Here is a 43890-nt window from a genome sequence, read left to right as displayed (position 1 = left end):
CATCGGTCCATCCCAATCAACTGAGTTTTCGGGATGCGGCGAGTTATATCATCTTCAAGTTGACACAACTGTCATCACAAACACCGGGGAATGTCCCGAGAGACGTATTGGATATAGAACGAAATGCACGGCAATTTAAGCTGGATGGTAAACGGGAAAGGGCATATCCACGAGTTCTTAAAATGAGCAAAAACAAGTTCCCGGTTAGACCAAAGAAAAATGCCGTTCACTCTTAAGTGAACGGCATTAGGCCTTGACGGCCTTCTTTTTTATTTTCTGCTACAAATCAATTGCGACGCAGAGCTTGAGTTGCTGTTGATTAAATTTGTGATGAATTAAAATGGTTATTGGTACATAGGACCAAAGCCTAAGCTCCATAAAATGACACTAGTTGCCATTAGCCCCACCAAGAGTACTAAGCCTGCAGTCACCATAGAGCTGGCGTAGATAAAACCTTTCTCTTCAGGGATATTCATAATGATAGGCACCCCCGCGTACAGTAAATACACTGAGTAGGCTAAACCAATCAACCCCACTATCATGATAAACCATAGCACTGGATATAATGCGGCTAAACCGACCATAAACAATGGGGTTGCAGTGTAGGACGCGAGCTCTAATGCTTGGGTGTAAGTTGGGTTAGCATCGAAGGTTTTTGCCATCCAATAGGCTAAATAGGCAAGGGCGAATACACCTGCAATCAGGCCTAAATACATGCCTGCGGACATAAACAGGGCGCTTTGTGGTGTAAGGTAAATAGGATCGCCAGCGCCAGGATTCCAGCCAATGTAAGCTGTAGCTATATAGCTGCACACCGCCGGAATTAAGGCGATAAGTACTACATGGCTCAAGCTACTTTTCAGTGCCTCATGGTTTTTTTCAATTGTTTGCCACTCTTGTTTTGGATGAGTGTATAGCCCCATTAAGTGATTCAGTATCATTATAATTATCCTTGTTCAGCATTGATGAATGGCTCGCCAAACGTCAGACGAGCTGATAACAGCTCTACAATCGAGGTTAAAATGGTGTCCTGTCTCTTTATCCATCGATTGGTTACACATAGAGAAGTGAGAGGCTGTGTGATCAGGATCTCAGTTCTTTAGAGTGTAGATTATTTATTGAACAAAAAGTTCAGCGCGTCAAGTTTACTTAAGCCTAATGCTATAGCTTATGAGTAAATATGCGTAAAATAGTGCGATATTCAGAATGATATTGAGTGAGTCCATGCTGCAACTTCTTGCCCCCATCCACGCATTTCTTCACTGTGAAACACCGCAAACTTGGATTGATGTCGCGATAAAATCAGATTCCTTGGATGAGTTGCTGATCGACCATTGTAACTGTGAGTTAAAAGCCGCTCAGACAGCGATTTTTTTGCTACGAAAATATGCGTTAGATAAAGACAGTGGTCGAACCCTGTTGGCGTGGGCTAAACCCTATGAAGAGTTTATTTATTCGCAAGAACATGATGTGGAAAGTTTTTTAGCCCGTGATGTGAAAAAGAATGAGTTGGTAACTGACCTTATACCTAAGCCCAACTTTAAGTTTGCTGCGAATTTAGTTTCACCTTTAATCCGCTTGATTAAAGAAGAGTTTCATCATTTTGAACAAGTATTGGATTTAATGCACAAGCGCAGTATTGATTACCGCAATATTCGCGCGGGGCGTTATGCCAAGGGCATGATGAGTCATGTGACAACCCATGAGAAAGATATTTTGCGGGATAAGTTGATTGTAGGGGCATATATTGAGGCTCGCTCGTGCGAGCGCTTCGCTAAACTCGCGCCTTATTTAGACGGTGAGCTGAGTAAGTTTTATGTGTCACTGCTGCGCTCTGAAGCGCGACATTATCAAGATTATCTTGCGTTAGCTCAGTTGGTTTCACCTGAGGATATTAGCGAGCGAGTGAAGTACTTTGGCGAGTTAGAAGCTGAGTTGATTTTAGCGCAGGATGATGAGTTTCGTTTCCACAGTGGGTCGCCTCTATTAAATTAATTTGAACGGCTTTGCTTCCCCAAACGAGTAGAGTTAAGTCCATACAGCTGAAAAGATTAACGGTTCTAACAAACCGTTAATCACAGTATTTTCAAGCTATTAAAACTAAAAATTTAAGCCATTTAAGCTTAAGTAACGCTAAATGAGGCTTACTTAAGCCAATGCCTTTAGGTCATCGTCGGGTCGAAGGGTAAGGACTGTAAATTGATCCCTTCGGCGCTCACACTGAGCACACTGCCTTGTTCATACCAATCGCCAACCACTATACGCTTACAGCCATTGGCAAGTTGATGAATGGCCGGTCTGTGGGTATGTCCGTGGATCATATGCTTAGTGTGTGTCTTGGCAAATAACACATCGACCGCATTGGGCTCTACATCCATGATAGTGTAGCTCTTTTGCTTATTGCTGTTCTTGCTCTTGCTGCGAATTTTATCAGCAATGCCCTGACGGGTTTTCTTGGATAAACAACCGTACAGCCAACGAGACAGCGATAAACTGCGCAGTTTTCGAAAGCGTTGGTAGGCCTTATCTAAAGTACATAAGCTGTCGCCGTGTAAAATTACAGTGTCGACACCGTATAAATTGAGGCGAGTGACTTCGGGTAAAATTTGCATGCCTGCGGCGCGCGCAAATTGTTTGCCTAGCATGAAGTCACGGTTGCCATGGATAAAATACACGGGCAACTTTTGTGATACTTGCTTGAGTTTTTCGGCGATGTCGAGGGCAAAAGGCAAGGCAATATCATCACCAACCCAGACTTCAAACAAATCGCCTAGGATATAAAGGGCGTCGGCATCATCGAGTTCAGTGTCGAGAAAGCGAGTGAACGCTTGGGTGATATCAAGGCGATCTGCACTCAGGTGCAGATCGCCTATAAATAGAGTTCGCATTCGCCGTATTATGCCGCGACGCTGACTTTTTCAATCACAATGGCTTCTAATGGCACATCTTGATGCATACCACGGTTACCAGTGCTAACAGCTTTAATTTTTTCGATAATGTCCATGCCTTCAACGATTTCGCCGAATACGCAGTAGCCCCAGCCCTGTGAGGTTTCTGATTTAAAATCGAGGAAAGTGTTGTCGTTCACGTTAATGAAGAATTGCGCAGTAGCTGAATGTGGATCTGAGGTACGCGCCATAGCGACAGTACCAGTACGGTTTGATAAACCGTTATTGGCTTCGTTCTTCACTGGCTCGTTACAACGCTTTTGGCTCATGTCTTCGTTGAAGCCACCACCTTGGATCATGAAACCGTCAATCACACGGTGGAAGATAGTGCCTTCGAAGAAACCTTCGTCAACATATTTCATGAAGTTTGCTACTGTTAACGGTGCTTTTTCAGCGTTCAGTTGCAGTTTAATGTCGCCCAAATTAGTGTGTAATGTGATCATGTTTTCATACTCTGTGTAAATAGTGGCGCGATTCTAACTTATCTCGGATTGCGCGCAAAGTGCAGTATTCAAAACCTGTCAGGCCGTGATAGACTGACTCCTTGATTTTACACCTGAATGTATCATTGAAGAGAATATCGATGTTGAAGATTTACAACAGTATTACCCGCCAAAAACAGGAATTTAAGCCAATTAATCCCGGGAAAATTGGGATGTACGTGTGTGGTGTGACCATATACGATCTCTGTCATATTGGTCATGGCCGTACTTTTGTTTCTTTCGACATGATAGTGCGCTACCTGCGTTACGCGGGTTATGAAGTGAATTTTCAGCGCAATATTACGGATGTTGATGACAAAATCATCAAGCGCGCTAACGAGAATAACGAAAGCTGTGAAGCCTTAACCGAGCGTCTTATTGGTGAAATGCACCAAGACTTCGATGCCTTAAATATGTTGCGCCCCGATTTTGAACCGCGCGCGACCCTTCACATTGCTGAAATCATCGACATGGTTGAGTTATTACTCGCCCGTGGTCATGCCTATGTGGCGAGCGATGGTGATGTGCTTTTCAGCGTGGCCTCATATCCTGATTATGGCCGTTTATCGGGCCAGAATTTAGATCAACTGCAAGCCGGTGCTCGGGTTGAAGTGGACGAAACCAAGCAAAATCCAATGGATTTTGTGTTGTGGAAAATGTCTAAACCTGGCGAACCAACGTGGGAATCTCCATGGGGACCGGGTCGTCCTGGCTGGCATATCGAATGTTCGGCCATGAACAGCAAACATTTAGGTTTGCATTTTGATATCCATGGCGGCGGCTCTGACTTACAGTTCCCACATCATGAGAATGAAATCGCCCAGTCTTGCTGTGCCCATGACACACCATACGTCAACTATTGGATGCACACTGGCATGGTGATGGTTGACCGTGAAAAGATGTCTAAGTCCTTAGGCAACTTCTTCACCATTCGAGATGTGCTTGGTCACTATGATGCTGAAACTGTGCGTTATTTCTTATTATCTGGCCATTATCGTAGCCAACTGAATTATTCAGAAGATAACTTGAAACAAGCGCGCTCAGCCTTAGAGCGTTTGTATACGGCGATTAAAGATGTCGACTTAACTGTCGTTGCGGCGCCTGCAGAAGAGTTTCTTGCCAAGTTTAAAGCGGCGATGGATGATGACTTTAATACACCTGAAGCCTATTCAGTACTTTTTGACATGGTGCGTGAGATCAATCGTTTAAAACTGACCGATATGGCACAGGCATCTGCGTTAGCGGTCACCTTGAAGCAATTAGCGGATGTGTTAGGTCTATTAAGCCAAGAGCCAGAGGCCTTCTTTCAAGGCGGCGGTAGTGACGATGAAGTGGCCGAAATCGAAGCCTTAATTGTTGAGCGTAACCGTGCTCGTACCGAAAAGGATTGGGCTGCTGCGGATGTGGCGCGTAATCGTTTAGATATTTTGGGCGTTGTGCTTGAAGATGGTCCAAGTGGCACCACTTGGCGTAAGAAATAAGTTTATTCGCTATATTTTTAATTCAAGAAAACCTTCAGTAAATAAAAAAACCTGCATTATGCAGGTTTTTTTATGCTTGCGAGAACCTAGAACCTAGAACCTAGAACCTAGAACCTAGAACCTAGAACCTAGTCATGATACTGCTCGGCGGCATATAAGGTGTTTTCTAATAGGCTTGCAATTGTCATCGGGCCAACACCGCCGGGGACTGGAGTGATAAAGCTGGCATTTTGCGCTGCAATGTCATATTGCACATCGCCGACTAAGGTGCCGTTATCTAAACGGTTAATTCCCACATCTATTACAATCGCGCCGGGCTTGATCCACTCACCAGGAATAAAGCCAGGTTTACCCACCGCAACGACCACGAGATCTGCCTGACGAATTTTCTGTTCGAGATTCTTAGTGAAGCGGTGGCAAGTAGTGGTGGTGCAGCCAGCCAGCAGCAACTCTAAGGTCATTGGGCGGCCGACAATATTGGATGCGCCAACCACAACAGCATCTAAACCATAGGTATCAACGCCGGTGGATTTGATGAGTGTCATTATGCCCATTGGGGTACAAGAGCGTAGCACCGGAATACGCTGGGCTAAACGGCCGACGTTGTACGGGTGAAATCCATCGACGTCTTTATCTGGGCGGATACGCTCGATGACTTTTGAGTCTTCGATATGCGCGGGTAATGGCAGTTGCACTAAGATGCCATCAATTGTCGGATCATCATTAAGACTATCAATCAGGTTGAGTAATTCATCTTCAGTGCAGTTTGTTTCTAAATCGTATGAACGAGAAAGAAATCCAACTTCTTCACAAGCCTTACGTTTACTGCCAACATAAACTTGTGATGCCGGATCGGCTCCCACTAATATTACGGCTAAACCCGGTACGCGTTGTCCAGCCTCTTTGCGGGCGGTGACTTTTTCGCTGAGCTTAGTGCGGATGGATTGAGCAATCGCCTTGCCGTCGATTATTTGGGCTGTCATGGGTGTAGGATATCCTTTATATGGGCGATGGTGAAAACAGTAGTTAACACAGAGATTGGCAATCGTGGCTATTTTAACAGGGCACTGCTACTGTGTCATGGTTAAAGCCGTTGCCAAGTGGATAAAAAAACCAGATTAGCCTGATAATTCAGCACCTAGAGTCGAACGATAAAAAAATCGTTGACGGGTGTAAAGTGAGGGGATAAGATGCGCTCCGTTCTCAGGCAGATGTGTTCATCTTGCGCTGAAACTGTCATGTAAGACCTTCGGTGATTAGCGTAGTCCGATAGTGCATCCAGATTTTGGATGAGAACGGACCAGAGGAAACCCTCTGAGTTAGTGCCAAATAATGTAAGACCTTCGGTGATTAGCGCAGTCCGATAGTGCATCCAGATTTTGGATGAGAGCGGACCAGAGGGAACCCTCTGAGTTGATACCAAGTAAAATGTAAGACCTTCGGTGATTAGCGCAGTCCGGTAGCGCATCTGGTTTGGGACCAGAGGGTCAGAGGTTCGAATCCTCTATCACCGACCACTTTATTGTCGTTTGCTTCAATGAATTCAAAAATAATTTGAACTCAAATAGGCGAATGATAGGGTTAGCATAAATGCTTTCCAAATCGGTTAGGATACAGAAAATTCTGTAAACCATGCGCCCGTAGCTCAGTTGGATAGAGCACCCGCCTTCTAAGCGGGTGGTCGCAGGTTCGAATCCTGCCGGGCGTACCAGTTTCAGTGGTGATTGTAGCTCAGTTGGTAGAGTCCCGGATTGTGATTCCGGTTGTCGTGGGTTCGAGCCCCATCAGTCACCCCATTTTTAGTACTTTGAGTACAAATTAAAAAAAGCGACCTTGTGTCGCTTTTTTTATACCCCAGATTCGGCTGTTGAGGCTCGACTCTGCAGAAAACGGTGGCTATAATGTCGCGTCTTGATAGATATCAACTATGAGCGACCTGTGCCTAAAGCCAGTTGTGGTGGGCATTGTAGTCAAATTTAATGATCAAGAAACGAATACCTGAATAGTTGATGAATCGGCTATTACAAAGGACGTTAGACAAATTTCGAGGTAAAACAATGCAAGTTTCTGTTGAAGCAACCCAAGGCCTAGAGCGTCGCCTGACCATTTCTGTTCCTGCTGAACAAATTGAAAAGCTGGTTAAAGACAGTTTACAACGTGAAGCTAAGCGTGCTCGTATCCCAGGTTTCCGTCCTGGTAAAGTGCCTGTTACTGTTATAAACAAACGTTACGGCGCAGCGATTCGTCAAGACATCATGGGTGAAGTGATGCAACGTAACTTCATCGAAGCAATTATTGCTGAGAAGTTAAACCCAGCGGGTGCACCGACTTTTGTTCCTGGTTCTACTGATGGCGAAAAATTCGAATTTATCGCTACCTTTGAAATCTATCCAGAAGTTGAGCTGAAAGGCTTAGATGCAATCGAAGTAGAACAGCCAAAAGCTGAAGTGACTGACGCTGACGTTGACACTATGATTGAAACCTTACGTAAACAACACGCGACTTTCGCTGCTGTTGAGCGTGAAGCTGCTGATGGCGACAAAGTGAAAATGAACTTTGTTGGCTCAGTTGACGGTGAAGAATTTGAAGGCGGCAAAGCTGATGATTTCGAACTGCAATTAGGTAGCGGTCGTATGATCCCTGGTTTTGAAGCAGGTATCTTAGGTCACAAAGCGGGCGAAGAATTTATTATCGACGTGAACTTCCCTGAAGAATATCACGCTGAAAACCTGAAAGGTAAAGCGGCTAAGTTTGCGATTACGCTGACTGAAGTGCAAGCGGCTAACCTGCCAGAAGTAAACGATGAGTTTGCTGCTTTGTTCGGTATCAGTGAAGGTGGCTTAGAAGCCCTTAAAACTGAAATCCGTAAAAACATGAACCGTGAACTTGAGCAAGCGTTAAAAGCTAACGTAAAAGAGCAAGTGATCAATGGTCTGTTAGCTAACAACGATATCACTTTGCCAAAAGCATTGATCGATGGCGAAGTTAACGTTCTGCGTCAACAAGCCATGCAACGTTTTGGCGGCCAATCGGCTAACATGCCAGAACTGCCAGCTGAATTGTTCACTGAACAAGCTGCACGTCGTGTTAAAATCGGTCTGCTATTAGGCGAAGTCATCAAGACGAACGAACTGAAAGCGGAAGATGAACGCGTACAAGGCTTGATCGCTTCTATGGCTTCAGCCTACGAAGATCCAAGTGAAGTAGTTGCTTATTACAACAGCAACAAAGAGCTGATGCAAAACATGCGCAACGTTGCTTTAGAAGAGCAAGCGGTTGAAGCACTGTTGAAATCTGCCAAAGTGACCGAAAAACAAGTCGCTTTTGAAGAATTTATGAACAAGGCTACCGGTCGCGCATAAGCTAAGCTTGACTTGATTAGCTGTTCGCCATTTATAATGGCTCGTATGAGGCTCCTCATGCGAGCCATTTTTATTTAGGGAAGTGAATAATGCATAATGCGTCAGACATACAAAGTGCTTTAGTGCCTATGGTGATCGAACAGACTGCTAAGGGTGAACGCTCATACGATATTTATTCTCGTTTGTTGAAAGAGCGGATTATCTTTTTGGTAGGCCAAGTTGAAGAACACATGGCGAACCTTATCGTGGCGCAATTATTATTCTTAGAATCAGAAAGCCCAGATAAAGATATCTTTTTATACATTAACTCCCCAGGTGGCTCTGTCACCGCAGGCATGGCGATTTATGATACCATGCAGTTTATCAAACCGAATGTTAGCACTGTCTGTATCGGCCAAGCCGCCAGTATGGGCGCTTTCTTGTTAGCCGGTGGTGAGAAGGGTAAGCGTCACTGTTTACCAAACTCTCGCGTGATGATCCATCAACCGCTGGGTGGTTTCCAAGGTCAAGCATCAGATATTGCTATTCATGCCAAAGAAATCTTAGGCATTAAAAATAAGCTTAACCTAATGCTCGCTGAACACACAGGTCAACCGCTCGAAGTGATTGAACGCGATACCGATCGTGACAACTTCATGAGTGCAACTCAAGCCGTCGAATATGGCTTAGTTGACTCTGTGATGACGAAACGCGGCTGATTTTTGCTTTTGACTGAGCTATGCTTTGTAAAAGTTAAGCAAATTTAAGACAGGCAGTAGAGCAGATTGCAAATGAGGTAATTAATGGGCGACAACAAAAATAATGGTGACAGTGGTAAATTGCTGTACTGCTCTTTTTGCGGAAAGAGCCAGCATGAAGTCAGAAAACTCATTGCTGGCCCATCAGTGTATGTATGCGACGAATGTGTTGAGTTATGTAACGACATCATTCGTGAAGAGATTAAAGAAATCTCTCCAAAGCGTGATAGCGATAAATTACCGACACCACATGAGTTGCGTGCACATTTAGACGATTATGTTATTGGCCAAGACAGAGCGAAAAAAGTGCTTTCTGTGGCAGTGTATAACCACTATAAGCGTTTAAAAAATGCATCGCCTAAAGATGGTATCGAGCTGGGCAAGAGTAATATTTTGCTTATCGGTCCAACGGGTAGCGGTAAAACCCTACTGGCTGAAACCCTTGCGCGCTCACTCAATGTGCCTTTCACTATGGCAGATGCTACTACGCTGACTGAAGCGGGTTATGTGGGTGAAGACGTTGAAAACATCATTCAAAAGTTGCTGCAAAAGTGCGACTACGATGTTGAGAAGGCGCAGCGTGGTATCGTTTATATCGATGAAATCGATAAAATTAGCCGTAAGTCAGACAATCCATCAATCACCCGTGACGTATCGGGTGAGGGTGTACAGCAAGCACTGCTTAAGCTGATTGAAGGTACTGTTGCCGCGGTTCCACCACAAGGTGGCCGTAAGCATCCACAGCAAGAATTCTTACAAGTCGATACTTCTAAGATCCTGTTTATCTGTGGTGGTGCGTTTGCAGGGCTTGAGAAAGTGATTGAGCAACGTGCGCACGTTGGCTCGGGTATTGGTTTTGGTGCACAGGTGAAAGGCGAGAAAGAGAAAGCGACGATCTCTGAAACGTTATCACAAGTAGAACCTGGCGATTTAGTCAAATACGGTTTAATCCCTGAGTTTATTGGTCGTCTGCCAGTGGTTGCGACTCTGACTGAGCTGGATGAAGAAGCTTTAGTACAAATTCTATCTCAACCTAAAAATGCCCTAACTAAGCAATACAGTGCGTTATTTGAGATGGAAGGGGTTGAGCTTGAGTTCCGCGAAGATGCGCTTAAAGCGATTGCTCACAAAGCCATGTCTCGCAAGACTGGTGCCCGTGGCCTACGCTCCATCGTTGAAAGTATTCTGCTGGATACTATGTACGATATCCCATCCGTTGACGGTGTGGTGAAGGCCGTTGTGGATGAATCAGTCGTGAAAGGGGAATCTGCCCCAATCTTGATTTACGAGCACAATGAGGCCCAAGTGGCATCAGGCGAACAATAATTGTACTGATCGCTAATAAACTGAAAAACAAGGAGTCCAATGGACTCCTTTTTTCGTATTAGCCATTGAAACTCCATAAAGCGTCCCAATATACTCCAGTATTAATCCATTTCACCAAAACGGAATCGAGCTATGACCCAAGAGCGTGAAGCGCATATCGAACTCCCCGTGCTGCCACTGCGAGATGTGGTGGTCTATCCCCATATGGTAATTCCGTTATTTGTCGGACGAGAAAAATCTATTCGATGTCTCGAAACGGCAATGGCGCAGGATAAGCAAATTATTTTAGTGGCGCAGCGTGATGCCGAGCTCGATGAACCATCAAAAGATGACATCTTCGAAGTGGGTACGGTTGCCTCTATTTTACAGTTACTTAAGCTGCCAGACGGTACAGTCAAAGTGCTGGTTGAAGGCGGTCGTCGCGCCCGTATTACCCGTTATACCCAAGAAACAGAATTTTTTGTGGCTAAGGCAGAGTATCTGGAATCAGAGCCGCTGGAAGACAAAGAAGAAGAAGTGTTAGTGCGCAGTGCTATTGGTCAGTTTGAAGGTTATATCAAGTTGAACAAAAAGATCCCGCCAGAAGTCTTGACCTCTTTATCGGGTATCGATGAAGCGGCGCGTCTGGCCGATACTATGGCCGCACACATGCCACTTAAGCTTGAAGATAAGCAATCTGTGCTTGAGATGGTCAACGTCGGCGAACGTCTGGAATATCTAATGGCGATGATGGAATCGGAGATTGACCTATTACAGGTTGAGAAACGTATCCGGACTCGCGTTAAAAAACAGATGGAAAAGAGTCAGCGTGAGTACTATCTGAACGAACAGATGAAAGCCATCCAGAAAGAACTGGGTGACCTAGATGAAGGCCATGACGAATTTGAAGCCTTAAATCGTAAGATTGAAGAGGCTAACATGCCCGCTGAGGCGAAAGAGAAAGCCCTCGCCGAGCTTAACAAGTTACGCATGATGTCACCAATGTCGGCTGAAGCGACGGTTGTTCGCAGTTATGTCGATTGGATGACAGCGGTGCCTTGGAGCCAGCGCTCTAAAATCAAACGTGATTTAGCCAAAGCCCAAGAAGTACTCGACACCGATCATTTTGGTCTTGAAAAAGTCAAAGAACGTATCTTGGAATATTTGGCAGTCCAAAGCCGAGTGCGTCAGCTTAAAGGGCCAATCCTGTGTTTAGTGGGGCCACCAGGTGTGGGTAAAACCTCGCTAGGTCAATCGATCGCTAAGGCGACCGGTCGTAAGTATGTGCGTGTTGCCCTCGGTGGCGTGCGTGATGAAGCGGAAATCCGTGGTCATCGCCGTACTTACATTGGGTCTATGCCGGGTAAAGTCATTCAAAAGATGGCTAAAGTCGGCGTGAAAAACCCGTTATTCTTGCTCGATGAAATCGACAAGATGAGTTCTGATATGCGCGGCGATCCGGCTTCTGCTTTATTAGAAGTGTTAGATCCTGAGCAAAATGCGACCTTTAACGATCATTACCTCGAAGTCGATTACGACCTATCCGATGTGATGTTTGTTGCAACGTCAAACTCTATGGATATTCCTGGGCCACTTCTTGACCGTATGGAAGTCATTCGTTTGTCGGGTTACACCGAAGACGAGAAGCTGAATATTGCTAAGCAACATTTGCTGAATAAGCAAATTGAGCGCAATGGTTTAAAAGCCACTGAAATTAAAGTAGATGATAGTGCTATCGTTGGCATTATCCGTTATTACACCCGTGAAGCGGGTGTGCGTTCACTCGAGCGTGAATTGTCTAAGATTTGCCGTAAAGTCGTGAAAATGATTTTGCTCGATAAGTCTGTCAAGTCTGTGACTGTCAACCAAGAGAATCTTAAGTCTTTCCTTGGTGTGCAGCGCTTTGATTACGGCAAAGCCGAGTCTAAGAACCAAATCGGTCAAGTGACTGGCTTAGCGTGGACTCAAGTGGGCGGTGACTTACTGACGATTGAAGCAACCTCAGTGCCAGGTAAAGGGAAGTTAACCTATACCGGTTCCCTTGGCGACGTGATGCAAGAGTCGATTCAAGCAGCGATGACAGTTGTTCGCGCCCGTGCGGAACAATTAGGTATCAATGCTGATTTCTACGAGAAGCGTGATATCCACGTGCATGTGCCAGAAGGTGCGACACCCAAAGATGGTCCATCTGCAGGTGCGGCAATGTGTACCGCGTTAGTATCAAGCTTAACGGGTAACCCCGTGCGTGCTGATGTGGCCATGACAGGTGAAATAACCTTACGTGGTGAAGTGTTACCTATCGGTGGTTTGAAAGAAAAACTGCTAGCAGCTCACCGCGGCGGCATAAAATTGGTGCTTATTCCAAAAGAAAATGAGCGCGATTTGGAAGAAATTCCTGCCAATGTAATTGCCGATTTAGAAATTCGTCCCGTGCGTTGGGTCGATGAAGTGTTAAAACTGGCACTAGAAAGGCCGGTGGAAGGCTTCGAAGTGGTTAAAAACTTGGCATAACGCAAGAAATTGCGCTATCACGTTAAAAAAAATGAAAAAAGGGGCTTAACAAAGCGCAGACCTGTGGTAGCCTAGGTCTGTGGAGAGCCAGCTGCTCCAAGCCCTTGGCGCAACTGGCTTTGAGCTGTATCCAGTTTTAATTCTTTGGTTTTCGAACTCAGCTTGAACTTTGAATTCAAGCTTGTTATAAAAGCCTCCGCAGACCGCTCTAGAGACGGATTTGGTTGCGGCGCAAAAAAATTACATTCAAGGGGATGACATGAACAAATCTGAACTAATCGAGAAAATCGCATCTGGTGCTGACATTTCTAAAGCCGCTGCTGGCCGAGCACTGGATTCTTTTATCGCTGCTGTGACCGAAGGTCTGAAAGAAGGTGATAAAATTTCTCTTGTTGGTTTTGGTACTTTTGAAGTGCGTGAACGCGCTGAGCGTACTGGTCGCAACCCACAAACGGGTGAAGAAATCAAAATCGCAGCAGCTAAAATTCCTGCATTCAAAGCTGGTAAAGCACTGAAAGACGCTGTTAATTAATAATTAATATCGTAGCCTTTGTAAGGCGTTCGTAATGACAAGCACTGTTTATCAGTGCTTTTTACGAATTGAAAGTAATGGAATATGAAGCTTAATTTCTACCATTACTCGGGGTTTTAGAATTTACCAGTGGTAGCGTCTGAATATTCCCCATAAATTACAGAAAGGCGCATCTCAACCTGATGCGCCTTTTTATTTTGTTAATCGCAACAAGCGAGAAATCTGATGTTAGAAAAGATCCGCGATGGTTCGCAAGGCGTGATTGCTAAAGGCATTCTCGTACTTGTGATTTTATCTTTTGCATTTGCAGGAGTCAGTAGTTACTTAGGTTCAACAACTGATGTGCCTGCGGCAGAAGTGAACGGTGACAAGATCACTAAAGCCGAGCTAGAGCAGGCGTACCAGAGCGAGCGCTCTCGCATGGAGCAACAGCTAGGTGAAATGTTTGCTGCGTTATCTGCTGACGAAAAATACTTACAAAGCATTAAGCAGAGCGTATTAGAACGCTTAGTGGCTGACAAGTTGATAGATCAAGCTGCTAAGGCTATGGGTCTACGTGTATCTGACGAGCAAATTGTTGCTGCAATGAGAGCTGAACCGGCATTTCAAACTGATGGTAAATTTGATAACGATCGTTATCAGGCGATTCTGCGTCAGTTAGGTTATCAGCCACAGACTTTCAGAGACATGATGCGTGTCGATATGACCCGTCGTCAGTTAACTGCGGCCCTTGTGGGTACTGAATTCGTGTTACCTGGCGAAGCTAAGCAATTGGCTGAGTTACAAGGCCAAACCCGTGATGTGCGCTATGTTATTGTCGATTCTGCACCATTCTTAGCGACAGCGGTTGTGACTGACGAGCAAGTGAAAAACTATTACGACGCAAACCAAGGGCAGTTTATGAGTCCTGAGATGGTGAGCTTAGAATATGTTGAACTGAATGCTGCTGATTTTGCTAAAAATAATCCAGTTTCTGATGAAGAAGCACAAACGTATTACGAAGAACATAAAGCACAATATGTTTCTAACGAGAAGCGTCTTGCCGCGCATATTTTGGTTATGCCAGGTAATGATGAAGCTGCAGCAAAAGCAAAGGCTGAAGATCTCGCTAAGCAATTAGATAGCGGTGCCGATTTTGCTGATCTGGCTAAAGCTAACTCTGATGATACTTTGAGTGCAGAGCAGGGCGGTAAACTGGATTGGTTTGAACCTGGTGTTATGGACCCCGCATTTGATGCCGCTTTATTTGCATTAAATAAAGGCCAACATTCTGCGGTGGTTAAAACAGACTTTGGTTTCCACATTATCAAGCTATTAGATGTGCAATCTGGCGCGACTGTACCTTTTGCTGATGTGAAAGCTAAGATAGTGGCTCAATTGCAAGATAAGAAAGCGGTTGACCAGTTCTATAGCTTACAAAGTAAATTAGCGGATACCAGCTATGAAGTGCCAGATACACTATCTGAAACCGCAAAAGCTGTTGGCGTTGATGTTAAGACTACAGCACTGTTTTCTCGCGATAATGCACCTGCTGAGCTAAACAAGCCTGACTTAGTTAAAGCAGCCTTCTCTGAAACTGTGATGCTGAAAGGTTTAAACAGTGAAGTGATTGAGCTTGAACCTAACCATGTGGTTGTTATCCGAGCGAAAGAACATCACGATGCGGGTACTTTGGCCTTAGCTGAAGTGAAAGCCAACATCACTGAGCGCTTGAAGCAAGATCAAGCAAACGAAGCCGCCCGTGCAAAAGCACAGGAACTGATGGCACAAGTTAAAGCGGGTGCAACTGATCTTGGTTTAGTGTCTAAAGCGAAACTAGGCCGTGGTGCGCAAGACGTTGATGCTGCGATTGTAGGCAAAGCGTTCCAAATGCCAACACCAAGTACAACTCCTGTTGTTGATACCGTTGGTTTAGCAAACGGTTATGCTGTGGTTGCACTGGATAAAGTCAACGCAGCAGAAGGTGTGAGTGATGAGCTAGTTAATGCACTTAAACAACGTCTGAACGCACAATACAGTGAAGCAGACTACCGTGGTTTGATCGATTCGCTTAAAGCCAATGCCAAGGTGCTTTATCCTGTAGAAGAATAATTTCAGTGAGGATAGTGAGTTATTAAATTTACTATCCGACTGATTAAATAGAAAAGGCCAAGTGAGTTCACTTGGCCTTTTTGTTTTTTTAATTCGATAAAGTTTACCAATGAAGTTCGAAGGATATCCGCTATAGCAACACTGTCAGACTCCATATTCCATAACTTCAATCGCCACGTTACTGAGTTGAATGGTTAATCATCAACGCCAATCATTACGCTGCTGGCTTTGATGAGGGCATAAGCCGAATCACCCACTTTGAGCCCTAGGCGCTCACAGGAAGCTTTAGTCACCACAGAGGTCAGTACGACACCGGGTGCAAGTTCTATTGTCACTTCATTGTTTACAGCGCCCATTTCTATGGATTTGATTGTACCGCTGAGGGTGTTTCTTGCGCTAATTTTCATTGATTTTCCTTATTGAGGGATTATTAGGGGTCAACTGCAGCTAGTGTAGCGCATCTTAATCTGGGAGTTATAAATAAAAACGCCACTAAAAAGTGGCGTTTAACGTTTGTGATAAGCAGTGATTCGCTATCGAGTCGATTAGAGTCGATTAGAGTTCGATAACGTCAAACTCAACGTATGGGTTAACGTCGGCATCGTAATCAATACCTTCGATACCAAAACCAAATAACTTAATAAATTCAGCTTTGTATTCACGGTAATCAGTCAATTCTGATAAGTTTTCTGTGGTCACTTGTGGCCACAAATTACGGCAGTGTTGCTGAATATCTTCACGCAGTTCCCAGTCATCTAAACGTAAGCGATTATCACTGTCGGTCTCAGGTTTTGCACCATCGGCACGGAATAGACGCTCACTGAATAAGCGATAGATTTGCTCCATACAACCTTCATGGAGACCTTCCTGACGCATTTTCTTGAATACCATAGCGATATATAAAGGCATGACAGGAATGGCCGAACTCGCTTGAGTCACAACGCTCTTTAGCACTGCAACATTTGCGCTGCCGCCAGTGGCTGACAGTTGTTCATTTAACGCTTTTGCTGCGCGGTCCAGATCCATCTTGGCCTTGCCAAGGGCGCCGTGCCAGTAAATTGGCCACGTCAGTTCAGTACCGATATAGCTATAGGCTACGGTTTTGCAGTTATCCGCTAATACACCGGCTTCAGATAAGGCTTTAATCCACAGTTCCCAATCTTCGCCGCCCATAACGGTGACAGTATCAGCAATTTCTTGCTCAGTTGCTGGCTCAACGGTGGCTTCAATGATGCAGTCTTTATTGGTATCAACGGCAGTCGCTGTGTAAGTTTCGCCAATGGGTTTTAAAGCTGATCGGATAAGCTCACCTGAATCAGGGAGTTTGCGCACTGGTGATGCCAGTGAGTAAACAACCATGTCAATTTCACCAAGATCTTGCTTGATAAGCTCGATGACTTTTTGTTTAGCTTCATGGCTAAAGGCATCGCCGTTAATGCTTTTAGAATATAAACCTTCCGCTTTAGCAAATTTGTCGAAAGCGGCAGAGTTGTACCAACCTGCAGTACCTGGTTTCGCTTCAGTACCTGGCTTTTCGAAGAACACGCCAATCGTTGCGGCATCGCTACCAAAAGCGGCTGCGATACGTGAAGACAGACCATAGCCACTTGATGAACCGACTACTAATACCTTTTTCGGGCCGTTAGCGATCTTGCCTTTTGCTTTAGTTAAGGTGATTTGTTCTTGAACGTTTACTTCACAACCGACAGGGTGTGTAGTGGTACAAATGAATCCACGAATTTTTGGTTTGATAATCATATTTAAGCTTCTTCTATCAAAATGACCAATAGGATAAATATTTCGGCGGGTAAATGGCACCTATTTTTAGCCAATTCACCTGATTATTTAAGTGGTTGGAGCAGTTTAGCGTTTGTGAACAAACAGACTCTGCTCTTGGACCAACCTCTGGGTGTATTCATGTTTTGGTGAATTAAATATTTGTTCTGTATCAGCTTTTTCAACCATTACACCTTTGTGCAGTACCATAATTTTATCGCTGACATGGCGAATAATATTGAGATTATGGGACACGAAGATATAAGACAAGCCGAGATCTTTTTGCAGTTTTAACAGCAAATTAAGAATTTGCGAACGCACCGAAAGGTCCAGAGCGGTTAAGGCTTCATCGGCAATGATAATTTTAGGATTGAGCATTAAGGCTCGTGCTACTGCGACTCGTTGTTTTTGCCCTTCGGAAATCATGTGCGGATAAAACTCCGCATGCTCAGGTAATAAACCTACTTTTCGTAAGGTATCGACCACTTGGGTGTGCCGCGATTGCGCTGACATTTGGGTGTTGAAACGTAGCGGCTCATCGAGTAATTGACCAATCGTTAGGCGCGGGTTCAGTGAAGTATTCGGATCTTGGAAAATCATCCGAATTAAGCGGCATCTTTGCTTCACATTGCGGCTGTCTAAGGCTTCACCTTCGAAAAATATCTCACCACCGCTGCGGGGCTCTGCACCGACTAAAATGCGGGCGAGGGTACTCTTACCTGAACCCGCCTCACCCACTATCGCTAAGGTTTCACCGCGTTCGAGTTCAAAGGATACGGGCGCTAATGCATCGTTATATTGGCGGGAAAAGCCCTTATAACCAGTATCATATCTTTTATAAAGGTCATTAACTTTAAGCAGTGGGGTCGTCATTATGGGTTTCGCCGTGATAAGGGAAATGACAGGCAAAATAGCGGTCTTTGATATGACTCAAATTTGGCTGATTAACGCATTTTTTTTGTGCTTCAGGGCAGCGTGGCCCTAAACGGCAACCAATAGGCAAATGCTGTAAGGCGGGCGCAGAACCCGGTAGGGTAGGCATAATCGCCTTGTGACCACCTGAGCCTGAATAGTCGGGCATATTTTCGAGTAACGCCTTAGTGTAAGGATGATAAGGCTGCTTAATCACTTCGTCCGTTGGCCCAGATTCCATGACTTGACCGCAATAGAGCACGGATAAGTGATCACACCATTGGGCTAAGGTTTCCAGCTCGTGGCTGATCAATAGAATCGATACGTTTTGTAATTGATTTAATTGGGATAATAATCTGAAAATTTGCGCCTGAGTGCTGAGCTCCATCGAGCTTGTGGGTTCGTCTGCAATCAATAGGCGAGGCTGATTAGCAACCGCCATCGCAATCATCACCTTTTGGCATTCGCCTTCGGATAATTCCCATGCGTAGCTAGACATCACTTGCCGCGGATTCTTGATCCCGACTTTATGCAGCCATTTCTGTGCTGTAAGTCTTGCATGCCTGCGCCGTTGCCAAAAATAGGCGCTAGGATTTTTAGGCATAGCTTGCATTAACTGACTGCCGACGGTTTGTGCTGGATCTAAGCTGCCAGACGGATCTTGGAAGATCATCGCCATGTCTGAACCCATCAGATTACGGCGCTCTTTTGAGCTCATGGCCATCAAGTTATTGCCATCCCACATCATGCGGTCTGCTGTGATAGTCCAGTTAGGGCCGGGGATGCCTAAAATTGCTCTGGCTAACAAACTTCGTCCTGAGCCAGATTCACCCACTAGCCCATGAATTTCGCCCGCATTGAGCGTTAAGCTGACTTTTTCTAGCGCCCGCACTCTACCGTGGGGCGTATCGAGTTCAATCGTTAGATTTCGTACGTCGAGTAAGGGCATAAGTTAGTTTCTGATGGGCGCAAGCGCCGACCGTAGGCCATCGCCAACCAAGTTAATGGAAAGCACACTGAAAAGAATCGCTAAGCCTGGGATAGTTACGGCCCAAGGCGCTGTTAGTAAATTATCCATTCCTTGGGCGACCATAGCGCCCCATTCTGGACTCGGCGCCTGTGCGCCCAAGCTTAAAAAACCCAGGGCAGCGATATCTAAAATAGCAGCTGAAATGGCAAGTGTGGTTTGAATAATCACCACTTCCCACACGTTTGGCATAATGACATACCAAAAAATTTGCATCGAGTTAGCGCCGTCTAAACGCGCGGCTGTGACATATTCTTTTTGTAATTCTTCATGCACTGACTGGTGTATGGAGCGCACAAATTGTGGGGTTAAGGCTATCCCGACGGCCCAGAACACATTTTCAAGCCCTGGTCCCATTACAGCAACTACTAAAATGGCCATTAATAATGAAGGAATTGATAACAGCGCATCGAGCAAATGACCAAGAATACTGGATTTTAAGCCCCGCATCATGCCCGACAACGACCCTATGATAAAGCCTGTGAATAATGCAGTAACTACGATCAGCAGCGCCATGCCAAAGGTCAAGTGCGCGCCGTGTAATAATCGGCTGAAAATATCGCGGCCGAGATCGTCAGTCCCTAAAAAGTGCGCCACTGTCCCTGAAGGGTCCCAAGAGGGTGGCAATAGCAAGGCTCTTGGATCTTGTGCTTCTGGCGGAAAGGGCGCAATCATAGGGCCAAACAGCGTTAGCAAAAGCAGGAATGCAATCGTCCACAGCCCCGCCAAGGCAAAAGGGTTGGCCGAAAAATTTTGCCATACCCGCATCATAGGGGAGGCGATTTGATCTTCTTTATAGATTTTAACTGGCGGCATAAAGGTCTTTTCTGCTCAGTGGATTGAAGACAGTATGCAATACTTCAATCAAGATACTTAGGAAGATGATCAGCAAGGCAACAGCCAGAATACCCCCTTGGATAACAGTATAATCCCGCTGATAAATTCCCGATACCAACCATGAGCCGACCCCCGGCCAAGAGAAAATCATTTCGACCACAATGGCATAGCTGGCAAAGGAACCAAGCATTAACCCTAGGTGCTTGAGCACAGGGATTAAGGCATTGGGTAGGGCATGGCGCAGAATGATAGTGCCAGTGTGCATTCCCCGGGCTTCGGCGGCGCGAATAAAGGTTTGATTCATCACATTCATCATGGCTGAACGGGTGCTGCGGACGACCACGGTAAAAGGTAAAACGGCTAAGGTTGTTGCGGGTAAGACAATATGTAACAGCGCATCTTTAAAGGCTGACATGCTGTATTGTGACTCAGAAAGTAAGATATCAACTAACATAAAGCCGGTGATCGGCTTAATCTCATACAACAAATTTAGTTGTCCAGATATAGGTAACCAGCCCAGGTCGACCCCAAACCAGAGTGACAGATAAAGCCCCAACCAAAAAACGGGCACTGAATAGCCCGTAAGGGTAATGGCCATAATGGTATTCTGGGTGAGTTTATGCTGGCTTTGAGAGGCTAAAACCCCGAGCGGTACCCCTAAGCCAATGGCAATGATTGCCGCCATAATCGCTAATTCAAACGAGGCAGGAAGCACGGCGCGTAATTCTTCGGCAACACTTTGGTGAGAGGTGACCGATACCCCTAAATTCCCGCTTAATCTCTGTTGCAAATACGCAAAAAATTGCAAAGCTTGATTATCATTTAATCTGTAGTCTTGCTCTATTTGCACCAATTGGCTTGCCGTAGGGGCATGAATGCCCGTCAGTGCAAAGCTACGTTCAACGGGAAATAATCCCGTGCTGTAAAACAGCACCCCAATCATCACCAAGGATGTCGCAAGAAAGAGATAAAGGCGTCGCAAAAGGTATCTGAACATCAGCGAGCCTCCTGCGGAGTTTGGCTTGTATGGGCAAAGGAAATGCCTCCAAAGGGTGTGAGTTGCATGTTTTGGACATTACTACGAGTTAATGCAACACGTTTGGCGTGAGCTAAATTCACCATTGGAACTTGGTCGGCTAGAAAGGCCTCGGCTTCGTGGTAAATGGCTTTACGTTCTGCCAGGGACGACATCTCTCGGGCTCTATCTAAAATGGCATCAAATTGGCGATTACACCAGCGAGAGCGGTTGTTGTTCGACTGCATTGCCGAGCAACTGAGTAACGGAGTGAAGAAATTGTCAGGATCGCTATTATCGGCATTCCAGCCAATAAGCACTGAGTCATATTCATCGCGGCTGAGTCTTTGACTAAATACACTCCAGTCATAACTAATAATATTGACCTTAACGCCGATATTCGCTAAATCAGATTGAATTAATTCTGCAGTTTTCAATGTATTAGGATTATAAGCTCGGGCTACTGGCATGGCCCAAATATCGATACTGAGATTTTTTATTCCCACGGTTTTGAGTAAGTCCCGTGCTTTTTGTGGGTTGTAATCGTTCAGACCTTTATTGTTGTCGTAGGCCCAAGAGGCGGGGGGCAGCACCCCTGTAGCCTCAATGGCAGTATTTTGATAAACCGCTCGCAGGATATTTTGTTTATCGACCGCATAGGCGAGGGCGCGGCGTACGCGAACATCATCTAGTGGTGGCTTTTGTGTATTAAAGGCCCAAAATGCTACGTTAAGACCTGGTTGTGATTCGATGTTTAATTCTTGATGCTGTTTGATAACAGGCAGTTCACCTGCTTTGGGCAGCGCAGAAACGCTGCAATCCCCCGCGATAAGCTTAGCGAGCCTAACTGTACTTTTGGGCGTGATATCAAATACCAGCATATCGATTTTTGCTGGCTCTCCCCAAAAATCGGGATGACGGCGATAGCGGATATATTCGTTTTTAGCGTATTGCACTAAGGTGAACGGTCCTGTACCAATGGCAAAGTGGTCGACGTTTTCAGGATGACCTAAAGCTAACTGCTGCTGCGCGTATTCGTTTGATAAGATCACCGCAAAGTCGGTGGCTAAATTCGACAGAAAAGAAGCGTCTTTGCGGGTTAAGTAAAAGACCACTTCATGATCGTTTATCTTCTCTATCCCTTTAACTTGCTGAGAAAAGCCAATACTTTGGAAGAAGGGATAACCCGTGCGGGAGACAAAATGATAAGGATGCTGGGTATCGATAATACGATTAAAGGAGAACAACACATCGTCGGCATTAAAGGGGCGAGTTGGGTAAAAACGCTTTGAATGCTGGAACTGCACGTTTTCCCTGAGAGTGAAACGATAGCTTAAGCCATCATCAGACATGGCCCAACTCGTCGCCAAGGCAGGGACAAGCTTGCCTGACTGGGTGTCATAATCCACTAGGCGGCTATAAATTTGATGCGAGGTGGCATCGATTGTCGTGCCAGATGTCACCAATTGTGGATTAAAAGACTCAGGGTTCCCTTCGGAGCAATACACCAAACCAGAAGGGAGTCGTTGGGGGCCACACGCGACCAACAACCAACTCATGCAAGAAACTGCAGTTGTTAGGCACAGGCGTCTAATTAGCACACTCATTTATAAATCATTATTTTATCGACTATGAACGGCTATTTTAGCAGTGCATCTCCCCCGTGGGCAATCTGCTTATGCTTTATCAAGTAAATTGTACTTTTTAAGGATGCCACGCAGTTGGTGGTAGCTTAATCCGAGCATGTCGGCGGTTTTCTTTTGGTTATATTGGCTGTTTGAAAGTGCCTGCTGGATCAGATCCATTTCGTACTGCTCCGTTTGCTCTTTAAAATCTAACGGAAAATTAAAGCAATTTGTTGAAAACTCAGTATTGACTTGTACTTCAGCCTCAAATATCGGCGCAGATTGTGGCGTACTGGCAACAGTTGTTGGCGCAACTGAGGTGATTTGACGCTCGCGGGTCTTGATCCGCGTTTGGGGCCGATACGGTGAAGCAAAGGGATCGAGGGTAATATGATCGATGGGCCTATTTTCACCACCATTACGGTAAACGCTGCGCTCGACCACGTTTTTAAGTTCACGGATATTACCCGGCCAGTCGTGGGTCATTAATTGCTCGACCGCATGGGCGCTGAAACCGCTGAACAGCTGCAGCTTTAATTGGCGTGCCATGCCAACGGCGAAATACTCCGCCAGCGTCATGATGTCTTCTGGGCGGCAACGCAGCGGTGGCAGAGTAATTACATCGAAGGCGAGTCTATCGAGCAAATCGGCACGAAATTCGCCTGCGTCAGCAAGTGATGGTAAATCTTCGTTGGCGGCGCAGATTAAACGAACATCAGCCTGCACGGTTTTGCTACCGCCGACCCGCTCAAATTCGCCATATTCAATGACACGCAGAAGCTTTTCTTGGATAAGTCCTGAGGTGTTGGCTAATTCGTCAAGAAATAAGGTGCCACCGTCGGCGCGCTCAAAGCGGCCTTCGTGTTTGCCTTTGGCGCCAGTAAAGGCTCCTGACTCATGGCCAAATAATTCACTCTCGAGTAAATTTTCACTCAAAGATGAACAGTTTAGCTTAATAAAACTTTGATCCCAGCGCTTAGACAGATAATGTAAGCGTTCGGCAATAAGCTCTTTACCTGTACCACGTTCACCAATAATCAGTACGGGTTTAGACAGAGGCGCTATTTGCGACACATGTTCTAACACTTCGAGTAGGGCGTTGGATTGACCGATAAGGTTGTCTTGCTGAAATTTATTATCCACGATATTTTTTAGTCTTTCGCGCTAAAATTTGGTGAAAATGATAATAAGTGGCTTGAAGCGTAAAAGGAAGTAAAAGTTAATATTTTGTTTAACTTGCTGTATTTAAATAAGAAGTTAAAGTTGGCACGATTAGTGTATTACCTTATGCGAGACCAACATCAATTTGAGGATAGGATTATGGGAATTTTCTCTCGTTTCGCCGATATCATTAACTCTAATATCAGCGCATTGCTGGATAAAGCAGAAGACCCAGAAAAAATGGTTCGACTGATTATCCAAGAAATGGAAGACACACTCGTTGAAGTGCGTTCTACCTCAGCTAAAGTGTTAGCTGAAAAGAAAGAGCTGCAACGTCGTATCAACCGCGTGTTAGAGCAAGTGCAAGATTGGCAAGATAAGGCTGAACTGGCACTGTCGAAAGACCGTGAAGACTTAGCGAAAGCCGCTTTAGTTGAAAAACAAAAAGCGACCGGTTTAGCCGATACGCTGAATCAAGAGTTAGCCGTCATCGATGAACATATCGCACGCTTGAAAGATGAAGTGGGCATGTTGCAAGAAAAGCTGCTCGATGCAAAAGCGCGTCAAAAGACCATTATTTTGCGCACTCAAACAGCGTCATCACGCTTAGAAGTGAAAAAGCAGCTAGATTCAAGCAAGATCGACAACGCTATGCTTAAGTTTGAGCAATATGAGCGCCGTGTCGAAGGCTTAGAAGCCCAAGTTGAATCTTACGATCTTGGCAGCAAGAAGACCTTAGCCGATGAGTTTGCGGCGCTAGAAGCGGAAGATTCTGTGAATGCAGAACTGGCAGCGCTCAAAGCCAAGGTAAAAGGTAAAGCGCCAACTAAGTCAAAAGAATAACAATTCAGAGGTGAGTTATGGATATGGACGTGCTAATGGCGCCGATTATTATTTTCATGGTGATAGTCGCGCCAATATGGTTAGTTCTTCATTATCGCAGTAAGCGACAAGTGAGCCAGGGACTCACTGAGGAAGAGTTTTCACAACTCAATGATTTGATATCCAAGGCCGATAAAATGGCGGCGCGTATCGAGACCTTAGAGGCCATTCTGGATACAGAATCGCCCGAATGGAGGGGGAAACATGAGAGGATCTAATGGCCGTACTTTGTACCGCATTCCCCAGTCAGGCAAAATAGCGGGTGTATGTGCAGGGATTGCCGAGTACTTTGCGATTGAAACTTGGTTAGTGCGAGTGCTGACTGTGTCTATCTTCTTACTCGGCGGCTCAGGTGTGGTATTTATCATCTATGTCGCTTTGTGGGTGATTTTAGACATCAAGCCGCAAAAGCATTACGATAGAGACGATATCGAGGTGAAGAAGAAGCCGTGGCAGTCGGGAGAACCCGCAAAGCAAGCGCTAAGCGACGTGAGTCGTCAATTTCGAAGTCTAGAAGTTAGGCTACAAAATTTAGAACGCCATGTCACCTCTGACAACTTTGATTTAAAAAGACAAATCAATAGTTTGTAACCCTTCTAAAGGGCGGCCATGTCCGCCCTTGTTGCTTAATCTCTGCTCCATTCCAGTGTATAGTCAACATCACTTGACATAAGTTAACATCATTCGACATAAGGGAAGTCTCTATGGGAATGCTTGATGCCTCGCTCCATAAATTAACCCAAAAGGGCCAATCCCTGTTACATCGCACCGCGGACCGGCATTTACGTTTGGCCGTGACTGGGCTTTCTGGTGCAGGAAAAACAGCGTTTATTACGGGGTTAGTCAATCAGTTACTCAATTCTGGACCTGTCTCAACCTTACCCCACGCCCGCAACAACAGCGCTTTGCCACTGTGGCAGGTGAGCCGCGATCAGCGTTTGCTCGGTGTTAAGCGTGCCATGCAGCCGGATCTTGAGATCGCTAGTTTTGATTATCAAGGCGCCATGTTAGCGCTCACTTCCGAACCCGCGACCTGGCCTGCCTCCACTCGTACTATTTCTGAGTTACGACTGGCGATTAAATACCAACCTAAGAAGGGCTTACTGGCCAAGTTTTCTGATACCGCCACCTTGTATTTAGACATAGTCGATTATCCTGGCGAATGGTTACTCGATTTACCTATGTTGCGCCAAGACTTTGTAACCTGGTGTCGCGCTCAACAAGTTCGCATCGAGAATCTTAAAAGCTCGCCTTTGTATGCCGAGTTTGAGCAATCTTTGACATCATTGGATTTAGCCGCCAGCGCCGATGAGCAGCAATTAAAGCAGATTGCCGATCAATATCAGCTATTGCTCAATGATTTAGTGCACGTGCAAGGTTATTACCAAGCGCAACCTGGGCGCATGTTATTGCCGGGTGAATGGCTGGGGGCTCCCTTATTGGCTTTTTTCCCCCTGTTATTGGTTAATGATGAAAAGTTTGCTGCGCTTTCGCAAAGCGATAAACACAGTGGATTCCATGTACTTGAAAAACGTTATCAAGAATATGTAGCTAAGGTGGTTAAGCCTTTCTATAAAAACCACTTTGCCGGTTTTGATCGGCAGTTAGTACTCGTTGACTGTTTTAGTGCGTTGAATCGCGGTAAAAAGCAATTTGAGGATATGGGCGCGGCGCTCAATGCCATTATGGAAAGCTTTCAGTTTGGCCAATCGAGTTATTTACGGCGGTTATTTGCACCCCGCATAGACCGTTTGTTGTTTGCCGCGAGCAAGGTTGACCATGTGACTCGCGATCAGCAGAGCCATGTTTTGTCCCTGCTGACCGATATGTTGAAACACAGCCAGCATTTTGCCAGTTTCGATGGTTGTAAAGTGGAGACGATGGCGATTAGCGCCATCAAGGCGACTCGCCATGGCATGGTGACAACTCAGGACGGTGAGGTCGAAGTCGTGCAGGGGATGGGACTCAACGGTAAAGCCCTGACCTTATTTCCTGGCGAAGTGCCCACTCGCTTACCTGAAGCGCATTTTTGGCGTGACCAAGGGTTTAACTTTGTCGGCTTTGCACCGCCGAGCAATGCCAATGTTGACCCCTCTCAAGTGCATTTTGACCATATTCGTCTCGATCATTTGCTGCAGTACTTACTGGGAGATAAGTTGGAATGACGTTAAAGCTATCGGATAACGCTAATGAGCAGGCTTCTAATTCTTCTGCGAACTCATTTGAACGCTCGGCTGAACAATCAGTTGAGCAATCCATTGAACAACAGGCCATTAAACAAAAGCCGCTGAAAAAGCAGCAGCTGTTTGACCCAGAAGTCGTGGATCTCAAACCCAGCAAAGAGGAGCTCAAAGGGGCGAAAGCCTTTGATCCCCATACGCCAGTGCAAGAAGTGGCTGCCGATATTGAGGAATTGATGGATGAAACGCTGTCTGCCCATCCAAAAATGATTGATGCTAAATCGGTATCGCCTCAACTTGTTAAATCACGCCGTTGGTCTTGGCTCGCCCGTCTAGCTGCTGTGAGTTTATTGCTGCTTGTAGTCGTTCAAACAGGATTAGGACTGAGGGATGCTTGGCTTGAGAGCCCTTGGTTGTTCAGTTTTTATGGTGTGGTGCTTGGGGTTGTCAGTGCGTGGGCATTGGCGGGCGCAGTCAGTGAATACCGTAAGCTCAAGCGACTCAAACAGGTCGCCGATACTCAAGAAACAGGTGCAAGGCTAGCGCAGAGCATGCAAATGGGTGAAGCAGACAGCTTTATCGATAATATCGTTTGCCACTATGAAGACAGCCAAGGTTTGCAGCAACTTCGCCGTTCATTAAAAGATGAACATAATGATGCCGAGAAAGTCTTGTTATTCGAGGACTTAGTGCTGACTGAGCGGGATGAACTGGCAAAGAAAGTGGTGCGAAGATATGCAGCCGAGTCGGCAGTTTTACTGGCGGCCAGCCCTTTAGCTGTGCTCGATATGGCGATTATCCTATGGCGTAATCAACGTATGCTGCGCGATGTGGCCCGTTGTTATGGCATTGATCTAGGTTATTGGAGCCGGATTAAACTTATCCGCAGTATTATCATTAATATTATTTATGCGGGTACCAGTGAGTTAGTTACCGATTTAGGAACACAGCTGTTATCGGTTGAAATGACCGGTAAATTGTCTGCTCGCTTGGCCCAAGGTTTAGGCGGCGGTATGCTAACGGCGCGTCTTGGATATCAAGCCATGGCGCTGTGTCGGCCGATTGTGTTTAGAGAAGATCAAAGGCCTAAATTGTCTAAAGTGCATCAGGAATTGTTGATCGAACTTAAGCAGTTTTCAGGCAAGCTGTTTACCAAAGAAGGTCGCGACGCATTAAAAGGCCAATTCGCCGATGTTGATGACAAAGTCTCTCGGCCAGCTAAAGATAAGTCTAAAGAGTAGATGCTATTTAATATCAAATAATTAACCGATTGAAATGGCCGAAAGCAGATGCGCTAATGGACTTGTTCCTTGGCGCATTTTTTATGATTTTCTTTGCAGGTACCGAGTATGACTAAGTGCGACGTAAAAGTGCTATGTAACAAGTTAATTACACTTTTGAGCGCTGCTATTTTTGCCATGCTACTGGCTTAAGTGCTTGGCCGCGTTATGGTAGGGCTTATTCGATAGGGCTAATGTTTCATTAACTTATCTATTAGATTATCCATAATGCGGGCATTGAGCGCTCCACACCAACAATCAATCAAGAACGGGAACTGCTCAATTCCAATGACAAGGAGCTAGGTATGCAAGATGTGTCAGGCAAGATGTGGAAGGCGGCAACACAGGTTATTCATGGCGGCCATGAGCGAGAGGCCTTTGGTGCCTTAGTCACGCCGCTTTACCAAAGTGCGACTTTTGTGTTTGAGTCTGCACAGCAAGGTGGTGAGCGATTTGCGGGTAATGAGCCGGGGTATATTTACACGCGCTTAGGGAATCCGACAACCGCTGAGCTTGAACGTAAAATGGCGATTTTAGAAGGGGCTGAGGCCGCAGCAGCAACTGCTTCTGGTATGGGCGCAGTATCCGCCGCATTGCTGGCTAATTTGCAGATGGGCGATCACTTAGTGGCGTCGAATGCCGTATACGGTTGTACTTATGCGCTAATGACGACTCAGTTTGCTCGCTTTGGTATTGAAGTATCCCTAGTGGACTTTTCATCGGAAGCAGAAATAGAAGCGGCGATTCAATCCAATACTAAGGTCATTTTCTGTGAAACCCCAGTCAACCCCCATTTACAGGTGTTTGATTTAGCGGCAATTGCGACTATTGCTAAACGTCACCAGTTGGTCAGTATTGTCGATAATACCTTTATGACTCCATTACTGCAGCGGCCGCTGGATTTTGGTATTGATTTGGTGATCCACAGTGCGACTAAATATCTGAATGGTCATGGTGATGTGATTGCGGGGATAGTGTGTGGCAGTGAAGAGCAGCTCCATAAAGTGAAGTATGAAATTTTAAAGGATATTGGCGCTGTGATATCGCCACATGATGCTTGGCTGATCTTACGCGGTCTTAAAACCTTAGATGTGCGTTTGCAGCGCCATTGCGATAGTGCCCAGCGCGTGGCAGAGTTTTTGGCGGAACATCCAAGCATTACACGTGTGTATTACCCCGGGCTTAAATCTCATCAAGGGCATAAATTCATTGGCCAGCAGATGAAACGTGCTGGTGGTGTTATCGCGTTTGAACTGGCGGCAAATTTAGAAGAAGCCATGGCCTTTGTCGGATATCTAAAGTTGTTCTCAATTGCGGTGAGTCTAGGTGATGCTGAATCCCTGATTCAACATCCTGCATCGATGACGCATTCACCTTATACGCCAGAGGCAAGGGCTGCCGCTGGGATTGGTGATAATTTGCTGCGGATCTCTATTGGTTTAGAAGATTGTGACGACATCATCGCCGACTTGAACCAAGCGCTAGCTCGATTAGCTTAATGAATGTTGTTATTTTAAAGACCGTTAGCTATTTGAATGATAAAAGGATGCTTTTTGCATCTTTTTATCATAGTCAAGCACTAGCTCATTGAGCCGAAGACAGAAGTTTAGCGATAGTGAATATTTATGACGCCGATTTGGTATTTCGGGACAGCTTAGACTATTTTTGATTTGAGGCCACGGAAGTAGGACGAAAGGCCGCAAATCATGGAATAGAGGAATTGTTATGAAAACCACAAATCGTATACCTGCTTTTATGAGTGCCATAGCATTAACGGCTTTTTTGGCAAGCCCAGCAATTGCAACAGAAACCCCAACCAAGGTCGCCGTGAAAGTACAGGCTAAAACTGAAGCGGGTGAAATGGCATCTGATGCGAAAAAATCTATGCCAGATGCCGCTCAAGTTAACATCAATACCGCTTCAGCCGAGCAGTTACTCGTACTCAAAGGGATCGGTGCCGCAAAGGCTCAAGCGATTGTCGACTATCGCACTAAAAATGGTAAGTTCAATGCTATAGATGACTTAGCGAATGTCTCTGGTGTTGGGGCTAAGATAATTGAGCAAAATCGCCATTTGATCAAGTTGTAACCACCTTTGGCGATGATTGCGCTGTAGCCTGCTGATTTTTATGATAAGAGATTCAGTAAAACATATATAAAAGTCTGCATTTGCAGGCTTTTATCATTTCAATCACTCCATTTGCTTATAGATTGTGCAGTTAGGTGGGATATTAAGAGATCTTATCGATTAGCGCTTGATCCCATAGGGTCCATGGGGGATAATCCTTCGCGTTCAAGCAATGCTTTGGTTTATGTCATTCAAAGTAATGTTCGAAGTTATGGTGACCCTAGGGTCCCCCCGCAATGATAACTTGTGAACTCGGCCAGGCCCGGAAGGGAGCAACCGCAGCAAGCGACTCGTGTGCCGGGGTGTCGGCTCTAGGGGAACCTCCAATTCAGCAGTTCCTCTGCTTATTTCCGTTGTACTTCTCTATATCTACTCAATTTATGTTATTCAATATTTTAGCTTGCAGACTATTTCCGTTTTCTGCTGTTAATCATTTATAGCGTTAATATTTTTGCACAATGAGATAATCCATTGCCTGCCTCTTTTCTTGCCACGACAACGGCTAAAAATGCTCTCAACAGTAACCTTTAACGAAATTAACGATTGGCTTCGGCTTCTTCCTGTAATCTTTTTTGCAGATTTTGTTTAAGAAAAGCGCGGGACTTTTCTAGTGCGGTTTGGATCTCACGCTTTAATTCCTGCAGCTCGTTATAGTCTTCAAAGAAGTAAGTATCGACGAGGTGGCGTATGTAGCGCACTGGCAGTTGATTTAAGGTCACGCAACATAAGTCGGCGAGATAGTCCTCAGGAAGTTCGTCCATAAGTCCTTCATCTGACAATATTTCCATTAAAAGAACTTCGTAGTAATTACGGATTTCGAGTTGCATTGTTATGCTCCATGACGGTTTTCATTGAGTTTGCTACCACAAATGATTTGCCGCAATAAAAAGTTGGCTGTGTCTTTGGCTTAATTGTAGTGCGTCTCTGCTGTAGCCGCCGCCTATCACGGCTGCAATTGGAATATTTTCCGATTTTGCCATTGATAACACAGTTAAATCCCGTCTGAACAGTCCTTCTTGGCTGATATTGAGCAAGCCAAGATCGTCATTTTGATGAATATCGGCCCCAGCATCATAAAGAATCAGATCTGGTTGATGGATTCGGATAAGGAGGGCGAGTGTCTGCTCCACAGTTTCAAGATACGCACTATCGTCCGCTCCTTTAGTTAGTTCAATATCATGGTGGGAATGCTGCTTACGACTCGGGAAATTCTCTTTGCAGTGAATCGAGCAACTGATGATCCCTTGATGTTGGTGGCTGAGGGTTGCACTGCCGTCACCTTGATGCACATCGCAATCAAAAATCAGTACCTTGTGTACTTGCTGGCTCGCGATGGCATTTCTGGCCGCGAGGATAAGGTCGTTGAAAATACAATAGCCGCTGCCAAAATCGTAATGGGCGTGATGGTAGCCACCCGTGAGATGCAGGGCAATACCCTGATTTATGGCTAATGAAGCTGTGAGTGTGGTGCCAGCCACAGAATGCAAGGTACGCTCAACTAAGGCTTCACTCCATGGGAAACCAATCCGTCTAAGCGCCGCTGTTGGCAAGGTACCCGCGATAAATTGCTCTACATATTCGCGTTGATGCACTTGCATTACATCTTCTGCAGTCATGGCCGTTGGCGTGTGGAACTGTGCAGTCGTGGCAATGTGGTTATCGAGTAAGTACTGCCGTAAATGTGCGTATTTAGTGGTGGGAAATCTGTGATGGGGAGGAAGCGCCAGCTTGGAATAGCTGGCGTGATAAACCAGTGGGATCAGAGTCAATATTGACTAAACCTCGTTATCGCAAGTTGTTATAGCTGTGAAATTGCCCAGCTCATAAATTCTTTACGGGTTTTTTCATCCGCTTGTAGCCACCAGTATTGCAACATTTGTTGTGGGTTGGCTCCTGCTGCTTTAGAGGTGTCTACGGGGGCGGTGAGTGATGTTGCGTTAACGGTCGCCGATGTTGTCACGGGTGCTGGTGCAACGGCTACTACTGCTCCAGCGGCACCGGTTGCTGCTGCGGCAGTACCGGATACGTCAACGGCTTGATTACCACTGAAAAGGCGAGAGACGAAGCTTTCTTCTTCTAAATTGGTATTCACCACTTGGTAATTGACGCTGCCTTTGTCACTACGGGTTAATTTGACTTGTGGGTTTTGCGCGTAAACTTTAGGCTTTTTAACGACTTCACCTTCGGCCGCTTGCAGGTAATATTGATGGTCGCCATCAACATCTAAAGTAACGATGAAAGGTGCTGACTTAACAAAGGTTTGGCTGTCACTAAAATCATCCTCTACCATTTCATGATAACGAATGGCGATTTTGTGAGTGCCGGGGGCCAATTCTAAGCTGCTTTTATGGTTGAATACGCTCGACTCGACTTTTTTACCATCAAGAGCAAGGTACTCAAATGACATAGGAATGTTCAGATCTGCAGCGAAGGCTGAGGCAGATCCGAGTAATACTAGCAGGCTGCTAATTGGCAAAAGTGATTTCATTGTTACTCCTTAACGGTTATTACTCTGATACGGGCGTTCGAATATTTGAATGCGATCTTCTATATAACTAATAGCTTGCCTGCATTTTCCTAGACGACGATGCATCAAAAGGATGTCATTTTGCAATTTTATTTTGTCAGCACTATGACAGTTTTCAAGTTTTGATTCCATTTCTTCAATTTTTTGTTCAAATTTTTTCGCCCAATTCAGATGTTTGTTCAATTCTTCGTAGATCTCATGACTATTTTGCATCACGTTATTGGCGATCCAATCGAAACCACTGGCTTGGTGAGACTGATTCTGGCGTTGTGCAAAACGGGCACGGCTACTGGCACGCTGCTGAGTTTTAGACTTAATGTCGATAGAAGTGGTCAGCAAGGCTCGTTTGACTGCGGTAAATCTATCTTGGATCCGCTCACAGCTCAGGGCAATGGTCTGGGGGGCGAGTTTAAGCTTAATTTGTTTTTCGAGCTGCATAATACTGCTACGAATTTGTTCAATACAGGGGCCGAGTTGGGCGCCGTGTTGGACAAACAGCGAGTGATTAAAACGCTCCGTTTCTTGCAGAAGTTTACGCTGCGGCGGGGCGAGTCGATTATCGTGTTGCAGCACTTCTTGTTCTAAGGCTTTAAGCTGATTCTTCAGCATCACCATTAATTGTTGGGTGTTCACAACCATGCGCTCCATGCCAAATTCGCTGCAATCATTAGCACGATCAAAATAAACAGTGGACGGATAAAGGGCATGCCAAATTTAATCGCACAGCGGGCGCCGATAAATGAGCCTAACATCATGCACAATCCCATCCACAAACCTATTTGCCACTCTACCTGCCCAAGCCAGCCAAAGATAGTCAATGCGGTCAAGTTGCTGGTGAAGGTCATCGCACGGGCGAGGCCGCAACTGTGCAGTAAAGGCAGTTTATACAAAGAGCCGGATGTGACAGTCCAAAATGCGCCAATGCCTGGGCCAGCAAAACCGTCATAAGTGCCTAAAGCCAGTCCCTGTAGCCATTGTTGCTTGGCTGGCGGCTTGCTGGTTGGTGCTTGGCAGTTAACGTCTGACATCGCATTGGGGCTGACTAAACTGTAAATGGCGATGCCAATGATCAGCAGCGGCAGGACTTTTTCGAGCCATTGGGTATCGACTAAATAGACTAAAAAACTGCCCAATACCGCGCCGATAAAGGTGGCGATAAAAGCCATGTACCAAAACGAGGGTTTAAAGAGGTGCTTGCGATAATAGGTCCAAGCCGCCATAAAAGAGCCAAAGCTTGCGGCTAACTTATTGGTGCCTAATACGGTATGCGGCGCAATGCCTAAGGTTAACAGTGCGGGGATCGACAATAGGCCACCGCCACCCACGACGGCATCAATGAATCCAGCGATAAGACCTATGACTGCCAACAGGGCCCAATGACTGGGCTCGAGTAACAACTCCAAATTTTAATCCTACTCTATAACACGTCTAAAGGGCGGTAAGGCATCCAGTAAGGACTTGCCATAGCGTTTAGTGACTAACCGCCTATCTAAAATGGTCACTCGGCCATAATCTTGCTCTTTACGCAGTAATCTACCACAACTTTGAATAAGCTTACGTGAAGCATCTGGGATTGTCAGTTGTAAGAAGGGATTACCGCCTTTGACTTTGACATATTCTGCATGCGCTTGCTCAACGGGCGAGGTTGGCACGGCAAAGGGCAGTTTAGTGACGATCAAGTTAGTCAGATAATCACCGGGCAAGTCGAGACCTTCAGAGAAGCTGCCGGTGCCAAACAAGATGCTTGGTTCGCCCTTATCGCATTTAGCTTTATGATTTTCGAGCAACTGTTGCCGTGGCGCATTGCCTTGGATAAGTAGCTCAGTGGTGAGTTTACCTTCAAGTAATTCAACCACTTTTTCCATCTGCCAGTAGGAGGCGAATAGCACTAAGGTTGCCATTTCGCCTTCAATAAGGGTGATGATTTGTTCGGCAAGTTCAGCCGTATAGGCATCATCCGTCGGCTCAGTGCGCATTTTGGGTAAATAAAGTGTCGCATTATTGGGGTAATCGAAGGGCGATTGTAAGGCTAAATAACGACTGCCATCGTTGAGTGACAAACCTACTTGATGCACGAAATGGTCAAAGTTATTGAGTGCGCGTAGCGTGGCGCTACATAAGACCACGCCCGCGGCCTTTTGCCACAGCATGGATTCCAGCATAAAGCCGACTTCGATAGGTGAAGCGCTAAACAGATAATCCACTTGTTTACCTGTGATGAGCTCAACCCAGCGCGCCATAGGTGCACCTTTATGTTTATCTTCCTTGGCCATCATCCTCCACAATTTCTGCAGGTTTTCGAGCCTTTGCAGCATAAATCCGGTTTCGGCCAATAGCGCTTCGGATTGATGTTTAGGAATATCGCCATCTTTAATCGCTTCGGCCAGCAGTGACAGCATTTTATTAAACTGTTTGAGGGCTAGATTAGAGGTCACTGCAAGGTTTTCAGCCAGAATGAGTAATGACTCTGGTAGTTTGCCGTGCTCAAAACGCAGACGGTTTTCAGGATTGGCAAAGTGTTTGGTCTGGGTATCGCAATAGTGGGCCACTTGATTGAGCTGGGCGATAAGATCGCCTAAGTGATCCTGCATCGCCTGCGCAGGAGCAATAATGTTGTTGCTCTTTATTTGGTTTTGCAACTTAGCGCAGGTTTTACCAATTTTTTCGAGCCAGTCGCATGCGCCCCTCAGCGTGGCCTGCGCACTGGAGAAATCCCGCGCCACAATCGGTAAGTGATGTGCCTCATCGATAACATAAAACACGTCTTCGGGATCGGGCAAAATCACGCCGCCACCTAATTCTAAATCGGCAAATAACAAGCTGTGGTTGGCGATGAGTACATCCCAGGTATCGACATCTTCGCGGGCTTTATGGAACGGGCAATTTCTGTGGCTGGCGACTTGACGATGACAGCTGTGTTTGTCGCAGGCGATTTGTTGCCACAGGTGATCGGGCAGCGGCACGGCTAAGGTATCGATTTCGCCGTTCCAGCGACCTTCGTTATAGTCTTTTAACAGGCCATGCATCATAGCCACTTGGCTATTGTCAGGTTTAGTTTGCCACATGGCCATTTGTGTACTGTTGTCGTCACCGATGAGCATCGCCAGTTTCGATAGACATACATAACGTTGTCGACCTTTAACTAAGCCAAAGCGGAAATTTAAGCCAGATTGCTCAAGAAAAAAGGGTAAATCTTTATGCAGTAATTGCTCCTGCAAAGCGACAGTTGCGGTAGCGATGCAGACCTTTTTCTTGCTCGCTAATGCCAGTGGAATGGTACCGAGGATGTAAGACAATGATTTACCGATTCCAGTGCCTGCTTCGACCACAATGATGCGCCTATCTTTATCGTAGTCGCCGGCGAGGGTCTTGGAGATTTCCGCCACCATATAGTTTTGTTCGCGGCGCGGCCTAAAATTAGGCAAGGCGGTAGCAATATCCTTATAGATGGCGCGGATCTGGGTTTTTACATTGTCAGGTAACATGCGTCACTACTTTATCGAATTAATGCTGTACATAATAACAGTGATTGCATAGCCTAAGAAACTTTTCTGCCATTTGGCGGCATTTAAATTGAGAAACCATCTAAATTGACTAGCTATGCGATTTGGGAACCCATGCGATGAAGTCAGAGGCTACCGCGGCCGTTAGTGTACAAGGTCGAGTCTTAACACGCCATGCGATTCATCGCCATGGGAGTTTAGTGTTGCAGTATTATCTGGCTACCGCCCAAGGCCCTGTGCTGGTGGAAGTGCAAGGCACTGAACACATTTGTTTTTGTCATCAAACTGATGTCACGGCTTTGCAGTTGCAAACGCCGGGTCAAGCATTGCGGTTTGTACCGTTAGCGCTCAAAAGCTTTAAAGGCGGCGCGGTTAGTGGTGTTTATGCTAAATCTAGCAATAGTTTACGTACCTTACAGCGCATCGCTAAAGATGCCGACATCCCTTTATTTGAAGCCGATATTCGCCCCGAACAGCGTTATTTAATCGAGCGGTTTGTGGCGCTGGATGTGGCGTTTTTAGGGCATTTCTCTGCGACGAGTAACATACACGCGCCGACTAGCGACAGTCTTGAGGCTAACTCGCTGCCCGTGTTTATCGCCGAGCGGGCTAAGAGTATTGCTCCTTTAGCGGCTGTACATTTGCGCTGTATCTCACTGGATTTTGAATGTAGTTTTGAAGGTTTACTCTATTCGGTTGCACTATATGGTCAAGACAGTGGCCGAGACGAAGATCAAGACAGTCCCAAGCAGACTTATGAAAAAGTGATTATGGTGGGTGAGGCTGAATCAAACTCTTTCGAATATATTGAATGGGTGGCCGATGAGGCTGCACTCATTCATCGATTAATCGCGTGGTTCCATGAGTTTGATCCTGACTTTGTCATAGGTTGGTCAGTGGTGAGTTTTGACCTCGCACTCTTGTCACGCCGTGCATTATTACACCGTATTCCGCTCACCATTGGCCGCGGAGGGGCAAAGCTTGAGTGGAAAGTCGATAATAAATTTCGGCCAGAAACCTTAGTTTTACCGGGCCGTGTGGTACTCGATGGTATCGATTGGCTCAAAGCCGCTTTCTATCATTTTGAGCGGTTCTCGTTGGAATTTGTGTCACGGAAATTATTGGGTGAAGGCAAGGCCATTCATAACGTGGATAATCGCGTTGAAGAAATTGATCAGTTGTTTAAGGCCAATAAACAAGCATTAGCGCATTACAATCTTACTGACAGCCGTCTGGTGTGGGATATTTTTAGTTATACTCAATTATGGGAGTTCGCCCTCGCGCGAGCTGAACTAACAGGTTTAGAACTGGGACGGGTTGGGGCTTCGGTGGCGGCATTTAATCATTTGTATTTACCGCATCTACATCGAGCCGGTTACGTCGCACCCGATGCTCCTGCGAGTGATGGGATCGAAAGCCCCGGTGGCTATGTGATGGATTCTGCGCCGGGACTTTATAAGCATATTTTAGTGTTCGATTTTAAAAGTCTATATCCCTCCATTATTCGTACCTTTTTGATTGACCCTAAGGGATTAATTGAAGGTTTGCAATTGCCAGAGTCTGACTGTGTTGCGGGGTTTCTCGGTGGACGTTTCAGTCGGCAACAGCCCATTTTACCTAAGCTTATCCAAACATTATCTGAGCAGCGCGAAAAGGCCAAGCGTGAGCACAATGCGCCTTTATCCCAAGCGATAAAAATTATCATGAACTCGTTGTATGGGGTTTTAGGTTCTCAAGGTTGTGTTTTCCACGATGCAAAGTTAGCAAGTTCGATCACTATGCGTGGCCATCAAATCATGAAACAAACCCGCACATGGATAGAAGAGATGGGCTATCAAGTGATTTACGGCGATACGGATTCGACCTTTGTCTGGCTTGGCAGTGAGCCTGATCTCTCAGACATTAACGCCTTAGGTAACACTCTGGCGCGGGAAATTAATGCTAAGTGGCAGGCTAAGATCGGTGAAGATCATCAAGTTGAGAGTTTTCTCGAGTTACAGTTTGAACGCCACTATGAGCAGTTTTTTATGCCGACCTTAAGAGGGTCGTTAGAAGGCAGTAAAAAACGTTATGTTGGCGCGTGGCGTAATGCGAGCGATGAACTTGAGCTTACTTTTAAAGGTATGGAGCAAGTGCGCAGTGATTGGAGCCCTTTAGCGCGCAAAGTTCAAGAGTCACTCTATGAACGGATGTTTAACCAAAGGGATATCAGTGTTTATTTGGCCAGTGTGTTTGAAAAGCTGCTTGATGGTGAGTTGGATGATGATTTGGTATTTCGCAAACGTATGCGACGCAATATTGAAGATTACACGGCTAAATCTTCTCCCCATGTTAAAGTCGCTCAACAATTATGCGACTTAACAGGAGATGCCTCTTTTGGCAAGCGTGGGGCGCAGATTGATTATCTGATTACTGTAAATGGACCGGAATCCTTACTGTACAGAACGTCACCAATTGATTACCAATACTACATTGATAAGCAAATTGGCCCTATTGCCGAGCCTGTTTTTTCGATAATGAAACTAAACTACATGGATATTGCGTCAAAGCAGTTACTGTTAATATAGTGTTTTTAATGTTCTTTATGTGTTGCGCAAGGTGGCGAATGTAGCGTTTTAACCTGTTTTGTAGAGGTTAACTGGTTTGTTTTTGTGATGTTAATCGACATATTCTTTAGGTTTAGCTTTGAGGGAATATTGAAAGTTTGCTACCCTTTAAGAGGAAATTGTAAGGAAATATAACAACGGAATGACGTTGACAGAACATAAACAAAAAAGGTTAAGCACCAAATGAACAAGACGTTAGTAGCAACTGCGCTTGCAGCAATTTTTTTAGTTCCATCAGTCTCAGCTATCGAGATCTATAAAGATAATAAAAATGCCGTAGAAATCGGTGGTTTTATTGATGCACGCGTGATCAACACTCAAGGGGAAACAGAGGTTGTTAACGGCGCATCTCGCATTAATTTTGGTTTTAATCGTGAGTTGACTGACGGTTGGAAAGCATTTGCTAAATTGGAATGGGGTGTGAATCCTGTTGGTAGTAGCGACATTGTCTATAACAATCGCTTCGAATCTGTTCAAGAAGAGTTCTTTTATAACCGTTTAGGTTACGCTGGTCTGTCCCATGACACTTATGGAACACTGACTATTGGTAAGCAGTGGGGCGCTTGGTACGATGTCGTTTACAACACTAACTACGGTTTTGTGTGGGACGGTAACACTGCAGGTGTTTACACTTATAATAAAGATGATGGCGCGGTAAACGGTGTTGGTCGTGGTGATAAAACAGTTCAATATCGCAATGCATTTGGCGATGTAAGCTTTGCAGTTCAAGCACAGTTGAAAAACAGCAGCTTCTATACCTGTGATACAACGGATGATATTTCACAAGCTCAGTGTCAAGCGAACTGGGAAAGCGGTGATAAAGCGGCTCAACAAGTAGAATACAATTATACTTATGGTGGCGCGCTGACTTATAAAGCCACTGATATGCTGACCTTAACTGCGGGTGTTAACCGCGGTGAGTTTGATGTGAGTTTTGGTAACGGCGAACAAACCACAGCGGTTGATCTTATCTACGGTGCGGGTATCACTTGGGGTAACTTCGATAGCAATGGCTTATACGCTGCTGCAAACGTTAACAGACAAGAAAATCATGACACAGACAATATTGGTCGTTTGATTAAAGACGCCTATGGTATTGAAAGTTTAGTTTCATACAAGTTTGACAATGGGTTACGTCCATTCATTTCTTACAACGTGCTTGATGCCGGTAAAGACTACGTCATTCAACCTAACTTTAATGCCGATCCTAACGATGAGTTCAAACGTCAGTTTGTCGTGGTTGGTTTGCATTTTGTATGGGACCCAAACACAGTGCTTTACGTAGAAGCACGTAAAGATTACAGCGATTTTACCAGTGCAGATAAAGAACAAGAAGCTAGAATGGCGCTTTCTGAATCTGACGGTGTTGCAATTGGTATCCGTTACACACTTTAAGTTCTGCCTTGTCTATTACAATAGTTTAATTTTTTAGAATTGTGCTAGTTATAAGTGTTGCTTCAAAGCCCAAAGTGTAAAACTTTGGGCTTTTTCATTTAAAAAGGTTATTAAACTCAATAAGGTCGTGTTAAACGCTTTAAGTTTTAGCATTTTCTCTCCTTACAACCAAGCTCACGTTAATTATGACGTAAGTTGTGCTTCTCCATCCCCTAAAATCACTCGCTGTATAAATAATCATCACCCACTCATCCTTATGTATCTTTGTTGGGGTAATAATGTGTTGTTTGTTTGTTATTTGTTGATTTAGTGTTTCATATGTGATTTTATTGATATTGAAATTGACGTGTTAGCAACTAAGGTTGCGATAGAGCAATTTACGCCATCTATACATAAATGTAGGTGCAGAATATAAGAAAAACATGATTTATCAAGGGAGATAGACAATGCATAAGAAAAATTTATTATCTAATTCAGTGCGTTACGCTCTGGTTGGTGGCTTGGCAGCAGCGACGTTAGCTGTGCCATTTGTATATGCAGCTGATGAAAGCGCTGATAAAGTTGAACGAATAGAGGTTACTGGCTCTCGTTTAAAACGAACTGATATGGAAAATGCGACACCAGTAACGACAATTACTTCCGAGCAATTAACCAGCTTAGGTATTCAGGATGTTGGTGAGTTTTTGCAATCTAGTTCTGTTATGTCTGGTTCTCCTGTTGCTACTACTACAAATAACGGAGGGGATGGTAGCGCTTTTGTTGAGTTGAGAGGTTTAGGATCATCACGTACCTTATTGTTAGTAAATGGACGTCGTCCAGTTTCTAATGATATGCAGAATATTCCTGCGTCTATGATTGAGCGTGTTGAAATTTTAAAAGATGGAGCTTCGGCAACTTATGGTGCTGATGCTGTTGCGGGTGTAGTCAACATTATTACTAAACGTAATTTCGATGGACTTGAGTTTACTGCTCAAACAAAGCAAAACTTTGATGTTGATGCTGGTGAGCAAACAAGTTTCAGTTTAATTGCTGGGAAAAAGTTTGATACTGGGCACTTAGTTTTTAACGTTGACTATGTCAAACAGAAAGAAATTTATCAGGGTGATGTAACTGATGTTGATTTTTTTCAGCATCCATGGAACGTTGAGGATCCTGATAGTTTCCAAGCTAATGGTTTGATTCCTCCAGGACAAGATGGTGCAAACGCCTTCGATGCTGGTAGTTCTATTATTCCATGCGGTAATTTCTTTTTATTCGGAAAACCTGGTTCATACACTAATGGAGCATGTCGTGATAATGGTGATCAGGCTTCTAATGATTTAGCGACACTAGACGATATGAGACGCTATGATGGTGCTAAAGATACATATAACTTTAATCCTGTTAACTACCTTCAAACGCCATATGAAAAATTAAACTTTTACATTGATGGAAGTTTCGAACTTAATGATGATGTGACTCTTTATTCTGAAACTCGTATAAATAAACGTGAATCAAGACAAGAATTAGCTGCAGTTCCATATAATACGGGTACAGATCCTGGTTATACTGTAATTGATCCTGTAACAGGCTTTGCTTACAAGGGTATATCAAAAGACAACTACTATAATCCTTTTGGTGAGGATGTAAAACAAGCTCGTCGCCGTATGGTTGAAGGTGGTCGCTCATTTGAACAAGATATTTTACGTGCGCAACAAGTTATTGGTGCTGATATTACATTGAATGATGTGTGGTCATTAGATGTCAACTATAATTACGGCTATTCGCAACGAACTGATAATGATTTTGGTCAGTTATATGGTCCTAACTTAGCAAAAGCTTTAGGACCATCATTTAAAGATGCTAATGGCAATATTGTATGTGGAACCACTGGTAATGTTATAGATGGCTGCGTTCCATTAAATTTATTTGGTGGTGCAGGTAGTATTACTTCTGACATGCTAAATTATATTACTGCTCCATTAGTTGACTCTTCTAATTATAAATTAGAAACCTTTACTGCATTTTTAGGTGGAGAGTTATTTGATTTACCTGCAGGAGCTGTTAGCGCTGGTTTTGGTTATGAGTATCGAAGTGAAAAAGCTGAAGCAAACGTAGATTCTGGAAAATTTATGGGTGAAGTTTCAGGTAATAAGTCTAAAGGTACAAATGGTGCATTTTATGTTAATTCATTATTTGCTGAATTCCGTATACCTATTGTAGAAGGATTGCCAGGAATAGAGCGCCTAGAGATTCCTGTTGGAGTTCGTTATGATAATTTTGATACCTTTGGCAGTTCAACAACATATCAAACTGGTCTTGAGTGGACTATATTTGATGGCCTGTTAGCCCGCTCCACATATGGAACAGTATTTAGAGCGCCAGATATTGGCGAGTTATATGATCCAGCAAATGATTCATTTGCATCTGCTACTGATCCTTGTCGTATATCTAACTGGACTGATTTAAGTGCAGAGTCTCAGGCTAGATGTGTTGCAGATGGAGTACCATCTGGTGGAGTTGATAATGATCAGTCGCAACAGTTGGCTAAGGTCGGTGGTAATCCTGATTTGAAGCCTGAGGAAGGCGATACTTTAACTGTAGGAGTTGCTTATTCTCCTGACTTTATTGAAGGATTAGGTTTAACTTTAGATTACTGGGCTGTTGATATAGATAACGTTATCACCTCTATTGACCCTTCAGATTCTATTGATGGTTGTTATTTAGGCAACTTAGAAGAAATGTGTAATAGCGTAAATCGTGGACCTGATGGTAATCTTTCATATGTTGATGGACGAAATATTAACTTAGCACGAATGACTGCAAAAGGGGTTGATTTTGAAGCTGATTATGGTTTTGAAACATCTATAGGTGATTTTAAACTTAATTTTGTTTGGACTCATTTCTTAGAACGTGGCGAAAATTCATTTGTAGCGACTGAACAGACTGATGGCAGTTTTGCTTATGAGTATGCTTTTGGTGATGTTGCTGGTACATTTGTAAACGATACTTCTTATGCTGAAGATAAGTGGAATTTCAGTGCTAATTATAAATGGGAAGACTTAAGTGTAACTTATCGTACTAATTATATTTCAAGCATGACATATGACACATTAACTTACGTTGATGTTGTTGGGAAAGGATATGAGTTTGAGGTTCCGAGTGTTATGTATCACGATGTTACAGCTAGTTACGTTTTACCAACTAACACTACATTGTCCGTAGGTGTAACTAACATTACTAACGAAAAACCTCCATATATTGAAACGGCTTTCAATGGTAATACTGATGAAAGTACATATCGATTATTTGGTCGTAGTTGGTTCTTAAGTGTCAACCAAAAGTTTTAAGAGTTAGCACTGTCTAGTCCTGAAATAAGTTGACACTTATTTCCACCTAAAACGCCTGATGAACCTCATCGGGCGTTTTGTATTTTAAGGCCAAATGGGGCCGTCGTTGATTATAGATGGCGACCGCTTCTTCCACCATCTGTCGTGCCTCCTGCAGCGTTGCTGGCTTATGTGTTAAAAACTCCTGCTTCAATATGCCATTTACTCGCTCTGCTAACGCATTTTGATAGCAGTCATATCCGTCTGTCATTGAGCATGT

General features: G+C 44.9%; 37 protein-coding genes, 3 tRNA genes, 1 other RNA gene and 1 pseudogene. 23 read left to right on the top strand and 19 right to left on the bottom strand.

The genetic code is table 11. The annotated features are described in order from the left end of the window. Nucleotides 1–236 (top strand): annotated as a pseudogene (locus L5L77_RS20145) (IS4 family transposase); the annotation flags it as partial. A gap of 108 nt (nt 237–344) precedes the next feature. On the opposite strand, the gene L5L77_RS20140 reads toward L5L77_RS20145, so the two are convergent. Beyond that, nucleotides 345–941: a Yip1 family protein gene (locus tag L5L77_RS20140; protein ID WP_105252940.1), complete on the bottom strand. Its 597-nt coding sequence runs from the start codon at nt 939–941 to the stop codon at nt 345–347. Between the two features lie 283 nt (nt 942–1224). On the opposite strand from L5L77_RS20140, the gene miaE reads away from it, so the two are divergent. Then, nucleotides 1225–1995, top strand: a complete 771-nt coding sequence (miaE, locus tag L5L77_RS20135) for a tRNA isopentenyl-2-thiomethyl-A-37 hydroxylase MiaE (RefSeq protein WP_113938855.1) — start codon at nt 1225–1227, stop codon at nt 1993–1995. 167 nt (nt 1996–2162) lie between these two features. Here miaE and L5L77_RS20130 read toward each other — a convergent pair whose 3' ends face one another. Continuing rightward, nucleotides 2163–2888 carry a UDP-2,3-diacylglucosamine diphosphatase gene (locus L5L77_RS20130; protein WP_198572191.1) on the bottom strand — a complete coding sequence of 242 codons (726 nt, stop codon included), beginning with the start codon at nt 2886–2888 and terminating at the stop codon, nt 2163–2165. A gap of 8 nt (nt 2889–2896) precedes the next feature. Then, nucleotides 2897–3391 carry a peptidylprolyl isomerase gene (locus tag L5L77_RS20125; protein ID WP_263165993.1) on the bottom strand — a complete coding sequence of 165 codons (495 nt, stop codon included), beginning with the start codon at nt 3389–3391 and terminating at the stop codon, nt 2897–2899. 140 nt (nt 3392–3531) lie between these two features. Between L5L77_RS20125 and cysS the strand changes: the two genes are divergently transcribed. Further along, nucleotides 3532–4911, top strand: coding sequence for a cysteine--tRNA ligase (cysS, locus tag L5L77_RS20120; RefSeq protein ID WP_028760470.1), 1380 nt, complete (start codon nt 3532–3534; stop codon nt 4909–4911). A gap of 128 nt (nt 4912–5039) precedes the next feature. Here the strand turns inward: cysS and folD are convergent, their stop codons facing one another. Continuing rightward, nucleotides 5040–5894, bottom strand: coding sequence for a bifunctional methylenetetrahydrofolate dehydrogenase/methenyltetrahydrofolate cyclohydrolase FolD (folD, locus tag L5L77_RS20115; RefSeq protein WP_198572194.1), 855 nt, complete (start codon nt 5892–5894; stop codon nt 5040–5042). 457 nt (nt 5895–6351) lie between these two features. On the opposite strand from folD, the gene L5L77_RS20110 reads away from it, so the two are divergent. The 9 genes from L5L77_RS20110 (at nt 6352) to L5L77_RS20070 (ending at nt 15449) form a co-directional block, all read left to right on the top strand. After that, nucleotides 6352–6428 (top strand) — tRNA-Pro (locus L5L77_RS20110). A gap of 117 nt (nt 6429–6545) precedes the next feature. Next, a tRNA-Arg gene (locus L5L77_RS20105) sits at nt 6546–6622 on the top strand. A 9-nt stretch (nt 6623–6631) separates the two neighbouring features. Then, a tRNA-His gene (locus L5L77_RS20100) sits at nt 6632–6707 on the top strand. Between the two features lie 261 nt (nt 6708–6968). Further along, nucleotides 6969–8273 (top strand): trigger factor, encoded by a 1305-nt coding sequence (gene tig, locus L5L77_RS20095; protein WP_263223370.1) that lies wholly within the window; start codon nt 6969–6971, stop codon nt 8271–8273. Nucleotides 8274–8362: 89 nt separating this feature from the next. After that, nucleotides 8363–8971 (top strand): ATP-dependent Clp endopeptidase proteolytic subunit ClpP, encoded by a 609-nt coding sequence (clpP, locus tag L5L77_RS20090; RefSeq protein ID WP_063883148.1) that lies wholly within the window; start codon nt 8363–8365, stop codon nt 8969–8971. An 84-nt stretch (nt 8972–9055) separates the two neighbouring features. After that, nucleotides 9056–10336: an ATP-dependent protease ATP-binding subunit ClpX gene (gene clpX, locus L5L77_RS20085; protein ID WP_028760467.1), complete on the top strand. Its 1281-nt coding sequence runs from the start codon at nt 9056–9058 to the stop codon at nt 10334–10336. A 132-nt stretch (nt 10337–10468) separates the two neighbouring features. Next, on the top strand, nt 10469–12826 hold the full coding sequence (lon, locus tag L5L77_RS20080; RefSeq protein WP_105252934.1) for an endopeptidase La: 2358 nt from the start codon (nt 10469–10471) through the stop codon (nt 12824–12826). A 259-nt stretch (nt 12827–13085) separates the two neighbouring features. Continuing rightward, nucleotides 13086–13358: a nucleoid-associated protein HU-beta gene (gene hupB / locus L5L77_RS20075; protein WP_006081127.1), complete on the top strand. Its 273-nt coding sequence runs from the start codon at nt 13086–13088 to the stop codon at nt 13356–13358. A gap of 225 nt (nt 13359–13583) precedes the next feature. Beyond that, nucleotides 13584–15449 (top strand): SurA N-terminal domain-containing protein, encoded by a 1866-nt coding sequence (locus L5L77_RS20070; protein ID WP_263175959.1) that lies wholly within the window; start codon nt 13584–13586, stop codon nt 15447–15449. 194 nt (nt 15450–15643) lie between these two features. On the opposite strand, the gene L5L77_RS20065 is transcribed toward L5L77_RS20070, so the two are convergent. The 8 genes from L5L77_RS20065 to pspF all read right to left on the bottom strand — a co-directional run bounded on the left by L5L77_RS20065 (nt 15644) and on the right by pspF (nt 23784). Continuing rightward, nucleotides 15644–15856, bottom strand: coding sequence for a molybdopterin-binding protein (locus tag L5L77_RS20065; protein WP_006085368.1), 213 nt, complete (start codon nt 15854–15856; stop codon nt 15644–15646). A 148-nt stretch (nt 15857–16004) separates the two neighbouring features. Beyond that, nucleotides 16005–17207: an enoyl-ACP reductase FabV gene (gene fabV / locus L5L77_RS20060; protein WP_105252933.1), complete on the bottom strand. Its 1203-nt coding sequence runs from the start codon at nt 17205–17207 to the stop codon at nt 16005–16007. Between the two features lie 105 nt (nt 17208–17312). Further along, on the bottom strand, nt 17313–18098 hold the full coding sequence (locus L5L77_RS20055; RefSeq protein ID WP_105252932.1) for an ATP-binding cassette domain-containing protein: 786 nt from the start codon (nt 18096–18098) through the stop codon (nt 17313–17315). After that, complete coding sequence (locus L5L77_RS20050) at nt 18079–19086, bottom strand: oligopeptide/dipeptide ABC transporter ATP-binding protein (RefSeq protein WP_028760462.1); 1008 nt, start codon at nt 19084–19086, stop codon at nt 18079–18081. Before L5L77_RS20050 ends, L5L77_RS20055 begins: the two co-directional genes overlap by 20 nt. Before the next feature lie 3 nt (nt 19087–19089). Then, nucleotides 19090–19980 (bottom strand): ABC transporter permease subunit, encoded by an 891-nt coding sequence (locus L5L77_RS20045; RefSeq protein ID WP_263223369.1) that lies wholly within the window; start codon nt 19978–19980, stop codon nt 19090–19092. Next, nucleotides 19967–20998 (bottom strand): ABC transporter permease subunit, encoded by a 1032-nt coding sequence (locus tag L5L77_RS20040; protein WP_263223368.1) that lies wholly within the window; start codon nt 20996–20998, stop codon nt 19967–19969. The genes L5L77_RS20045 and L5L77_RS20040 overlap by 14 nt, the downstream gene beginning before the upstream one ends. Beyond that, nucleotides 20998–22623 (bottom strand): ABC transporter substrate-binding protein, encoded by a 1626-nt coding sequence (locus L5L77_RS20035; RefSeq protein WP_263223367.1) that lies wholly within the window; start codon nt 22621–22623, stop codon nt 20998–21000. Before L5L77_RS20035 ends, L5L77_RS20040 begins: the two co-directional genes overlap by 1 nt. Nucleotides 22624–22692: 69 nt before the next feature. After that, nucleotides 22693–23784, bottom strand: coding sequence for a phage shock protein operon transcriptional activator (gene pspF / locus L5L77_RS20030; RefSeq protein WP_263223366.1), 1092 nt, complete (start codon nt 23782–23784; stop codon nt 22693–22695). Between the two features lie 177 nt (nt 23785–23961). Here pspF and pspA point away from each other — a divergent pair, with 177 nt between their 5' ends. The 8 genes from pspA (at nt 23962) to ffs (ending at nt 30589) form a co-directional block, all read left to right on the top strand. Beyond that, complete coding sequence (gene pspA / locus L5L77_RS20025; RefSeq protein WP_006081137.1) at nt 23962–24645, top strand: phage shock protein PspA; 684 nt, start codon at nt 23962–23964, stop codon at nt 24643–24645. A gap of 17 nt (nt 24646–24662) precedes the next feature. Beyond that, nucleotides 24663–24902 (top strand): envelope stress response membrane protein PspB, encoded by a 240-nt coding sequence (pspB, locus tag L5L77_RS20020; RefSeq protein ID WP_006081138.1) that lies wholly within the window; start codon nt 24663–24665, stop codon nt 24900–24902. Next, nucleotides 24889–25275 carry an envelope stress response membrane protein PspC gene (pspC, locus tag L5L77_RS20015; RefSeq protein WP_028760457.1) on the top strand — a complete coding sequence of 129 codons (387 nt, stop codon included), beginning with the start codon at nt 24889–24891 and terminating at the stop codon, nt 25273–25275. The genes pspB and pspC overlap by 14 nt, the downstream gene beginning before the upstream one ends. Nucleotides 25276–25388: 113 nt before the next feature. After that, nucleotides 25389–26849, top strand: a complete 1461-nt coding sequence (locus tag L5L77_RS20010) for a YcjX family protein (RefSeq protein WP_263223365.1) — start codon at nt 25389–25391, stop codon at nt 26847–26849. Next, on the top strand, nt 26846–28105 hold the full coding sequence (locus L5L77_RS20005) for a YcjF family protein (RefSeq protein ID WP_263166006.1): 1260 nt from the start codon (nt 26846–26848) through the stop codon (nt 28103–28105). Before L5L77_RS20010 ends, L5L77_RS20005 begins: the two co-directional genes overlap by 4 nt. A 344-nt stretch (nt 28106–28449) precedes the next feature. Next, the gene (gene megL / locus L5L77_RS20000) at nt 28450–29643 is read left to right on the top strand and encodes a methionine gamma-lyase (protein ID WP_263163245.1); all 1194 of its coding nucleotides are present in this window, start codon (nt 28450–28452) and stop codon (nt 29641–29643) included. A gap of 226 nt (nt 29644–29869) precedes the next feature. Then, nucleotides 29870–30232, top strand: coding sequence for a ComEA family DNA-binding protein (locus L5L77_RS19995; RefSeq protein ID WP_028760453.1), 363 nt, complete (start codon nt 29870–29872; stop codon nt 30230–30232). A 259-nt stretch (nt 30233–30491) separates the two neighbouring features. Further along, nucleotides 30492–30589: signal recognition particle sRNA small type (ffs, locus tag L5L77_RS19990), an RNA gene on the top strand. A gap of 218 nt (nt 30590–30807) precedes the next feature. On the opposite strand, the gene L5L77_RS19985 is transcribed toward ffs, so the two are convergent. The 6 genes from L5L77_RS19985 to dinG are packed head-to-tail and all read right to left on the bottom strand — an operon-like array spanning nt 30808 to nt 36283. Then, nucleotides 30808–31098, bottom strand: a complete 291-nt coding sequence (locus L5L77_RS19985; RefSeq protein ID WP_028760452.1) for a late competence development ComFB family protein — start codon at nt 31096–31098, stop codon at nt 30808–30810. Between the two features lie 33 nt (nt 31099–31131). Then, a complete protein-coding gene (locus L5L77_RS19980; protein WP_173245603.1) occupies nt 31132–32040 on the bottom strand; it encodes a histone deacetylase in 909 nt (302 codons plus the stop codon). Between the two features lie 29 nt (nt 32041–32069). Beyond that, nucleotides 32070–32759, bottom strand: a complete 690-nt coding sequence (locus tag L5L77_RS19975) for a DUF2057 domain-containing protein (protein WP_028760450.1) — start codon at nt 32757–32759, stop codon at nt 32070–32072. A 9-nt stretch (nt 32760–32768) separates the two neighbouring features. Then, entirely contained in the window at nt 32769–33437 is a 669-nt protein-coding gene (locus tag L5L77_RS19970) for a primosomal replication protein (protein WP_206765984.1), read from the bottom strand. Beyond that, nucleotides 33428–34201, bottom strand: coding sequence for a sulfite exporter TauE/SafE family protein (locus L5L77_RS19965; protein ID WP_028760448.1), 774 nt, complete (start codon nt 34199–34201; stop codon nt 33428–33430). Before L5L77_RS19965 ends, L5L77_RS19970 begins: the two co-directional genes overlap by 10 nt. A gap of 9 nt (nt 34202–34210) precedes the next feature. Continuing rightward, a complete protein-coding gene (gene dinG / locus L5L77_RS19960; RefSeq protein ID WP_173245594.1) occupies nt 34211–36283 on the bottom strand; it encodes an ATP-dependent DNA helicase DinG in 2073 nt (690 codons plus the stop codon). 137 nt (nt 36284–36420) lie between these two features. Between dinG and L5L77_RS19955 the strand changes: the two genes are divergently transcribed. From L5L77_RS19955 to L5L77_RS19945, 3 genes are all read left to right on the top strand, one after another. Next, on the top strand, nt 36421–38868 hold the full coding sequence (locus L5L77_RS19955) for a DNA polymerase II (RefSeq protein ID WP_263186456.1): 2448 nt from the start codon (nt 36421–36423) through the stop codon (nt 38866–38868). A gap of 222 nt (nt 38869–39090) precedes the next feature. Beyond that, nucleotides 39091–40302, top strand: coding sequence for a porin (locus tag L5L77_RS19950; protein WP_028760445.1), 1212 nt, complete (start codon nt 39091–39093; stop codon nt 40300–40302). 446 nt (nt 40303–40748) lie between these two features. Continuing rightward, complete coding sequence (locus tag L5L77_RS19945) at nt 40749–43631, top strand: TonB-dependent receptor domain-containing protein (protein WP_263186455.1); 2883 nt, start codon at nt 40749–40751, stop codon at nt 43629–43631. A 46-nt stretch (nt 43632–43677) separates the two neighbouring features. Here the strand turns inward: L5L77_RS19945 and L5L77_RS19940 are convergent. Beyond that, a partial coding sequence (locus L5L77_RS19940; protein ID WP_263186454.1) for an integrase core domain-containing protein occupies nt 43678–43890 on the bottom strand: 213 nt, incomplete at its 5' end.

The sequence above is a fragment of the Shewanella sp. SM29 genome (assembly GCF_025654245.1).
In the GTDB taxonomy this organism is placed as follows: domain Bacteria; phylum Pseudomonadota; class Gammaproteobacteria; order Enterobacterales; family Shewanellaceae; genus Shewanella; species Shewanella oncorhynchi.
The sequence above is the reverse complement of the archived record's forward strand: the minus strand, read 5'-3'. Positions and strand labels throughout refer to the sequence as shown.

Excerpts from the sequence above, each read along its gene's own strand:
- L5L77_RS19950 (WP_028760445.1), top strand. The coding sequence starts at position 39,091 with ATGAACAAGACGTTAGTAGCAACTGCGCTTGCAGCAATTTTTTTAGTT.
- L5L77_RS20140 (WP_105252940.1), bottom strand. The coding sequence starts at position 941 with ATGATACTGAATCACTTAATGGGGCTATACACTCATCCAAAACAAGAG.
- L5L77_RS19995 (WP_028760453.1), top strand. The coding sequence starts at position 29,870 with ATGAAAACCACAAATCGTATACCTGCTTTTATGAGTGCCATAGCATTA.
- L5L77_RS20130 (WP_198572191.1), bottom strand. The coding sequence starts at position 2,888 with ATGCGAACTCTATTTATAGGCGATCTGCACCTGAGTGCAGATCGCCTT.
- dinG (WP_173245594.1), bottom strand. The coding sequence starts at position 36,283 with ATGTTACCTGACAATGTAAAAACCCAGATCCGCGCCATCTATAAGGAT.
- hupB (WP_006081127.1), top strand. The coding sequence starts at position 13,086 with ATGAACAAATCTGAACTAATCGAGAAAATCGCATCTGGTGCTGACATT.
- L5L77_RS20035 (WP_263223367.1), bottom strand. The coding sequence starts at position 22,623 with ATGAGTGTGCTAATTAGACGCCTGTGCCTAACAACTGCAGTTTCTTGC.
- folD (WP_198572194.1), bottom strand. The coding sequence starts at position 5,894 with ATGACAGCCCAAATAATCGACGGCAAGGCGATTGCTCAATCCATCCGC.
- L5L77_RS20065 (WP_006085368.1), bottom strand. The coding sequence starts at position 15,856 with ATGAAAATTAGCGCAAGAAACACCCTCAGCGGTACAATCAAATCCATA.
- L5L77_RS20045 (WP_263223369.1), bottom strand. The coding sequence starts at position 19,980 with ATGCCGCCAGTTAAAATCTATAAAGAAGATCAAATCGCCTCCCCTATG.
- lon (WP_105252934.1), top strand. The coding sequence starts at position 10,469 with ATGACCCAAGAGCGTGAAGCGCATATCGAACTCCCCGTGCTGCCACTG.
- L5L77_RS20040 (WP_263223368.1), bottom strand. The coding sequence starts at position 20,998 with ATGTTCAGATACCTTTTGCGACGCCTTTATCTCTTTCTTGCGACATCC.
- L5L77_RS20005 (WP_263166006.1), top strand. The coding sequence starts at position 26,846 with ATGACGTTAAAGCTATCGGATAACGCTAATGAGCAGGCTTCTAATTCT.
- L5L77_RS19955 (WP_263186456.1), top strand. The coding sequence starts at position 36,421 with ATGAAGTCAGAGGCTACCGCGGCCGTTAGTGTACAAGGTCGAGTCTTA.
- pspC (WP_028760457.1), top strand. The coding sequence starts at position 24,889 with ATGAGAGGATCTAATGGCCGTACTTTGTACCGCATTCCCCAGTCAGGC.
- tig (WP_263223370.1), top strand. The coding sequence starts at position 6,969 with ATGCAAGTTTCTGTTGAAGCAACCCAAGGCCTAGAGCGTCGCCTGACC.
- miaE (WP_113938855.1), top strand. The coding sequence starts at position 1,225 with ATGCTGCAACTTCTTGCCCCCATCCACGCATTTCTTCACTGTGAAACA.
- pspB (WP_006081138.1), top strand. The coding sequence starts at position 24,663 with ATGGATATGGACGTGCTAATGGCGCCGATTATTATTTTCATGGTGATA.
- L5L77_RS19970 (WP_206765984.1), bottom strand. The coding sequence starts at position 33,437 with ATGGTTGTGAACACCCAACAATTAATGGTGATGCTGAAGAATCAGCTT.
- fabV (WP_105252933.1), bottom strand. The coding sequence starts at position 17,207 with ATGATTATCAAACCAAAAATTCGTGGATTCATTTGTACCACTACACAC.
- cysS (WP_028760470.1), top strand. The coding sequence starts at position 3,532 with ATGTTGAAGATTTACAACAGTATTACCCGCCAAAAACAGGAATTTAAG.
- L5L77_RS20070 (WP_263175959.1), top strand. The coding sequence starts at position 13,584 with ATGTTAGAAAAGATCCGCGATGGTTCGCAAGGCGTGATTGCTAAAGGC.
- L5L77_RS19975 (WP_028760450.1), bottom strand. The coding sequence starts at position 32,759 with ATGAAATCACTTTTGCCAATTAGCAGCCTGCTAGTATTACTCGGATCT.
- L5L77_RS20055 (WP_105252932.1), bottom strand. The coding sequence starts at position 18,098 with ATGACGACCCCACTGCTTAAAGTTAATGACCTTTATAAAAGATATGAT.
- L5L77_RS19985 (WP_028760452.1), bottom strand. The coding sequence starts at position 31,098 with ATGCAACTCGAAATCCGTAATTACTACGAAGTTCTTTTAATGGAAATA.
- megL (WP_263163245.1), top strand. The coding sequence starts at position 28,450 with ATGCAAGATGTGTCAGGCAAGATGTGGAAGGCGGCAACACAGGTTATT.
- pspA (WP_006081137.1), top strand. The coding sequence starts at position 23,962 with ATGGGAATTTTCTCTCGTTTCGCCGATATCATTAACTCTAATATCAGC.
- L5L77_RS19945 (WP_263186455.1), top strand. The coding sequence starts at position 40,749 with ATGCATAAGAAAAATTTATTATCTAATTCAGTGCGTTACGCTCTGGTT.
- L5L77_RS20050 (WP_028760462.1), bottom strand. The coding sequence starts at position 19,086 with ATGCCCTTACTCGACGTACGAAATCTAACGATTGAACTCGATACGCCC.
- clpX (WP_028760467.1), top strand. The coding sequence starts at position 9,056 with ATGGGCGACAACAAAAATAATGGTGACAGTGGTAAATTGCTGTACTGC.
- L5L77_RS20125 (WP_263165993.1), bottom strand. The coding sequence starts at position 3,391 with ATGATCACATTACACACTAATTTGGGCGACATTAAACTGCAACTGAAC.
- clpP (WP_063883148.1), top strand. The coding sequence starts at position 8,363 with ATGCATAATGCGTCAGACATACAAAGTGCTTTAGTGCCTATGGTGATC.
- L5L77_RS20010 (WP_263223365.1), top strand. The coding sequence starts at position 25,389 with ATGGGAATGCTTGATGCCTCGCTCCATAAATTAACCCAAAAGGGCCAA.